46 protein-coding genes and 2 pseudogenes (2 of these 48 only partly in view) are annotated in these 57,671 nt (G+C 71.6%); 35 read left to right on the forward strand and 13 right to left on the reverse strand.

What is annotated here, in order from left to right; all coding sequences use genetic code 11:
- The 3 genes in view from AB0E77_RS12220 to AB0E77_RS12230 are tightly spaced (each overlapping or abutting the next) and all read left to right on the forward strand, a layout consistent with a single transcriptional unit that may run on beyond the window.
- Positions 1-575, forward strand: the end of a protein-coding gene (locus tag AB0E77_RS12220) for a lycopene cyclase family protein (RefSeq protein WP_361569028.1). It extends 640 nt beyond the left edge of the window; 575 of the gene's 1,215 nt are visible here — the last part of the coding sequence; its start codon lies beyond the left edge, outside the window; its stop codon occupies positions 573-575.
- Entirely contained in the window at positions 572-1,312 is a 741-nt protein-coding gene (locus tag AB0E77_RS12225; RefSeq protein WP_361569030.1) for a methyltransferase domain-containing protein, read from the forward strand. Before AB0E77_RS12220 ends, AB0E77_RS12225 begins: the two co-directional genes overlap by 4 nt.
- Positions 1,309-2,874, forward strand: a complete 1,566-nt coding sequence (locus tag AB0E77_RS12230) for an FAD-dependent oxidoreductase (protein ID WP_361569031.1) — start codon at positions 1,309-1,311, stop codon at positions 2,872-2,874. The genes AB0E77_RS12225 and AB0E77_RS12230 overlap by 4 nt, the downstream gene beginning before the upstream one ends.
- Positions 2,875-2,885: 11 nt before the next feature.
- Here AB0E77_RS12230 and AB0E77_RS12235 read toward each other — a convergent pair whose 3' ends face one another.
- From AB0E77_RS12235 to AB0E77_RS12260, 6 genes and pseudogenes are all read right to left on the reverse strand, one after another.
- Entirely contained in the window at positions 2,886-3,893 is a 1,008-nt protein-coding gene (locus AB0E77_RS12235; protein ID WP_361569033.1) for a DUF5914 domain-containing protein, read from the reverse strand.
- On the reverse strand, positions 3,890-4,885 hold the full coding sequence (locus AB0E77_RS12240) for a phytoene/squalene synthase family protein (RefSeq protein WP_361569035.1): 996 nt from the start codon (positions 4,883-4,885) through the stop codon (positions 3,890-3,892). Before AB0E77_RS12240 ends, AB0E77_RS12235 begins: the two co-directional genes overlap by 4 nt.
- Positions 4,872-6,443 carry a phytoene desaturase gene (locus AB0E77_RS12245; RefSeq protein ID WP_361569037.1) on the reverse strand — a complete coding sequence of 524 codons (1,572 nt, stop codon included), beginning with the start codon at positions 6,441-6,443 and terminating at the stop codon, positions 4,872-4,874. Before AB0E77_RS12245 ends, AB0E77_RS12240 begins: the two co-directional genes overlap by 14 nt.
- Positions 6,440-7,582 carry a polyprenyl synthetase family protein gene (locus AB0E77_RS12250; protein WP_361569038.1) on the reverse strand — a complete coding sequence of 381 codons (1,143 nt, stop codon included), beginning with the start codon at positions 7,580-7,582 and terminating at the stop codon, positions 6,440-6,442. Before AB0E77_RS12250 ends, AB0E77_RS12245 begins: the two co-directional genes overlap by 4 nt.
- 179 nt (positions 7,583-7,761) lie before the next feature.
- Positions 7,762-8,174 (reverse strand): annotated as a pseudogene (locus AB0E77_RS12255) (cryptochrome/photolyase family protein); the annotation flags it as partial.
- Positions 8,175-8,509: 335 nt separating this feature from the next.
- Complete coding sequence (locus tag AB0E77_RS12260) at positions 8,510-9,976, reverse strand: non-reducing end alpha-L-arabinofuranosidase family hydrolase (RefSeq protein ID WP_361569040.1); 1,467 nt, start codon at positions 9,974-9,976, stop codon at positions 8,510-8,512.
- A gap of 578 nt (positions 9,977-10,554) precedes the next feature.
- On the opposite strand from AB0E77_RS12260, the gene AB0E77_RS12265 reads away from it, so the two are divergent.
- Positions 10,555-11,985 (forward strand): endo-1,4-beta-xylanase, encoded by a 1,431-nt coding sequence (locus tag AB0E77_RS12265; RefSeq protein WP_361569042.1) that lies wholly within the window; start codon positions 10,555-10,557, stop codon positions 11,983-11,985.
- Between the two features lie 413 nt (positions 11,986-12,398).
- On the opposite strand, the gene AB0E77_RS12270 is transcribed toward AB0E77_RS12265, so the two are convergent.
- Entirely contained in the window at positions 12,399-14,042 is a 1,644-nt protein-coding gene (locus AB0E77_RS12270) for a DUF4157 domain-containing protein (protein WP_361569044.1), read from the reverse strand.
- A gap of 383 nt (positions 14,043-14,425) precedes the next feature.
- On the opposite strand from AB0E77_RS12270, the gene AB0E77_RS12275 reads away from it, so the two are divergent.
- From AB0E77_RS12275 to AB0E77_RS12350, 16 genes are all read left to right on the forward strand, one after another.
- A complete protein-coding gene (locus tag AB0E77_RS12275; protein WP_361569046.1) occupies positions 14,426-16,171 on the forward strand; it encodes a phage tail sheath C-terminal domain-containing protein in 1,746 nt (581 codons plus the stop codon).
- Between the two features lie 11 nt (positions 16,172-16,182).
- A complete protein-coding gene (locus AB0E77_RS12280) occupies positions 16,183-16,707 on the forward strand; it encodes a phage tail protein (RefSeq protein WP_361569047.1) in 525 nt (174 codons plus the stop codon).
- 4 nt (positions 16,708-16,711) lie between these two features.
- A complete protein-coding gene (locus AB0E77_RS12285; protein WP_361569049.1) occupies positions 16,712-17,434 on the forward strand; it encodes a hypothetical protein in 723 nt (240 codons plus the stop codon).
- A 968-nt stretch (positions 17,435-18,402) separates the two neighbouring features.
- A complete protein-coding gene (locus AB0E77_RS12290) occupies positions 18,403-18,600 on the forward strand; it encodes a hypothetical protein (protein WP_361569050.1) in 198 nt (65 codons plus the stop codon).
- A gap of 23 nt (positions 18,601-18,623) precedes the next feature.
- Positions 18,624-19,790 (forward strand): DUF4255 domain-containing protein, encoded by a 1,167-nt coding sequence (locus AB0E77_RS12295; RefSeq protein ID WP_361569052.1) that lies wholly within the window; start codon positions 18,624-18,626, stop codon positions 19,788-19,790.
- A gap of 47 nt (positions 19,791-19,837) precedes the next feature.
- Entirely contained in the window at positions 19,838-21,853 is a 2,016-nt protein-coding gene (locus AB0E77_RS12300; protein ID WP_361569054.1) for an ATP-binding protein, read from the forward strand.
- Positions 21,850-22,107, forward strand: a complete 258-nt coding sequence (locus AB0E77_RS12305; protein WP_361569056.1) for a hypothetical protein — start codon at positions 21,850-21,852, stop codon at positions 22,105-22,107. Before AB0E77_RS12300 ends, AB0E77_RS12305 begins: the two co-directional genes overlap by 4 nt.
- 61 nt (positions 22,108-22,168) lie before the next feature.
- The gene (locus tag AB0E77_RS12310) at positions 22,169-22,810 is read left to right on the forward strand and encodes a hypothetical protein (RefSeq protein ID WP_361569058.1); all 642 of its coding nucleotides are present in this window, start codon (positions 22,169-22,171) and stop codon (positions 22,808-22,810) included.
- 30 nt (positions 22,811-22,840) lie between these two features.
- Complete coding sequence (locus tag AB0E77_RS12315) at positions 22,841-23,173, forward strand: LysM peptidoglycan-binding domain-containing protein (protein ID WP_361569060.1); 333 nt, start codon at positions 22,841-22,843, stop codon at positions 23,171-23,173.
- Between the two features lie 35 nt (positions 23,174-23,208).
- The gene (locus tag AB0E77_RS12320) at positions 23,209-24,291 is read left to right on the forward strand and encodes a hypothetical protein (RefSeq protein WP_361569311.1); all 1,083 of its coding nucleotides are present in this window, start codon (positions 23,209-23,211) and stop codon (positions 24,289-24,291) included.
- Positions 24,288-24,824: a phage baseplate assembly protein V gene (locus AB0E77_RS12325; RefSeq protein ID WP_361569062.1), complete on the forward strand. Its 537-nt coding sequence runs from the start codon at positions 24,288-24,290 to the stop codon at positions 24,822-24,824. Before AB0E77_RS12320 ends, AB0E77_RS12325 begins: the two co-directional genes overlap by 4 nt.
- A 363-nt stretch (positions 24,825-25,187) precedes the next feature.
- Positions 25,188-25,550, forward strand: coding sequence for a GPW/gp25 family protein (locus AB0E77_RS12330; RefSeq protein WP_361569312.1), 363 nt, complete (start codon positions 25,188-25,190; stop codon positions 25,548-25,550).
- Complete coding sequence (locus AB0E77_RS12335; RefSeq protein WP_361569064.1) at positions 25,547-28,372, forward strand: putative baseplate assembly protein; 2,826 nt, start codon at positions 25,547-25,549, stop codon at positions 28,370-28,372. Before AB0E77_RS12330 ends, AB0E77_RS12335 begins: the two co-directional genes overlap by 4 nt.
- Positions 28,373-28,455: 83 nt before the next feature.
- Positions 28,456-31,575 carry a putative baseplate assembly protein gene (locus tag AB0E77_RS12340; RefSeq protein WP_361569066.1) on the forward strand — a complete coding sequence of 1,040 codons (3,120 nt, stop codon included), beginning with the start codon at positions 28,456-28,458 and terminating at the stop codon, positions 31,573-31,575.
- Positions 31,572-33,695, forward strand: coding sequence for a hypothetical protein (locus tag AB0E77_RS12345; protein WP_361569067.1), 2,124 nt, complete (start codon positions 31,572-31,574; stop codon positions 33,693-33,695). The genes AB0E77_RS12340 and AB0E77_RS12345 overlap by 4 nt, the downstream gene beginning before the upstream one ends.
- A gap of 67 nt (positions 33,696-33,762) precedes the next feature.
- Positions 33,763-35,157, forward strand: coding sequence for a DUF6519 domain-containing protein (locus AB0E77_RS12350; RefSeq protein ID WP_361569069.1), 1,395 nt, complete (start codon positions 33,763-33,765; stop codon positions 35,155-35,157).
- 34 nt (positions 35,158-35,191) lie between these two features.
- Here AB0E77_RS12350 and AB0E77_RS12355 read toward each other — a convergent pair whose 3' ends face one another.
- The gene (locus tag AB0E77_RS12355; RefSeq protein ID WP_361569071.1) at positions 35,192-35,560 is read right to left on the reverse strand and encodes a hypothetical protein; all 369 of its coding nucleotides are present in this window, start codon (positions 35,558-35,560) and stop codon (positions 35,192-35,194) included.
- A gap of 1,079 nt (positions 35,561-36,639) precedes the next feature.
- Between AB0E77_RS12355 and panD the strand changes: the two genes are divergently transcribed.
- Genes panD through AB0E77_RS12370 form a run of 3 tightly spaced genes read left to right on the forward strand, consistent with a single transcriptional unit; the run spans position 36,640 to position 38,095 of the window.
- Positions 36,640-37,059, forward strand: coding sequence for an aspartate 1-decarboxylase (gene panD / locus AB0E77_RS12360; protein ID WP_361569073.1), 420 nt, complete (start codon positions 36,640-36,642; stop codon positions 37,057-37,059).
- A gap of 25 nt (positions 37,060-37,084) precedes the next feature.
- Entirely contained in the window at positions 37,085-37,429 is a 345-nt protein-coding gene (locus tag AB0E77_RS12365; protein WP_361569075.1) for a GNAT family N-acetyltransferase, read from the forward strand.
- Positions 37,430-37,432: 3 nt separating this feature from the next.
- Positions 37,433-38,095 (forward strand): aspartate/glutamate racemase family protein, encoded by a 663-nt coding sequence (locus tag AB0E77_RS12370; RefSeq protein WP_361569077.1) that lies wholly within the window; start codon positions 37,433-37,435, stop codon positions 38,093-38,095.
- A 476-nt stretch (positions 38,096-38,571) separates the two neighbouring features.
- Here AB0E77_RS12370 and gndA read toward each other — a convergent pair whose 3' ends face one another.
- Positions 38,572-40,011, reverse strand: a complete 1,440-nt coding sequence (gndA, locus tag AB0E77_RS12375; protein WP_361569079.1) for an NADP-dependent phosphogluconate dehydrogenase — start codon at positions 40,009-40,011, stop codon at positions 38,572-38,574.
- 292 nt (positions 40,012-40,303) lie between these two features.
- Here gndA and AB0E77_RS12380 point away from each other — a divergent pair, with 292 nt between their 5' ends.
- Complete coding sequence (locus tag AB0E77_RS12380) at positions 40,304-41,566, forward strand: transglycosylase family protein (RefSeq protein ID WP_361569081.1); 1,263 nt, start codon at positions 40,304-40,306, stop codon at positions 41,564-41,566.
- On the opposite strand, the gene AB0E77_RS12385 is transcribed toward AB0E77_RS12380, so the two are convergent.
- Positions 41,556-42,794 carry a DMT family transporter gene (locus AB0E77_RS12385; RefSeq protein ID WP_361569083.1) on the reverse strand — a complete coding sequence of 413 codons (1,239 nt, stop codon included), beginning with the start codon at positions 42,792-42,794 and terminating at the stop codon, positions 41,556-41,558. The genes AB0E77_RS12380 and AB0E77_RS12385 overlap by 11 nt on opposite strands.
- Positions 42,795-43,021: 227 nt before the next feature.
- On the opposite strand from AB0E77_RS12385, the gene AB0E77_RS12390 reads away from it, so the two are divergent.
- The 6 genes and pseudogenes from AB0E77_RS12390 (at position 43,022) to AB0E77_RS12415 (ending at position 50,061) form a co-directional block, all read left to right on the forward strand.
- Positions 43,022-43,801 carry a (2Fe-2S)-binding protein gene (locus tag AB0E77_RS12390; RefSeq protein ID WP_361569085.1) on the forward strand — a complete coding sequence of 260 codons (780 nt, stop codon included), beginning with the start codon at positions 43,022-43,024 and terminating at the stop codon, positions 43,799-43,801.
- A gap of 39 nt (positions 43,802-43,840) precedes the next feature.
- Entirely contained in the window at positions 43,841-45,016 is a 1,176-nt protein-coding gene (glgA, locus tag AB0E77_RS12395; RefSeq protein WP_361569087.1) for a glycogen synthase, read from the forward strand.
- A 54-nt stretch (positions 45,017-45,070) separates the two neighbouring features.
- The gene (gene glgC, locus AB0E77_RS12400) at positions 45,071-46,291 is read left to right on the forward strand and encodes a glucose-1-phosphate adenylyltransferase (protein WP_361569088.1); all 1,221 of its coding nucleotides are present in this window, start codon (positions 45,071-45,073) and stop codon (positions 46,289-46,291) included.
- A gap of 171 nt (positions 46,292-46,462) precedes the next feature.
- Positions 46,463-46,822, forward strand: a pseudogene (locus AB0E77_RS12405) (RICIN domain-containing protein); the annotation flags it as partial.
- A gap of 291 nt (positions 46,823-47,113) precedes the next feature.
- Positions 47,114-48,454: a wax ester/triacylglycerol synthase family O-acyltransferase gene (locus AB0E77_RS12410; protein ID WP_361569090.1), complete on the forward strand. Its 1,341-nt coding sequence runs from the start codon at positions 47,114-47,116 to the stop codon at positions 48,452-48,454.
- Positions 48,455-48,558: 104 nt separating this feature from the next.
- Positions 48,559-50,061 carry an SDR family NAD(P)-dependent oxidoreductase gene (locus AB0E77_RS12415; RefSeq protein ID WP_361569092.1) on the forward strand — a complete coding sequence of 501 codons (1,503 nt, stop codon included), beginning with the start codon at positions 48,559-48,561 and terminating at the stop codon, positions 50,059-50,061.
- 214 nt (positions 50,062-50,275) lie between these two features.
- Here AB0E77_RS12415 and AB0E77_RS12420 read toward each other — a convergent pair whose 3' ends face one another.
- Entirely contained in the window at positions 50,276-50,719 is a 444-nt protein-coding gene (locus tag AB0E77_RS12420) for a hypothetical protein (RefSeq protein WP_361569093.1), read from the reverse strand.
- A 476-nt stretch (positions 50,720-51,195) separates the two neighbouring features.
- Between AB0E77_RS12420 and AB0E77_RS12425 the strand changes: the two genes are divergently transcribed.
- On the forward strand, positions 51,196-51,372 hold the full coding sequence (locus AB0E77_RS12425; RefSeq protein WP_361569095.1) for a hypothetical protein: 177 nt from the start codon (positions 51,196-51,198) through the stop codon (positions 51,370-51,372).
- A gap of 46 nt (positions 51,373-51,418) precedes the next feature.
- Complete coding sequence (locus AB0E77_RS12430) at positions 51,419-51,901, forward strand: GNAT family N-acetyltransferase (RefSeq protein ID WP_361569097.1); 483 nt, start codon at positions 51,419-51,421, stop codon at positions 51,899-51,901.
- Positions 51,902-51,907: 6 nt separating this feature from the next.
- Here AB0E77_RS12430 and AB0E77_RS12435 read toward each other — a convergent pair whose 3' ends face one another.
- A complete protein-coding gene (locus tag AB0E77_RS12435; RefSeq protein ID WP_361569099.1) occupies positions 51,908-53,287 on the reverse strand; it encodes an amidase in 1,380 nt (459 codons plus the stop codon).
- A 108-nt stretch (positions 53,288-53,395) separates the two neighbouring features.
- Positions 53,396-54,439, reverse strand: a complete 1,044-nt coding sequence (locus AB0E77_RS12440) for a LacI family DNA-binding transcriptional regulator (protein ID WP_361569101.1) — start codon at positions 54,437-54,439, stop codon at positions 53,396-53,398.
- Between the two features lie 217 nt (positions 54,440-54,656).
- Between AB0E77_RS12440 and AB0E77_RS12445 the strand changes: the two genes are divergently transcribed.
- The 3 genes in view from AB0E77_RS12445 to AB0E77_RS12455 are tightly spaced (at most 6 nt apart) and all read left to right on the forward strand, a layout consistent with a single transcriptional unit that may run on beyond the window.
- Positions 54,657-55,949, forward strand: a complete 1,293-nt coding sequence (locus tag AB0E77_RS12445) for a sugar ABC transporter substrate-binding protein (protein ID WP_361569102.1) — start codon at positions 54,657-54,659, stop codon at positions 55,947-55,949.
- A gap of 6 nt (positions 55,950-55,955) precedes the next feature.
- The gene (locus AB0E77_RS12450) at positions 55,956-56,870 is read left to right on the forward strand and encodes a sugar ABC transporter permease (RefSeq protein WP_361569104.1); all 915 of its coding nucleotides are present in this window, start codon (positions 55,956-55,958) and stop codon (positions 56,868-56,870) included.
- A 5-nt stretch (positions 56,871-56,875) separates the two neighbouring features.
- Positions 56,876-57,671, forward strand: partial view of a carbohydrate ABC transporter permease gene (locus tag AB0E77_RS12455; RefSeq protein ID WP_361569314.1) — the 5' portion only. It continues 104 nt past the right edge of the window; only the first 796 of its 900 coding nucleotides appear in the window; it begins with the start codon at positions 56,876-56,878; the stop codon falls past the right edge of the window.

A 57,671-nucleotide genomic window follows, 5' to 3' on the forward strand; every position in this document is an offset into this window, starting at 1 on the left:
CGCTCGTGGAGTACACCGAGTTCTCCCGAGACGCGCTGACCACCGGGGCCTACGAGGCGGCACTTCGGCAGTACTGCGGCGACGTCCTGGGACTCGGCGAACTCACCGTGGAACGGACGGAGCAGGGGGTCATCCCCATGACCGACGCCCGCTTCCCAAGGCGTGCCGGGGCTGCCGTGCTCCGTATCGGAACCGCGGGCGGCGCCACTCGTCCCTCCACCGGCTACACCTTCGCCGCAGTGCAACGGCACAGCAGAGCCATCGCAGCCGCCGTGCGCGAGGGACACGCCGGTGTCCCGGCGCCCCACGGGCGACGTGCGCTGGCCATGGACGCGATCCTGCTCCGGGCCCTGGACACCGGACGGGTCGACGGTCCCAACTTCTTCACCGGCCTCTTCCGCGACGTCCCGGCCGAGCGACTGCTGCGCTTCCTCGACGGCACGACCTCGCTCCGGGAGGAGTGGGGCATCGGGCTGCGCACTCCTGTCCGGCCGATGCTCCGTACCGCAGTGGAAGTGCCCTTCCTGCCCCGTCGCTCCCGGCCCGTCACCCGAACCGGAGGAAGCAACCGATGACACTCCTGCGCGACCACGACCTGGCCCGCGCCTTCGACCACGCCTCCCGCACCTACGACCACCTCACGGCCCTCAACCCCGGCTACCGCACCGACCTCCAGCGCTCGGCCCGGCGTCTCGCGCTCCCGGACGGCGGGGCCGGACTGCACCTGCTCGACCTCGGATGCGGCACCGGCGCCTCGACCCTGGCCCTGCTCAGGGCCGCTCCGCAGGCCCGGATCACGGCCGTGGACGCCTCCGCGGGCATGCTGCGCCGAGCACTGGCCAAGCCGTGGCCCACACGCGTGCGCTTCCTGCACCTGACCGCCGAGGAACTCGCCACGGCCCACGAGAGCGAAGGCCCCTTCGACGCGGTCTTCGCCGCCTACCTGTTCCGCAACGTCACCGACCCGGACGCGGTCCTCGGGACCGTCCGCGCACTCCTGCGGCCGGGCGGACGCTTCGCCGCCCACGAGTACAGCCTCAGCGGCGCACGGGTGCACCGGGCACTGTGGTCGGCGGTGTGCCGCGGGCTGGTCATCCCCGCGGGCACGCTCACCGGCGACCGCGCCCTCTACCGTCATCTCCGGCACAGCGTCGTCGCCTTCGACACCGCCCCCGAATTCGCCGCCCGCCTGTCGCGGGCGGGCCTGACCTCGGTGCGCGTCGCCCCCGTCGCCGGATGGCAGACGGGCATCGTGCACACCTTCCTCGCCCGCAACGGCGGCCCGACCACGACCGGGGAGCCCGCCCTGTGACCATTCGCCGCACCACCACTGCCCGACGGGGCCGCGACCGCAAGGCCGAGATCCTCTTCCCCGCACCCGGCGCGGAGCGATTCCGCCCCGGGGACGAGCCGTCCGTCGCGGTGATCGGCGGCGGCATCGCAGGTCTTGCCTCGGCCACCCTGCTGGCCGAACGCGGCGCCCGCGTCACTCTCTACGAGAAGGAGGACTCACTCGGCGGCAGGCTCGCCGGGCGGCGTACGACACTGGTGGACGGCAGTCCCGTGACCATGACCCGCGGGTTCCACGCCTTCTTCCGCCAGTACTACAACCTACGGGGTCTCCTCCGCCGCACCGATCCCGGCCTCGGACGTCTCCGTCCGCTGCCCGACTACCCCCTGCGCCACAGCGGAGGCCTGAACGACAGCTTCGCCCGCGTCCCCCGGACCCCGCCCTTCAGCGCGCTCGGGTTCGTCGCCCTCAGCCCCACCTTCGGATGGCGGGACCTCGCCGCAATGGACGCGCGGGCCGCCCTGCCCCTCCTCGACGTGCGCGTGCCCGAGGTCTACGAACGCTTCGACACCGTCACCGCCACCGGGTTCCTGGAAGGCGTGCGTTTTCCCGAAGCCGCGCACCACCTGGCCTTCGAGGTGTTCTCCCGCAGTTTCTTCGCCGATCCGCGCCGGCTGTCCGCCGCCGAACTGCTGCTGATGTTCCACATCTACTTCCTGGGATCGGCCGAGGGCCTGCTCTTCGACGTGCCGGACGAACCCTTCCCCCAGGCACTGTGGGACCCGCTCGGCGACTACCTGCACCGACTCGGAGCGAGCGTGCGCACCGGCACCACCGTGCACGCGGTCGTTCCCCGCGAGAGCGGAGCGGAGGTGAGCACGGACTCCGGTACCGACCGTCACCAGGCCGTGGTGCTCGCCCTCGACACCGAGGGGCTGCGGCACGCCGTCGCCGCGTCACCCGGTCTGGGTACGCCCGCATGGCGCGACGACGTCGCCGCCCTGCGCACCGCGCCGCCGTTCCTCGTCTCCCGGCTCTGGCTCGACCGCCCGGTCCGCGCCGGCCGGCCCGGGTTCCTCGGCACCAGCGGCTACGACGGACTCGACAACATCAGCGTCCTGGAGCGCTACGAGGGCGAAGCCGCCCGCTGGGCCGCCCGGACCGGGGGTTCGGTCGTGGAACTGCACGCCTACGCCGTGGACCCGGCGGCCGAACCGAAGCAGGTGCAGGACCAGCTCGTCGGCCGACTGCATCAGGTGTACCCGGAGACACGCGGGGCGCGCATCGTCGACGCCAGGCACGAGTGGCGCTCGGACTGCCCGCTCTTCGAGGTCGGCTCCCACCGCCGCCGCCCCACCGTGCGCACCCCACACCCGTGGCTGACCCTGGCCGGTGACGGAATCCGCTGCGACCTGCCCGTCGCCCTCATGGAACGCGCCGCCACCACCGGGTTCCTGGCCGCGAACGCCCTGCTGGCCGACCGGGGGGTGCGCGGCCAAGTCCTGTGGACGGTCCCCCGGGCGGGCCGTTCACCGCTGCTCCGGGCGCTCGGAGCCGTGGCAGGGGGCCACTCGCCTGCATGACCCGAGCCCTCTCAGCCGGGAAACCGCCCGGTGCTGCGCAGCGTCCAGCGCCGTTCGGCGTAGGCCAGGTCGTCGCGCCACAGGCGCCCGGCCGTACGGCGCATCAGCGGCCGCAGCACGGGGGCGGCGGCCCGCGCCAGAGCGAAGCCGGGCCGGTCCGACACGGCGACGACCGCCTCGACCACGGCGGTGCGCGGGCGCGGGTGCTCCCGTCCGGTCAGCGGTGTCGCGTGCGTCTCCACCACGGACGTGGCGCCCTCCCCGTCGGTGATGCGCATGACGACCGTACGCGGTTCCGGCGCCGTGAACTCGGCCCGTACCGGGACCACGAGCCGCCCCGCCACTCGAAAGGAGACGTCGACGACGAAGGCGTCGTCATCGCCACCCTGCGGCTCCCGCACCACCGACAGGTCGACGAACGAGTACGGGTGGAACCACGAGCCGTGCCACGGATCGAGCCGGTTGGCCACCACGTCCTGCGGTTCGCACCGCCCCACCGTCGTGAACACCGCGTCCACCCCGCGACCCGTAACGGGCCGAACGGGTACGACGGGCCGCTCGGTGGGCTCCTCGTCACCCGCCCCGTCGAGCCGCACCCAGACGAGTACGCCGTCGTCGTGCACCGGGAACGGCTGCCACCCGGCCCGGGGAGAACCGTCCAGGGCGAGCCCGTGCCAGTGGCAGACCAGGGTGCCGCACACCACCCGGCTGTCGCGCAGGGGAGCGCCGAGGTGCGGGCAGACGCCCGAACCGGCATGGAGTTCGCCGTCCTCCGAGCGCCACAGCACGACCTCCGCACCGGCGACCGTCCGGCCGTAGGGGCGATCGCTCGTACGCACGTACCGGGAGGCACCGACCACGAACCAGTTTCCGGACGGACGGGCGGACGCCCGCCTGAGCGCGTCGGCGATGAGCGCCGGGCGCGCCTGGCGCCAGGTCGGGGTCTGCGCCGCCCAGTCCGGGCCGGGCCGCCGCCGCAACGGCGGCGACCAGTGCCCGCCTTCTCTTCGACCACTCACCGCACCTGCCCCTTCCCCTCGACCGCCGGGCCACCCACCGGGGCCGCTCGCCGCGGGGTGCGAGTACGCCACCGGGCCACGGCCACGCGCAGCACACCGTCCGCGGCCGTGGCCGCCCGACGCCGACGCGACACCACTGCCCGACGATGCAGCACGCTGTAGTCCTGCTCGGCGATCGCGTCGAGAATCCCGCCGTAGAGGGTGAACGCGGTACCGATACAGGGACGCACCCGCGGATCGAGCATGGCGATGCCCGGCTGCGCCGCCCGGTACACGCCACGCGCCATGGCCTCCGCCGCGACGAGAGCGGCGCGGATGCGGGGATCACGCCGCCCGGTGCGCCGGCTCCACTCCAGCAGGGAGCGGTCGACACCGTGCGCGGCCAGCAGATCACCGGGCAGGTAGACCCGCCCGCGGTTGAGATCCTCGCCGACGTCGCGCAGGAAGTTGGTGAGCTGGAAGGCCACACCGAGCGCCGCCGCGTGCGGTGCCGCCTCCTCCCGGGCCGTGACCGTACCGAGGACCGGCAGCATCTGCAGGCCGATGACCGCCGCCGAACCGTGCACGTACTGCTGGAGATCGGCGTAGGTGGGGTAGTGCGTGACGGTCAGGTCGGCACGCATCGAGGCCAGGAAGTCGGTGAAGAGGGCGTGATCGATGCCGTAGCGGCCCGCGGTGTCGGCGACGGCCCGGACCACCGGTTCGTCGCCCGCTCCGGTACGCAGCCCGTCGGCCAGGTCGCCCTCGAGGCGGCGCAGCAGCCGGTCGCGCTCCTCCGGCGTGCGATGGCGGTCATGGTCGTCCACGAGGTCGTCCGCCCAGCGGGCGAAGCCGTACAGGGCGTGCACGGCGGAGCGGCGTTCGAGTGGCAGCAGGCGGGTGGCCAGGAAATAGGTCTTGCCGTGGCGCGCGTTGAGCCGTCGGCACTGGGCATAGGCGGCGCGCAGCGCGGGATCGGTGATCCCGGCGGCGTCCAGCTCACGACGGCTCATCAGTACCTGCCGGGGCCGGGGCGGGCGATGTGCGGGGTGCGGCCGTGGAACGGCGCGTTGGAGCGGGCCGGGGACCGGCCCCGCCGGTGACGCGGGCGGCGGCCAGTTTGCCGCTGACCAGGACGGTCGGTACACCGACGCCGGGAGTGGTCCCGCACCCGGCGAGCACCACGTTGTCCAGCCCCCGTACGAGGTTGCGCGGCCGGAAGGGTCCGGTCTGGGCGAAGGTGTGGGAGACCGAGAAGGGGCTGCCGGCGGCGTGCCCCTGCCTCGCCCAGTCGAGCGGCGTCACCAGCAGCTCTTCCCGGACACTGTCCGCGAACCCGTCCAGGCCCCTGCGCTCGAGTTCGCGGACCAGACGGTCGCGGTAGCGGGGTCCGAGCTCTCGCCATGTCGTGGCGGCGGGACCGACCACGGTGTTCGGACAGGGAGCGAGGACGTAGTGGAGATGCCGGCCCGGGGGCGCCAGGGCGGGATCGTGCGTCGTGGGCCGGGTGATCAGGAGGGACGGATCGCTCATCAGCTCACCCGTGCGGGTCAGCTCGTCGAAGGTGCGCTCCCACGCGGCGCCGAAGGAGATGGTGTGGTGGGCGAGGTGCGGCCAGGTGCGGTCGGTGCCCGCGTGCAGGATCACCGCGGACGGGGAGTGACGCAGCCGAACCGGCCGCCGCGGGGCCCGCCCGAGCAGTCCGTACGCGGCGGGCAGCTCGCACGTCAGCACCACCGCGTCACAGGGGACGCGCTCTCCGGAGGACAGGTGAACGGCCCGCACGCGGCCCGCCGAGCGTTCCAGCGTGCACACCTCGGCCCCCCAGCGCAGATCGGCACCGGCGTCCGCCGCGGCGTCGGCCATGGCGCGGGGGAGTGCGTGGATGCCGCCCTTCGGAAACCAGACGCCGGCCACGGTGTCCATGTACGCGATCACCGCGTAGGCCGCGAGGGCGCGGGCCGGGGCGACCCCGGCGTACAGGGCCTGGAAGGAGAAGACGCGGCGCAGGCGGTCGTCGGACAGGAAGCGGCCGATGCGGCCGTCCAGCCGTCCGAAGCCGCCCATCGCCGCCAGCCGGGCCAGATCCGGGTGCAGCAGTTGGAAGGGCGAGTCGAAGTTCGTGTCGATGAACTGGCGCATCTGCGCCCGGTACAGGCGCTCCAGCCACCGCCGCAGGTCGCGGTAGCCGGCTGCCTGCGCCGGTCCGGCGAAACGGCGCACCTCCGCCTCCATCGCCTCGCCGTCGGTGTGCACGTCGAGCGAGGAACCGTCCGCGAAGCACGCCCGGTAGGCCGGGTGCAGAGCCGTCAGCTCGACGCGGCGGTGGAGGCTGTCCCCCACCGCGGCGAACGCCTCGTCCGCCAGGTGCGGCATGGTCAGCACCGTGGGGCCGGTGTCCAGCTCGTAGCCGCCCAGTCGTACCCGTCCGGCCCGGCCACCGGGACCCGCGTCCCGTTCGACCACCGTGACCCGGCGGCCCGCACCCAGCAGGTGCAGGGCACAGGCCAGTCCGGACAGCCCGGCACCCACGACGACGACGTGGTCGGTCCGCCCCGGCACCCTCTTCACGCGGCCCCCTCCTCACCGTGCGGGGTCATGCCCGCCGCGCGCCCGGCCAGTGCCGCGAACTCGTGCCGCACGGCAGGGGACGCGCCGACGCGATCGAAGTGCGCGAGGCTCATGTCCGTCAGCTCCCCGATCTTCGCCTCCACCAGGTCCCGGGCGCCGGTGCGCTGCAGCGCTGACCGCACCTGCTGTACGGCCTTCTCGGACGTCGGGTCCGCATCCGGAGCCAGCGCCGCGGCGGCCTGGTGATCACCGGCTGCGTCGGCGAGCTGGACGGCGACGGCGAGGAGAAAGGTGAGCTTGCGGGAGCGCAGGTCGTCGTCGACCGGCTTGCCGGTCAGCGCCGGGTCGCCGAAGGCACCCAGGAGGTCGTCACGCAGTTGGAAGGCGAGCCCCGTGCAGCGGCCGGCTGCCCGCAGCGCGTCCAGCACGTGCTCGTCGGCTCCGGCCAGCGCTGCTCCCAGCGCGAGGGGCCGGGCGACGGTGTACAGCGCGCTCTTCAGTGTGGCGATGCTCAGTGCCTCCTCGACGCCGGAGGACCGGGCGGCCTGCGCGTACAGGTCGCGGTACTGCCCGGCCACCATCTCGGTGCGCATCGCCCGCCACTCCTCGTGCAGGCGCCGGCCGTGCCGCGTACCCAGTGCCGTCTCGGTCAGCAGGTCGTCCGCCCAGGCCAGAGCCAGGTCACCGGCGAGGACGGCGGCCGAGGTGCCGAAGGACTCCGCGGAGCCGCGCATGGCCGCGGCCCAGTGGCCGCGAGCGAGTTCGACGTGCAGGGCCGGTGCGCCACGGCGCTGCACGGAGCCGTCCATCACGTCGTCGTGCACGAGGGCGCATGCCTGGAGCAGTTCGAGGGCGGCACCCGTGCGCAGGACGGCTGTGGCGTCTCCCGAGCCACCTGCGGCGCGCCAGCCGCAGTGGGCGAACGCGGTGCGCAGGCGTTTGCCTCCCCGCCCGGCGAGCGTGACGAGGCGGCCGGCCAGCTCCCGCGCGAAGACGGGATCGACGGCACGGGAGTGGCGCAGTCTTTCCTCGAGTACCTGCTCGAGGACGGTGCCGACGGCTTTCGCTGCGTCGGTCGCGGTGAAAGGACCGTCGACGAGTCCGTCCGGTGGGGCCGCCGTCGGTGGCAGTCCAGGCATGCACAACCCCTTCTCGCTCCTCGTTGTCCGCACGGCACTGCTTCCGCCGGGCGCCCTGTCACGGATGCAGTGATTCCTGTCCGGTTCGGCACCACTTACCGGCCACCGTCACTTCAGCGGCTCAGCGACACACGGCACATGGCGGAGCGTCACCCCGCGGGCGTCCCGGCTTCCGGCACGTCCCCGTACCGGGGCATGCCGATGACGTCGGGGACCATCACCCTGTCTGGCCGGACGAAGCAGCGGTGGGACCAGTCAGTGACGGCGGCGGGGTTTCAGCGCGCTGGAGCGCGTGACCGGCGTGGACCATCAGCCGGGGGATGCGGTCGTCCGGACCGTGTCGGGCACCTGGGCGAGCACGTTGCGCAGGCGGTTCGCACGTACCGTTTCCCGTGTCCGGGTGCGCACGAAGCCCTCCACGCCGTCCAGCGGCGGCGACCGGCCCTCGCGCCATGCCCGGGACGGGGAGAGCAGGCTGTCGCTCATGACGGGGCCGGCGGCGAGGATGTCGTCCTCGTACGGACCGAACGTGCTCCCACCTGGCGTCGGGGCCGTGACGGGCTGCGTCGTCGACGTCGTCCTCGCGCGGCCGATTGAGGGCGACCGACCTGCAGGGGCGTGGAACACGGCGAAGTGGTCGGAGCCGGAGTGCGTCACCGCTCCCGGGGCGACGGCCGTGGTCACCGTCTCGTGCACCCGTGGGCGGCCGTCATGGGTGTGTGACCGTGACCGTGGCTGTCACGTGCCGACGGGTCGGCTCGGCGATCAGCCGTACCGCCTTCGCCGTCCGGTGGACGGTCACTGAACGCCCTCGCCGCCTGGGCGGGTGAGGTGACTCGGCCCGCTCCGATCACGGTGTGGCGGGCGCGGCCCTCCGCCGCGCCCACCACACCGGCTCCCCCTCGCAGCGGGCCTTGCGCCGTACCGTCAGCGCTGCATGGTCAGCAGGCCCGGACGGTAGGGCAGGAGGCCGTAATCACCCCCGGAGTCGGGACTGCGTCCCTGGTAGAGCAGCTGCAGGTGGCAGGGATCGACGGTCATGGTCTGGTCGGCAGTGGTGCGGATCAGTTCGCCGTGGCTGATGTCGTTGGTCCAGGTGGCGCCACTGTTGGCCTTGCCGGCGAAGGGATTGCTCTCGGTCGCGGCCTGGGGCGTCCAGGAGCCGTTCAGACTGGTGGCCGTGAACGAACGGAAGTACCGGCCCTGCGAGCCGATCGCCTCGACGATCATGAGGTAGCGGTTCTGGCCCTGCAGTTTGTAGACCTGCGGGGCTTCGAACAGGTTGTTCGTGGTGTCGCTCATGATCACGGTCGAGGACGAGCCGAAACTGCCCGGGAAGTTCCCGATCGGCATGCTCGCCCGGTAGATCCTGCCGTTGTCGCCCGCGAAGAACAGATACATGTTCGTGCCGTCACCGATGAGCGTCTGGTCGATGGGTCCCGTCCCGGAGCCGGAGATGCTTCCGGAGAAGAGCACCTGCTCGGACGACCAGCCGTTCGGGTTGGTGGGGTCGGTCGACGTCCGGTACGAGAAGGCGGTCCCGCCCCACTGGTAGGCGAGCACCCAGATGTTCTTCGGCGCGAAGTAGAAGAGCGTGGGCGCGACGGTGGAGTTCGACATCGCGTTCTGACGGGCCGATGCCATCTCCGACCAGTCGGTGAACAGGCCGAAGTTCATCGAACCCCACCGCGTCCCTGTGTCGTGCGTGGTCGCGTAGACGAGTTGCCGGCCGTCGTAGGGAGCGACCGTGAAGTCCTTGAGCGAGACCCACCCCTGCCTGGGCTGCGCCAGCGCGCTCGTCGACGTCCAGCGGTATCCCGACGGAAGCTCGCACGAGCCGGGGGCGTCGGCACCGACCTTGACGAGCCGCCACTGCTGGTTGGCGCCGCCCCAGTCGTCGTACTGGACGATGTTCGCGTTGTCGGCGGTGGAGGCGCCCTGCACTTCGAGGGCCTTGTTGCTGTGGCGCGAGATCAGCCGCACGTAACCGTCCGAGCTGTCGGCCAGCCGCCACTGCTGGTTGGCGGCGTTCAGGTCGGTCCACTGGACGATCGAGCCGCCGTTCGCGGTGGACCAGTTGTAGACGTCCAGCACCTTGCCCGAGTGGCGGGACCTGAGGCGGTAGTAGCCGTCACCGGAAGAGACGAACTGCCACTGCTGCTGGTTCTGGTCGTTCCTGGTCCACTGGGTGATGCGGGCGCCGTCGCCGGTCGCCATGTTGTAGACGTCCAGGGCCTTGCCGCTGTTGCGGTTGACCAGCACGTACGAGGCATCGGGGTCCACGGCCGCGGCCTCGGCGGGCTGAGCGCCGAGGAAGGCGGCCACCAGCAGCAAGGGCGCAAGGACCCCGAGTAAGCGTCTTGGACGGACCCATGACGCGTGGCGAAGCCACATTGGCAGGCCTCCTTGAGGGGGAGCGAGGTGACGCCGCTGGTCGGTGGGGCGGCAGCCTCGCGGGGGGAAGGAACGGGATCGAATGTTTCGAATGGCTTTCGACTCCGTGGCGTCACAAGTTAGGAAGACGGGGCCCTGCGGTCAAGGTCTGTCACCGGCCTGATGGCAAACGGGTCCGGGCCTCCGGGGGCGACATGCACGTGTTCCGGTGGGAAAACCTGAGGTGGCGTCGGGTGCGGCTGTTCGGCTCAGGGATCGGACCGATTCCGCAAGGGTTCGAAAGTTTCGTGCTCGCGTCGAAAAATCCCTCACTCCGAGGGGTTGACGAGTCCCTGCCAGCCCTCCACCATCCTGTTTGATGGATCGGCTACCGTTCGTAATATCGAACGGTCTTGTCCTGTACAGACCAGTACCGCACCACGAAGCCTCGCACGGCTGCTCGGCGGGTCGACGCACCACGGCGCCCGCGTCGAGCGTCGGCCGGTCCTGCTCGTCCGTGCCGGCCGACACCCTTCCGGGCGCCCGAGGCCGCGGTGTCCGGTGAGTCTGTCCTTCCTTCCTACCTTGGAGGCACATCCATGGGCTCTCGTGCCCTTCCCGGAGCCGCCGTCCGGCGCAAGCTCCGCGCGCTGCTGCCGACACTGCTCGTCGGCGCGCTGGGTGCGGTCGGCGTGCTGGCCGCGCCGCCACCCGCTCAGGCCGCCGAGAGCACGCTCGGCGCCGCGGCGGCGCAGAGCGGCCGCTACTTCGGCACCGCCATCGCCTCGGGCAGGCTGGGCGACTCGACGTACACGTCGATCGCGAACCGTGAGTTCAACATGGTGACGGCCGAGAACGAGATGAAGATCGACGCCACCGAACCGCAGCGTGGCCAGTTCAACTTCACCGCCGCCGACCGCGTGTACAACTGGGCGGTACAGAACGGCAAGCAGGTGCGCGGCCACACCCTGGCCTGGCACTCCCAGCAGCCCGGCTGGATGCAGAGCCTCAGCGGCAGCGCGCTGCGCCAGGCGATGATCGACCACATCAACGGCGTGATGGCCCACTACAAGGGCAAGATCTCCCAGTGGGACGTCGTCAACGAGGCCTTCGCCGACGGAAGTTCGGGGGCCCGACGGGACTCCAACCTGCAACGCACCGGCAACGACTGGATCGAGGTCGCCTTCCGCGCCGCGCGCGCCGCCGACCCGTCCGCCAAGCTCTGCTACAACGACTACAACGTCGAGAACTGGACGTGGGCCAAGACCCAGGCCATGTACTCCATGGTCCGGGACTTCAAGCAGCGCGGCGTACCCATCGACTGCGTCGGCTTCCAGTCGCACTTCAACAGCGGCAGCCCCTACAACAGCAACTTCCGCACCACCCTCCAGAACTTCGCCGCCCTCGGCGTCGACGTGGCCATCACCGAGCTCGACATCCAGGGCGCCCCGTCCACGACCTACGCCAACGTGGTCAACGACTGCCTGGCGGTCTCCCGCTGCCTCGGCGTGACCGTCTGGGGTGTGCGCGACAGCGACTCCTGGCGCTCGGGGGACACGCCGCTGCTGTTCAACAACGACGGCAGCAAGAAGCCGGCCTACACCGCCGTCCTCAACGCGCTCAACGGAGGCTCCACCACCCCGCCCGCGGACGGCAACACGCTCAAGGGCGTCGGTTCGGGCCGCTGCCTGGACGTGCCCGGCAGCAGCACCACCGACGGCACCCAGGTCCAGCTGTGGGACTGCCACGACGGCACCAACCAGCAGTGGACGTACACCGACGCCGGTGAGCTCAGGGTCTACGGCAACAAATGCCTGGACGCCGCCGGCACCGGCAACGGGTCCAAGGTACAGATCTACAGCTGCTGGGGCGGCGACAACCAGAAGTGGCGCCTCAATTCCGACGGATCCGTCGTCGGCGTCCAGTCCGGCCTCTGCCTCGACGCCGTCGCGGGCGGCACCGCCAACGGCACGCTGATCCAGCTCTACTCCTGCTCGAACGGCAGCAACCAGCGCTGGACCCGCGCCTGACAGACCTGCCCCGGTTGCGCGTGAGGGCCGGTCTTCACCCTGCCGAAGGCAGGGGCCCGGGTGCGGGCGGCCGGCCCGTCTCCGGAAGGGCCGTCACCTGGAGGCGGGCCGAAGAGGGTCGCGAGAACGCACCGAGTGGTGGCCGACTCGGCACGCGCGGCGCCACCACAGCGGCGGCCAGAGCGAGTACGAGGAGCGCCTCGCGCATCCCGGTGCCGGCTGACCGCCGGCACCGGACGCTTGTGGACCCGCTCGTCGGCGGACCGGCGAGCGGGTGCTCCCGAGGGCGCGGCAGCCCGGCGTCCTCGGGAGCACCTCGCGGGCGACACGCTGTCACTCGCGCTCGGGCGGAGTCACCGGCAGGTCCGGACGCCTGCTCAGCCCGCCCGCGCCACGACCACCTGCCCGGTGAGCTACAGGCCCGCCAGCACGGCCTCCACCTCGGCCTCCGCCTCGGCCGCGATCTCGGCTTCCGTCACGATGGCGTCCGCCGCCAGCATCTTGGCGTCGGCTTCCGCGATCAACGCGGAAATACGCACGATCAGTTGTTCTGCCGCCGGCGCCTTCTCCGGCGTGAGGAGTTGCGGCGCCACGACGGCCAAGACGGCTGCGACGGCCAGAACGCCGATGGCAACCTGCGCCTTTCGGCCTGCCGGCATGATGCCCTCCTTCCAGGCCACGTAGCGCCGCTGTGCCAGCAAGAACTCACGTCGCCCCCGGACCAGACTGCGCGCGGCGCGGCGGACGTCGCCGGCCCGTACCGAGGAGTCCAGCGCTGCGAGTGAGGCGAAGGCGTCGAGCCAGATGGTCTGTGGGGGGACGGGCCCGTTGAAGAGCTGGTTGGCCCAGTAGCCCGCAAACCCGGTGAAGGACGGCCGGTCGATCAGTTCGGCCTGGATCCGGTGATCGCCGGAGTAGTGGTCAAGCTGCCGCCGCAGCTTCTGTGCGCACTCGGCGAGTGCGGACAGCGCGCTTGCCTTCGCCTCGGTCTCCCGCGCGGGCTGTGGTGCTTCCTGTCGCCGGTTCTCACGGTCACGGCGGAAGACCTGGTAGAGGATCAATCCTTCCTTCCCCACCTGGTGCTCGGTGGCCGCGGTGCACAACACGCGATCGGGGTTGCCCTCCAGCGGCCCCAGGACATGGGGCGGGAACCACGTGGCGTGCACGCGGTTCCAGGGGCGTCCTCCGTGCTTGGCCTGGAGTGCTTCGGCGAGCCGATACTGATCGCCGAGCTGCCTCTGCCCTTCGTCCGCGTAGCCGGTGGTCTTGATCTCGTAGATCGTCCGGGCCTCGAAGTCGATGATGTCGGGCGCCCGTTGGCGCCGCACGCCGCGGAATTCCGCAAGAAAGTCTCCTGCGAATGCCGCGTCCGCCGCTCCGCGGGGGAGGGTGATCCCGGATTCCGGGTTCCCGCCGTAGAGGAAGTCGGAACCGACCAGGACCTGGCCACGCCGCCGCTTGTGCGCGGCCCGGTACGTCTGTTCCAGCAGACGGTTCGCGGGGCCGTAGATCGTCTGTGGCGCTGCGCTCTCGGGCTGCCAGTACGGCGGCGCCGGACACGCCCCGTCGGGGTGGAGCTGGACGGTTCCGGCCTCGGGCGCCTGCCGGATCTCCGGCAAGGGCCCCGCCGTGTCGATCAGGTCGGCGACCCGGTGTGCCTCTCGCTCGGTCGCGGCGTCGGAACGGCCCACCCGCCTCGGCGCTCCGGTGATCCCGCGCTGCTGACGTACGTGCGCGAGCTCGTGAGCGAGGAGCAGGCGTCCCGATGCCGTGCCGGGCGCGAACCGGCCCGGCGCGAAGACGATCGAGGTGCCGGAAGTCAGCGCGGTGGCTCCCAGCGCCCGTGTCGAGACCGGATCGCTGTACACCCGGACATCGCTGAAGTCGTCGCCGAAGCGAGTATTGGCCCAGGCCAGAGTGACGGGGTCGAGCGCCGCGCCGCCCGTCCTGGCAGCCTGCGCGACCGTCCGGGCGAGACCGTCGGCGGACCGCCGCGCGTCGGTTGTTGCGCGCTGCCGTACGGCGCGGAGGGTGGCCGGGACATGGTGCAGACCCACATGCCCATCGTCCTGCCGATCCCGCGCGACGGCAACGTGGGGGATCAGGGCACACCGAAGCATGCCGGCAAGCCGGAACCGCACGGACTCGTCCGTCCCGAGCGGCCGACAGCCCGTCCGGGAAGCCCGGCACCACGGGCCGTCCCGTCGGCGATACCGCCCCTTCCGAGGAATCTGCTGATCAGCCCAAACGCATCACCCCATCGCGGGACACACCTCTTCGACGCGCTGCCACCACCGGGCAACCCGTTTACCTTTCGAGAAGGATCTTCGGACTGCGTCATTCACCGTTCGTGCCTGCGTGGCCGCCTCGGCCCACCGGATCACCCGTCGGCAGACGGTCCGGGGAAGCGGCGTGTCCGGGCTGGAGAGAAGAGGCTTCCATGCCTGTGAATCCCACCTATCCCGGCGTCTACATCGACGAGGTCAAGAGCGCGGTCCGGACCATCACCGGGGTCCCGACCGCTGTCGCCGCGTTCGTCGGATACGCGCCTCGCGGGCCGGTGGACCGACCGGTGCACATCACCAGCTGGGCGGATTACGAGACCGTCTTCGGCGGGCTGCACCAGGACAGCCCGTTGAGCTACGCCGTCTATCAGTTCTACCTGAACGGCGGCAGTGAAGCCGAGATCGTCAGGCTGGTGGGCGAGGCCGTCCATGTGGCGCTCCCGATCGGCCGCACCCCGCGGGCGGTCGGCGGTTCCCCCGCGGTGCCCGCCGACGAGTCCGCCCCCGAGTCCCCGGCCGAGCCGGGAGACAGGGCTCACGAGACCACTCGGCCGACGCGGTCCCGCAGGAGACCCGGCCTCCTGGCCGCCAGTCCCGGTTCCTGGGCGCTGAAGCTGCGCGCTCGGGTCGACTACGAAACCGGTGACGACACGGAGACTCGCGGTGGTGAACGCAAACTGTTCAACCTGACCGTCCGCGACACCGGAACTGGCATCGAAGAGAAATATCTCAACGTCAGCATCGAGAGTGACAGTCCGCGGAGTCTCACACACGTGCTGGCCATGTCACGGCTGGTCAAGGTGGATCCGGACAATCCCATCGTGGAGCTGCCCGAGCAGAACGACGAGCCGGAACGAGCCGGCGTCGACCCGTTCGCCGACGGGAGCCAGGGCGCGGGAGGACCGCTCGAATGCTTCACCGTTCCCCTCCACGACGGCACGCATCTCGACACGATGCCCGAGCTGCGGAATTACAAGGGCGAAGAGAGCGACAAAACGGGCCTCTATCAACTACTCAAAACCGACATCTTCAATGTGCTCTGTCTGCCCGGCTGCCATGACCATCTCGACAACCCGCAAGATGTGAGAGCGCTCCACGACATGGCGGTCGGACTCTGCGCAGCCCGGCGCGCCATCCTCCTGGTCGATCCGCCGGGGGAGTGGACCCGGAGCTCCGTGGGCTCGCCCTTCTCCATCGACGTGGTCGCGAAAGGGCCGGAAGGAACGCCGAGCCTTCCCTCCGGCGCCTCCACGAAGAACGCCGCGCTCTACTTTCCGCGGATCGTCGCGCCGGATCCGCTCCGCCAGGGGACGGCGAGGGCGTTTCCGCCCTGCGGCGTCATGGCCGGCGTTCTCGCGCGGACCGACGCGCAACGCGGTGTGTGGAAGGCGGCCGCCGGCACGGACGCCTCGCTCAACGGCGTCAGCGATCTGGAGGTGCCGCTCACCGACCTGGAGAACGGTCGGCTCAACCCCCTCGGCATCAACTGTCTGCGGCGGCTGCCGGCCGTGGGACCGGTGGCCTGGGGCGCGCGCACGATGCGGGGAGCGGACCGGCTCGCCGACGAATGGAAGTACCTGCCGGTGCGCAGGCTCGCCCTGTTCGTCGAGGAAAGCATCTTCCGCGGGACCCAGTGGGTGGTCTTCGAGCCCAATGACGAGCCGCTCTGGGCATCGATCCGGCTCAACGTGGGGGCGTTCATGAACTCGCTGTTCCGCGCGGGTGCCTTCCAGGGGCGTACGCCCCAGCAGGCGTACCTGGTCAAGTGCGACCGCGAGAACAACCCGCAGAACGACATCGACCGCGGGATCGTCAACGTCCAGGTCGGTTTCGCCCCGCTGAAACCGGCTGAATTCGTGATCATTCACATTCAACAACTCGCGGGGCAGATCGAGGTCTAGGAGGACGAGCGATGCCGGAAATCACGCGCCGGGATCCTTTCAAGAATTTCCGGTTCCGGGTGAAGTTCAGCGGATCCACCGAATATATCGCGGGAATCAGCAAGGTCAGCGGGCTGAAGCGGACCACCGAGGTCATCAAGCACCGTGACGGGGGAGATCCGGGGAGCAGTCACAAACTTCCCGGCCGAACCGAATACGAGGCCATCACACTGGAGCGTGGCTGCACCGTCGACACCGCGTTCGAGGAATGGGCCAACAAGGTGTGGAGCCTGCGGAACTCGGCAGGAGGCCTGGAGACATCGCTCAAGGACTTCCGCCGCGATCTGATCATCGACGTGTTCGACGAGGCCGGTCAACAGGTGCTCTCCTACTCCGTCCACGACTGCTGGGTCTCGGAATACCAGGGCCTGCCAGATCTCGACGCCAACGCCAACGGCGTCGCATTCGAGAGCATCAAGCTGGAGCACCACGGTTGGGTACGGGAGCGCACGAACCCGCCGCAGCAGCCGCAGTTCAGCGACACGGCGTCGGGCTGACTCGATGGGACCGGAGCTGACCGAGACACAGGTGCTGCACCTGTGGGAGACCGGGGCCGGGCACGCGCCGCCCGCCCGCGCTCTCCTGCTCGCCGAGACGGTTGCGCCCCCCGGCGAAGATGTCGGCGACCTCCCACTGTCCGAGCTGAACGCGCTGCTCCTCGACCTGCGCGAGGGATCCTTCGGCGCCGCCCTGCCCTGCGCGGCCGACTGCCCGAACTGCGACGAGCCTCTCGAGGTCACGGTCACCGCGGACGAACTGCGAGCGCCCGGCCGACGGAACATCCCGGGCCCGAGTCGCGCCCCGCTCACACTCCGGGCGGAGGGGTACGAGGTCGTGTACCGCCCGCTCACCGGTCGTGACCTGCTGGCCATCGACCCCGCGTCTCCCGAGGCCCGCCGCGTCCTGCTCAGCCGCTGTGTGCTCGCCTCGGAGCCCGGAGGGGACCCCCTGCCGGAGAAGGTCCTCGAAAGGATCGCGCAGCGCCTCGCCGACGTCGATCCAGGGGCCGACACCGTTCTCTCGCTCGCCTGTCCGTACTGTCGCCACCCATGGGCCGCCGCGCTCGATGTCGCCGCATACCTGTGGGCGGAGGTCGAGGGGTGTGCGCGCCGGCTCCTCCATGAGGTTCACACGCTCGCCCGCGTGTACGGATGGTCCGAGTCGGAGGTCCTGGCCGTGAGCCCGGCCAGGCGCCGTTTCTACCTGGAGGCGACCGCGGGATGAGCGATTTCGTCGGCCGGCTGCTACGGGAGCCCGGCCCGAGGCTGCGGCCGCTGCTGCCCCACGTGTTCGACGCGATGGCGCCGCGCCTGCGGACGGGCGGCGAAGCAGTACCCCGGGCGTTCGTCGAACAGCAACCACCGGCGCGAGACGCCCAAGAACCCTGTGCTTCCGCGGTGTCGGCGCCGGGACGAGACCCGCACTCACTGCACACACCAGGACGGACGGCGGGAGCACAGCCCGGTCAGGAGCCCGGACCGAAGACAGCGCCGGAAGCGGAGCAGGACTCACGGGCGGCGATGCCACCCGGTGCGGGACCCGACCGACGTCTGCCCAGGTCGCCGTCCGGCAGCATGGACGTCAGCGAAGCCTTGCCCGCCCCTGATGTTCCGGCCGGCCGCCCTCGGTCCGACACCGCCCCGCCGCACTCACCGACTCGGCGGGCCGAATCAGGGCGGCCTGACGGCAACCGCTCGTCCGCGCCCGAGATCCGGCTCCGCCGGCATCTCCCGCCGACACCGGGGGAAGCCGGCGAGCCGGGGCCGGACGCCCCACCCACGAAGTCGAGCACCCGGACGCCGGGCATGCACACGAGACCGACGAAGCCGCCCGTGGCGGACACTCCCGTGCGACCGGCCACCACCCCGGGAGCGGCCACCGAGCCGGGTACGGCCGACACAGAGGACCGCAAGGCCGCCGCAGAGCCGCAGAACGGCCTCGCACCGACGCCGGTGAACGGCGCGCAGCGTGCGGACCGCAGCGAGGTCGCCGCACACAACGAGAGGCCTCCTCGTACAGTCACGACATCCCCCCGGAGCGTCGGGCCCTCGCTTTCCGGCGAGCGCGTCCCACCGGCTGGCGCGGAAACGCCCCGAGCCGTCCTCCCCGCAGCCAGCCGTTCGGGGCCGGCCCCGTCAGCCCGACCTGAAGCGCCGAACGGCCTCGTCCACCCTTCCCACCCGGTACGACCCGTGATCACCACCCCGGCCCCTGCCGCACCGCCCTGGGACGGGCGGGCCCTCGCCGGACCGGAGGCCGCCGAAGCGGTCGTACGCATCACCATCGACCGGCTCGAGGTCCGGGCGGCTCCTCAACCGGCAGCCGCCGCACCCTCCTCCCGTCGGCGTCCCCGGCTGGGCCTCGACGAATACCTCCGGGGGCGTTCGTGAGCGATGCCCTCGCGGTAGCCGCCGTGACGGAGACCCTTCGGGCCATCCTGCAAGGCGCGGTGGGACGCATGGTCCCCGGAGCCGTCGTGACCACCCTGCCCCCTGACGAGGCGCTCGCGGAGCGCCCCGCCGCCGGACTCAACCTCTTCCTCTACGCGACGTCGGTCGACGGCGGGTGGCTCAACGGCGATCCGGACGGCATGCGCCCCGGCGAGAGCCGTCGGCCCATGCTCCCGCTCGCCCTGCGCTACCTGGTCACCCCGTACGCGAACGCAGACTCCGGCGCTTCGGCCGCCGACCGCCTTCTCGGCGTCGCGATGGCCGCCCTGCACGACCACCCCGAACTCAGTCCGGCCGACCTAAAGTCCGCCGCTCGCTTCAGCAACCTCCACCAGCAGCGCGAGCGGGTGAGAATCACCCACGTTCCCCTCGGGGTGGAGGACAACTCCAAGCTGTGGGCGGCGTTACAGAGCCAGTACCGTACGTCCGTCGCCTACGAGGCCCGCGTCGTGCTCATCGAGAGCGCGCAACCCGGACGAGCCCCCCTGCCGGTCGTACGCCGCGGCGAGGACGGCCGGGGCCTCCCGGCCGCCGCCGGCGCCGCGGGCTGGTGGCCGGCGCTGACCGCGATCACGGTGCCGGTCGTACTGCCCGGGCACGACCTGATCCTCACCGGGAACGGACTCGATGCCGGGGCTCCGTCGCTCCGGCTCACGCACCCCTTCCTCGGCGATCGCCTCGTCTCCGACGTCCGGAACGCCGGCGGCACCGAGGTCCGTGCCGCCATCCCCGAGGACCTTCCCGCGGGCACCTGGTCCGCGACGCTGCTGCTCACGACGCCCGACGGCAGCGAACGGAGCACCAAGGCACTGCCGGTGAGCATCGCTCCGAGAATCGTCAGCAGCCTGCCGTTGTCCGTCGAGCGCGATGCCGCAGACGCGGTGTCGATCGAGGTGATGTGTGCGCCCCCGGCGCATCCCGACCAGCGCGTCGAACTGCTCCTGGGGGAACTGCCGGTACCGGCGGAGCCGTTCGGCCAGGTCACTCGTACGCTCCGCTTCCGAGTGACCGGCGCACGGCCCGGACGGTACGCGCTGCGGTTGCGGGTCGACGGTGTGGACAGCCCGCTGCTCGACACTGACTCCGCCGAACCGCGATTCGCGGCCGCCACGGCGGTGGTCGTGACATGACATCCGCTTCCGCCTGCGGGCCCGACGATCCGGCAGGTCCCCAGCCGATGCCGGGCTCCCCATCGTCACAAGGCCGCGCGGACGACTGGGAGAAGGACAACAACCGGTATCTGTCGGCCGCGCTCGCATGGCTGCGACAGACGCTGTGTGCGCACATCGAGAAGCGGTCCGAGCCCGACGCCCCGACCGGCACCGAGGAGGGACTGAGGGCGGCCGCACAGGAGATGGAAGACGCGGCGCAGGCCCATCCCCCTCCCGCCCTGATCAGTCTCGGGGCTCTCCTCGGGCTCTCAGAGTTCGAACGACACACGCTGCTGCTCTGTGTCGCCCCGGAGCTGGACCCCTCGATCGCTGCCCTGTGCGGTGAGGCTCAGGGCCACCTCTCGCTGTCCGGCCCCACGTTCGGGCTTGCGCTGTCCCTCTTCCCGGGTCCCGCCTGGGACGTCATGTCCCCCTGTCGAGGGCTGCGGTTCTGGAGGCTCGTGGAGGTCGGAGGCACCGCCGAACAACCCCTCGTCACCCGGCGGTTGCGCGCCGACGAGCGGATCGTGAACCATGTCAAGGGACTCGACTACCTCGACGACCGGCTCGAACCCTTGCTCACCCCCGTCGAGTCGCACGTCACACCGGTGGGTCCCGCGCCGTACCGGCACGTCGCGGAGAAGGAGATCGCGGCGCACTGGAGCAAGGGATCCGCCTGGACCGGGGTCCGGCAGCCTGTCATCCAACTCCTGGGCACCGATCCGGAGAGCAAGCAGTCGGTCGCCGCGCAGTCCGCCGCCGGACTCGGTCTGTTGCTGTACCGGCTGCCGGCCGGACAGTTGCCCGAAGATTCCGCCGATCTCGAGACCATCGCGAAGCTCTGGCAGAGAGAGGCCCTGCTCCTTCCCCTCGCCCTCTACCTTGACGCGGACGACGTCGAACCCGACGTCACGCCACACGAGCACGGTGCCTGGTCCGTGGGGCGCTTCCTGCGGCGGAGCGGAGGCCCGTGCTTCGTCGCGACCCGGGAGCCGCGGTCCGACGTCCCGGCTCCGACGCACGCTGTGGACGTCGCACCACCGCCGGTCGACGAACGGGCTGCCGCGTGGCGAACGGTGCTCCCGCCGACGGACGCGGATCGTCTGGCCGGGCAGTTCGCGCTGGATCTGTCCGCGATCCAGGAGATCGCGACGGCATCGGCCGCCGACCCCGACGCCGCGTGGCGTTCGTGCCTGTCGCGCACCCGGCCGCGCCTGGGCGCCCTGGCGCAGCGTCTGGAGCCGAAGGCCACCTGGGACGACATCGTGCTGCCCGCCCGGGAGACGGCCCTACTGCGGCAGATCGGCGACCAGGTGGCGCTGCGCTGCACGGTCTACCACCATTGGGGCTTCGCCGAGCAGCACCATCGGGGACTGGGGATCAGTGCGCTGTTCACCGGTCCGAGCGGCACAGGCAAGACGATGGCGGCCGAGGTCCTCGCACGGCATCTGAACCTCGACCTGTACCGAGTCGATCTCTCGGCAGCCGTCAGCAAGTACGTCGGGGAGACGGAGAAGAACCTGCGCCGGCTGTTCGACGCGGCCGAACCGGGCGGCGCCATTCTCTTCTTCGACGAGGCCGACGCGTTGTTCGGCAAGCGCAGCCAGGTCAGGGACTCTCACGACCGGTACGCCAACATCGAGGTCAGCTATCTGCTGCAGCGCATGGAGGCGTATCAGGGACTGGCGATCCTGGCCACGAATCTGAGGCGGTCACTGGACACCGCGTTCCTTCGGCGGCTGCGGTTCGTCGTTCCCTTCCCGTTTCCCGACACCGCGCAACGCCGTGAGATGTGGGCACAGGTCTTCCCGCGGTCGGCCCCGGTCGACTCACTCGACCTGGACCACCTCGCCGGGCTGCCGCTGAGCGGCGGAATGATCCGCAACATTGCGCTCAATGCGGCGTTCGCGGCGGCTGCTGAGAGCACCGCCATCGGGATGGAGACGGTGCTGGCAGCCGCGCGCACGGAGCTGAAGAAGGTGGAGATGCCACTGTCCGAGGGCGACTTCGTCTGGCACGGCTCCGCGGGAGTGACGCCGTGAGAATCGAGCTGCACATCGGACGACTGGTCTTCGACGGAATCACCCCCGGCTCCCCCGCGGCACTGCGTACCGCCCTGGAATCCGAACTCGTCGACCTGCTGTCCGGCGACCCGGTCACCCCTCACCAGGACCACCACCTGCACCGCGCCACCCCGCCGCCGATCTCCACCACGGAGGATTCCGCCCTTCTCGGACGCCGGATCGCCCGTGCGGTCCACGGCACGCTGCGCCTGCCACGAGGAGGTACCGGATGAGGAAGGGAGTCGGAACGCCGTACCCGATGCCGGTGGTGCCACGGAGAGAGGGCGGGCCCTGATGAGCACGCCCACCCCGCTCCGCGGAGGATTCGTCTTCCTCGACCCTGCCCAGGGGCGCGTCCTGCGTGTGGCACCGTTCCAGTACAACCCCGACACGCTCACCCGCACCCTCCAGCCACGGACCGCCGGGGGCGATGCGGGGGACCGGCTGGAGGCATTGCGGCTGAAGGGACCGCCGCAGGAGACGCTCAAGATCGACGCGGAGTTCGATGCGGCAGATCAGCTGCAGCTGGTGACCGGTACGGCGCCCACGGCGGGCGCTGGGCTGTTCGGGGCATTGTCCGCGTTGGAGACGGCGGTCTGTCCGAGCAGTGCCCAGTTGACGCACGAGAATGACATGGCGTCCCAGGGAATGCTGCAGATCGCTCCGGCGGAGGCCCCCCTGACGGTGCTGGTGCTCGGGCGGCGCAGGGTCCTCCCCGTGCGCATCACGGATCTCACCGTCACGGAGGAGGCGTGCGACGGGGAACTCAACCCCATCAGGGCCAAGGTCGGTCTGTCCGTCCGCGTCCTCACCGTCGACGATGTCGGCTTCTCCCACAAGGCGGGGGCGCTCTACATCCGATACCAGCAGAGCAAGGAGCGGTTCGCGGCACTGATCGGGCAAGGCCCGGGAGCGGTCGGCTACACCGGGATCTGAATCGCGACGGGACGTCTCCGAGAGGCATTGATGTTCGACCCCACCAGCCGGTACCACGGCATCGCCACAGCGACCCTGACCACACCTGACGGACGGACCGTCATGTACGTGCGGCGTCGATTCCTGCCTCAGCCCGGGGACCTGCTGTCCGTCGGCGTACAGGTGGTCGAACCCGGCGACCGGCTGGACCGGATCGCGGCCAGGCAGTACGGCGATCCGGAGCAGGCGTGGAGGATCGCCGATGCCAATGGGGCGATGCGACTCGACGATCTCACGGCGGAGCCCGGCCGCCGGCTGCGGATCGCTCTTCCCGCCGGCCCGCCCGGGAGCCCCGGCACGGTCCCGACCCGGACGCCCTCATGACGCGCAGCCTTCAACTCATGCTTCTCATGGGTCATATGGTTCCGGTGCCGGCTCCGCCCCTTCTCGTCGACGCCCTGCAGTCCGTGCAGGTCACCTCGTCCAGCGATGCGGCGAGCGGCTTCCAGCTGGTGTTCGCCGTGAGCAAGCGGTCGGTTCTCACCGAGGTGATGCTGCCCTCGGGGCTGCTGGATCCCCGGACCCGTGTGGTCGTGGCGGCCGTGGTCGCGGGAGTGCCACATGTCCTCATGGACGGAGTGACCACGCGTCAGGAGATGAACCCGGGCAAGTCGCCGGGCAGTTCGACCCTCACACTGACCGGTGAGGATCTGTCCCTGCTCATGGACCTCGAGCATGTCGAACGCTCCTACCCCGGACTGCCGCATGATCTGCGCGCAAGCCTGGTGTGCGCCGGATACGCACAGTACGGGATCGTTCCGCTGGCCGTCCCGCCCGTGATCAGCAGCGTTCCGAACCCGACCGTGGAAGTCCCCGTACAGTCCGCCACCGACCTCGCCTATCTGCGCGCGCTGGCCACGGACGTCGGCCACGTCTTCTTCATCGAACCCGGCCCCGTTCCGGGAGCGAGCATCGCCTACTGGGGGCCGGAGGTGCGGGTCGGTCTGCCGCAGCCGGCGCTCACGGTCGACTCCGGCACGGCGGACAACGTGGAATCGCTGAGCTTCAGCCTCGACGGGTTGTCGCACACCCGGTACACGGCTCGGTTCGTCGAACCCGTCGCCAAGACCGAGCAGACCGTTCCGGCCCCCGACGTCGGTCTGCTCCACCCGCCTCTCGCCCTGCGCCCGGTACCGGCTCTGCGCGAGGAACCACTGACCGGACAGACCGGCAGGTCACTCGCGGAGACTCTGTTGGGCGGACTGGGCCGTGCCGCCCGGTCCGCCGACGCCGTGACCGGTCAGGGCGAGCTCGACGTCCTGCGCTACGGGCACGTGCTGCGCTCCCGCCGACTCGTGGGGGTGCGCGGCGCGGGCCTGACGTACGACGGCCTCTACTACGTGCGCAGTGTCACCCATGACATCTCCCGCGGCGCGTACAAGCAGAGTTTCACTCTCACCCGCGACGCCCTCGTCTCCAGCCTGCCGGTGGTGGTTCCGTGAGGGCATCGTCCGTGAAGAAGTGGCACGGCCTGTACCAGGGCGTGGTGGTGTCCAACGTGGACCCCGGCGAGCTGGGCCGGCTGCTGGTCCGGGTACCGGAGGTCCTCGGGGACGACACGAGCGTCTGGGCCACCCCTCTGTCGCCGCTGGCGGGGACCGCCAGCGGCATGTACGTCGTCCCGCTGCCGAACTCCGGGGTGTGGCTGCAGTTCCTCGACGGCGATCCCAACCGGGCCGTGTGGACCGGCTTCTGGCGCGGCGGCACAGACGACGTGCCACTCGCCGCGAAGTCGACTCCACCCGGAGTCCCGCAAATCGTACTCGCCACGCCGTCACACAACGCCCTCGTCATCAGTGACCAGAGCGGTCCGGCCGGCGGGGGCGCCATCACCTTGCAACTCCACGGCACGGCTGGGCCGTTCATCAGAATCGACGAGACGTCCATCGAGATCTCGTGCGGCCCCGGCCGCGCCAGCATCGTGCTCGACGGAACGCGGGTGCACATCAACGGCGACGCGCTGACGGTGCTGTGAGGAGGAAGGAATGCCGGGACTGATCCTCCACAGCGGCGCCACGATGACGTGCGCCCACCAAGGGCCCGCGAACCCTCCAGCACCGGCCCAACAGCGGGTCCTCGTCGGCTCACAACCCGTCGCCACGACAGCGGACACCTTCGTCGTGCTCGGCTGCGCCTTCCCAGCGGCCTCCTTGGGAGCGCCGCCCTGTACGAGCATCCGGTGGACCCAGACCTCCACCCGGGTCCTGGTCAACGGGCTGCCGGTGCTGCTCCAGCCGACTCCGCCCCCGAGCACGGGCGCCGGCGTGGGTGTCGGCACACCGCCCAGCCCACCCGTCGTCCAGGCCATGCAGCTACGGGTGCGAGGGACGTGACCACGATGCACATCGACTTCCCGTACGACGTCGACGCGAGTGGCCGGACTTCGGCGACCAGGTACGCCGACCATGTTCGCGGCATGGTCGAGCAGGTGCTCTTCACCACCCCCGGTGAACGGGTGAACCGGCCGGACTTCGGCTGCGGTCTGCTCGACCTCGTGTTCGCCCAGAACGGCCCGGAACTGGCCGCGGCCGTCGAGATGACCGCACAGGCCGCCCTCCAGCGCTGGCTCGGCGACCTGCTCACCGTCGAATCCCTGACGGTCAGGGCCGAGGAGTCGACGCTGGCGGTTTCGGTGAGCTACGTACTGACGGCGACCGGAGAGAGCATGAACGTGCTCCTGCGCGGGGGGACATCAGCATGAGTGTCCGTCCGCTCAGTGACGGCGAGCGGCGACGCGCCGCAGTGCGGGCAGCCGAGCTGGCCGGCATCGACAGTGTGTCGGTCTCCTCCGACCGGCGCAGTCTCACCGTCCTCTTCTTCGGCACGCTCCCCGAGGGGCTGGACGAACACAGCTTCCGCGTCGAGGGCGGACGGCGGGGCCACGGCGTCCGCGTCGTCTCGGTCACCGGCACGGCCGACCTGGCGAACTGCCTCACCCTCGAACTCGACCGGCCGGGCGAAGGGTTCGACTACCGGCTCCGCGCCCTCGGGCAGGGCTTCGACCGCTGCTACGACAGTCGCGCCTTCTCGTTCCGGCAGGCCGCCCCCGAGACGGCACCCCCGAGGCCGACCGACGGGACCGGTCCGCCGCCCCCGCACCCGGCACCCGCCATCGACTACCTCGCCAAGGACTACGCCAGTTTCCGCCGGCTGCTGTTCGAACGACTGGCCCTCACCATGCCGGAGTGGACCGAGCGGCACGCACCCGACCTCGGCGTCACCCTCGTGGAACTCCTCGCGCACGTCGGCGACCAGCTCAGTTACCAGCAGGACGCCGTCGCGACCGAGGCGTACCTCGACACGGCCCGGCTACGGACCTCCGTACGACGCCATGCCCGCCTGGTCGACTATCCGATGCACGACGGGTGTGCGGCCCGGACCTTCGTCTGCGTCGAGACCAGCGAGCAGCTGACCCTGTGCCTGGACGATCTCGCCTTCACCGCCTTCCCGCCGGACCGTATCCCACAGTCGGGCGCCGTGCTCCCGGCGGAGCTCCTGACAGCCGGCCACCCTCTCGTGTACCGGCCGCTGGAACGGCGGACCGTCGTGCTGCGCCCCGAGCACAACAGCATCGGCCTGTGGACGTGGGGCGATCAGGACTACTGTCTGCCCGCCGGCACCACCCGGGCCACGCTGCTGGATGCCCGGCCCCGGGACGCGGGAACGGACCGCCCGCTGCTGCTCGCCCCCGGCGATGTGATCGTGTTCGAGGAGATCGCGGACCCCTGGACCGGCAGCGAGTCGGACCGCGACCCGAACCACCGGCAGGCCGTGCGCCTCACCAAGGTCACCCGGAACAGCGACGCGCTCTACGACACCAAGGTGCTCGAGGTCGAATGGGCCGACGAGGACGCGCTCACCTTCCCCTTGCGCGTCACCGCCCGCGGCGGCCCCGACCGCGATCACACGAACGTGGCCGTCGCCCGTGGCAACGTGATTCTCGTCGAGCACGGCATCGAAAACACCTGGGGCCCCGGAAGCCTCCCGGAAACGATCGAAGGACCCGCCGTACGCGGCTCCGAGCAGAGCTGTCCCGGTACGGTCCCCGGGCACACCGGCCGTCGTTCCGTGTCGATGCCGGCAGGTACCCAGGTCACCTGGGCCGAGCCCTATCCTCGCCCGGCAGCAGTCTCCGCCGGGCAGAGCCGGCAGCTGTCCCTGCTGGCGGCTCGCGCACGGGCGCGGCTGGAGAACCTGCGGCAGTCGGACGGGCCGCTGTCCTCGGCCGATCTCCGCTTCCTCGAAACGCTGTTCGAGGCGGACGTTCTCGGCGGCCTGCGCGGTGACCGGAGTTCACGACCAGGCCTCGCCGGCTTTCTCCGGCGCTTCGACGCCTACCTGGACCGCAAGCTGCGCCGACTCGAAGCACTCGCCGCACGGGCCCGGTCCGGCTACGTGCTCGACCGGGCCGACATCGGCTGGGAGCTCGCGCGGACCTGGGGGGAGGACGCTCCGTGGCTGATCGACCCGGACAATCCCGTGCTGCACGGTCCGGCGTCCGCGGCCATGCGTCCGGACCCCCGCGAGGCCGTTCCCGCCGTTCGGCTCCGGGCGGCCGGCAGCCGCGGCGAGGCCTGGACACCACGTCGCGACCTGCTGGCCAGCGGCCCCCGCGACCGCCACGTGGTCGGCGAGACCGATGAGGCGGGTCGGTTGCATCTCCGTTTCGGGGACGGCCGTTGCGGAGTCGCCCCCCTTCCAGGACAGCAACTCCTCGCCTCCTACCGCACCGGCAACGGCCGGGCCGGTAACGTCGGCAGCGAAGCCATCAACCGGATCTCCTCCCGGTCCACATCGCTGGACGGCGTCATCCGGGTGCGCAACCCCCTGCCGGCGAGGTGCGGTGTCGATCCCGAACCCGTTCAGCAGGTACGACTGGCCGCACCGCGTGAGCCGTACCGCAAGCTACTCAGGGCCGTCACGGCCGAGGACTACGAGACTCTCGCCGGCCGGCACCCGGGAGTCCAGCGGGCCGCCGCCGTCCTGCGGTGGACAGGCGGCTGGTACGAAGCGGACGTCGCGCTCGACGCCGAAGGCACCTCCGACCCGCCGGACAGGCTGTCGGAGGACGTGCGTCTGGCCCTGCACAGGTTTCGCCGCATCGGCCATGACGTAGTCACCGGACCCGCACGCCGGGTCCCTCTCGACGTGGCCCTGACCGTCTTCGTCGACCCCGATCACCTGGCCGGCCATGTCCGTCAAGCCCTTCTGCGGGTACTGCTGCCCGGCCCGCAGCCCGAGGGAGGCCGGGGCTTCTTCGATCCCGACGCCCTCACCTTCGGCACACCGGTACGGGCGAGCGCGCTGGTCGCCGCGGTGGCCGGGATCCCCGGCGTCCGGCACGCCGAGGTGACGCGGCTGCGCCGGCTCCACCGTTTCCCCGGGAGCGGTGCGGGTCCTGGCCCGGACGTCCCTCCCTCCGGTGTGCTGAGGCTACGTCCCCTGGAGATCGCGCGACTCGACGGCGACTCCTCCCGGCCGGAGAACGGCTGGCTGACCCTCGACCTGCGAGGAGGACGATGAGCCCCTCCCCTTGCCGGTGTGGCAGCTGCCCCGGCAATCGCCCGGCCACCCCCGCACGTATCTGGAACCGGCCCGCTCTGCCGATGCTGCGGTACCGCGCGGGCACCTACGACCAGTTCCTGAGGTCGATGCTCGCCGGATCGGCCCTCGCAGGCAAGGCGTCGCCCGGAGCGCTCACCACACGGGAACCCGACGACCCGTCCATCGCCCTCATGGAGGGCTGGGCCCTGATCGCCGACATCCTGACCTTCTATCAGGAACGGATCGCCAACGAGGGCTACCTGCGCACCGCCACCGAGCAGGAGTCACTGGTCAGGCTCGGACGGCTGGTCGGCCACCGGCCCCGCCCACCGCTCGCGGCCGGTACCTTCCTCGCCTACACCCTCGACGCCGGCACTCGCTGCACCATCCCGGCCGGATCGCAGGTGAGAAGCACTCCGGCGCCCGGAGGGCTGCCCCAGGTGTTCGAGACCGCGGAGGACCTCGACGCCCGCGCCGAATGGAACCGAATCCCGGTCCGCGCGACCGACCCCGCCTCGATCGGTCCCGATGAGGCCGAGGCCATGGGCAAGCTCGAACTCGACGGTGTCCAGCCCAACCTCGGCGCCGGTGACCGTCTGCTGTTCACGTTCGGCGACCCCAGCCGGAACCTCGTCCGCATGGTGGAGAGCACCCGACCGGATCCGTACCGCGGCCGGACCACCGTACTGCTGGACACGGCGGGTTCTGGTTCTGCACGTCAATTGCAGCGCGCGGTACAGGCCCTTCGCGAGGACGTGGACAAGACCGTGCGCAGACCCCAGCCGTCCACACCGTTCACGGACTTCCTGCGGGTGCTGCGCGACATTCTGCACGCCGGTGACATCCTCCGGGATCCGGACGCCTTGGCCGAAACACTCGACGACAAGCTGCAGTCGTTCCGCGAGCGCATCTCCGGCGCGGAGGCCGACGCGGCGCAAGCCACCGAACTGCTCGACAAGGTGGCAGCCCGGGTCACGGCAGTCCGAACCGCCGCCGAAGCCGTGACGTGCCCATCCGCGGACACGGTCGGTGAGCCCTCCCCGGTCGGTTCCGGTGGAGAACCCTCCGTCACGCCCCTCGGACTCGGCCGTCAGGTTCTGCACGGGCTCCAGCGTCCGCCCTCCCGGCCTCCTCGCAATCCCACCGAGATGGCCACCCCCGTCAGCGAACTCTTCGGCCCGGACTCCGACGCCATGTCACGCCTGCTCACCGCGAGAAATCCCCAGCTGGCCGAGACGCTCTATCGCGCCCTGGACACCGTCTCGGTCACAGCGGCCGAGCCGGCCGGTGTGCAGTGCTTCCGTGTGAAAGCAGCTCCCCTCGGTGCGACGATCGCCGACCCGGCTCGCGTCAGAAGGCTGCTGAGGTCGGCGTCCGCAGCCGCTCGGTCGGAACAGGACGACTTCACGAACGACGGGAACGTCCTCCTCCTGGACTCGGTCTACGACACGATCCTGCCGGGCAGCTGGATCGCCGTGCACCGGGCATACGGTCCCGCGACGACCCGGGTCATTCGAGTCACCGACGTCACCCAACTGTCCGTGGCCGACGAGCACTACGGCGCGCGGGTGACCCGTCTGCGGCTCGCGGAGTCGTGGGCGGAGGATCCCGACGACCTCTCCGTCCGACGCGCCACCACCGTCTGGGCCGCCGGCGAGACCCTCCCCCTCGCGGACCCCCCGGACACCTCCGTGGTCGCAGGTGACGCCATCGTGCTCGCCGGTGCCTACGAGGGACTCACGCCCGGCCGCTGGCTCATCGTCTCCGGGGAACGCGCCGACATCCCGAACGTCTCCGGGGTGCAGGGCACCGAACTGGCCATGCTCGCCGGAGTGCGGCAAGGACTCGACGCTGCGCTTCGCGGCCACGGCGTACGCACCACGCTCACCCTGACCACGGAACTCGCCTACCGGTACCGCAGGGACACCGTCGTCGTACACGGCAACGTCGTCTTCGCGACCGCGGGGGAGACGAGGAACGAGATCCTCGGCAGCGGAGACGCCACTCAGGCGGGGCAGGTGTTCCCCTTGCGTCAGGGCCCCCTCACCTGGCTGCCCGCGCGCAGGTCCGACGGTGCGAGAGAAGCCCTGACCGTCCGGGTCTCCGGTGTGGAATGGCAGCGAACCGCCGATCTGACCGCGGCCGACCCCCTCGCCCCCGTCTACCGTCTGCGCGTCGGCATCGACGGCGGAGCAGCCGTCGAGTTCGGCGACGGCCGTCACGGCTCTCGGCTGCCGACCGGCGTGGAGAACGTCACGGCCCACTACCGCATCGGCGGGGGAGCCGCGAGCAATGTCGCAGCCGGACAGGTCGACCAGGTGGTCAGCCGGCCCCTCGGGGTCAGCGGTGTCACCAATCCGCTGCCCGCCACCGGAGGCACGGACGCCGACGGCCGGGAAGAAGCCCGCCACGGTGTGCCGTTGCCGCTCAGCACCCTTGACCGACTGGTGTCGGTCCGCGACTACGAAGACTTCGCCCTGGGCTTCGCCGGCATCGGCAAAGCCGTCGCACGCCGCTGTGCCGAGGGCACTCGTCAATTCGTGCACGTGACCGTCGACGCCGCCGGCAACGCCCCCCTCGACGCCCACTCACTGCTCCTGGACGCGCTCCAGTCGGCTCTCGTCCGGTACGGGGACCCGGCGCTGCCGGTGCGCGTGGAGGCTGCTGAACGGGTACGGATCGTCCTGTCGCTCGGCGTCCGCACGTTGCCGGACCATTCGCGGGACATGGTCGAACAGGCGGTCCGGTCCGCTCTGCTGAAGCGGTTGGGCTTCGCCTCGGCGGAGCTCGCCCGGCCCGTCTTCCTGAGTACCGCCATCGCCACCGCCCAGGCGGTTCCCGGGGTGGACTTCGTGGACGTCGATGCCTTCGCCGGTATGGGGGACGATGTCGACGAGGCCGAAATCATCCGGAGCGCGAGGGAACTCACGGCCGCCCCCTGCGTTCCCGGACACCCCGCGGGGTACCGCGACACCCTCCACGCACCGGCCCCCGGGGAAACGATGGCGTCGGTGGCAGCCGCCAACGGACTCACCGAAGCACAGCTTGCGCTGCTGAATCCCGACGGCTTCCCCCGGACTCCCGGCGCGACGATGGTCGTACGGCGGGCTTTGCGCCCTGCGCAACTCGTGCTCCTCGATCCGGCGCTGCCCGAGACTCTCGTCCTGCGGAGGATCCCATGACCCCCGACCAGGTGTACGCGCTCTTGCCTGCGGTGCACCGACGGCTGGACGCGGAACGCGGCGGCAAGCTGTACGAGCTGCTCGCGGCCGTCGCCGCGCAGGCGTGCGTCGTCCAGGACGACATCGAGCGGCTCTACGACAACTGGTTCATCGAGACCTGCGACGACTGGGTGGTGCCCTACATCGGCGACCTCGTCGGCTACCGCATGCTGCCCGGGACAGCCGCCGCGCTCTCCGACTCCTCCTCGCCGGGGCACGGGCTGCTCACCGCCGCCGTGCCTCGCAGGGACGTCGCGAACACGGTCGCCAACCGCCGGCGCAAGGGCACCCTCGCCCTGCTCGAAGACCTGGCCGCCGATGTCGCGGACTGGCCCAGCCGGGCAGTGGAGAGCCGTCATCTGCTCGCCGTCACCCAGCCGGTCCGGCGATATGCCGCCGACGAACACGACGCACCGGGCCGACCGATCCGTGGCGCCCTGGTCGACGTGCGCCGAATCGACGCCCTGGACCGGATCGACGGGCCCTTCGACGAGTTGGCGCACACCGTCGAAGTGCCCCGCGCGGACGCTGCCCGCCGCATCGGCCGGTACAACATCCCAGGCGTCGGCCTCCACGTGTGGCGACTGCGGTCCCACTCGGTGACCCGGGCTCCCGCCCGCTGCGTGGACCAGGCGCGGTCGTGTTACGCGTTCAGCGTTCTCGGCCACGACACCGAGCTGTTCACCAGGCCGGTTCCCGAGCCCGGGGCCTGCCACGTCGCAGACGAGATGAATGTCCCGGCACCTGTTCGGCGCAGGGCTCTCACCGAGCGGCTGTACGACTACTACGGCCCGCTCAAGAGTGTGTGCGTATGGACAGGACCGCACCCCGAGGACGACGCCGTGGCCCCGGATCGCATCGTGTCCGCGGACCTGTCCGACTGGAGCTACGCCCCACACGCCGGCCAGGTGGCTCTCGACCCGGTTCTCGGACGCATCAGGTTCTCCCAGCAGACAGACCTGCAGCGAGGGGTACGAGTGACCTACCACCATGCGTTCTCGCACGACTTCGGCGGAGGCGAGTACCCGCGTCCGCAGGACACCGTGGCCCCGACTGTCGCGTACTACCGGGTCGGGCCGGGTGAGGAACACACCGACCTCACCGCTGCGTTGGAGCGATGGCGCTCCGAAAGACCGCACCACACCGAAGCGGTCGTCGAGATCACTGGCAACGACGTCCATCATGACCTGCAGGACATCACTCTCGGGCCCGAGGACCGCCTCACCCTGCGAGCCGAGGACGGCTCACGACCGGTGCTCGCACTGTCCGACAGGACCGAGGACGCCTCCGCCCTGCGGATCACGGGCACCGGGCCGCGCCGTGCGCTCCTGCCGAGCATCGTCCTTGACGGCCTCCTGGTCACCGGAGGCAGCGTCCAGGTCCGGGGCGAGGTGGGACAACTCGTGGTACGCCACTGCACGTTCGTGCCCGGCTGGTCCCTCGACGCGCAAGGTCTGCCGCGGTCACCCGAGGAGGCAGGCCTGGAACTGATCGACACGCCGGTTTCCGTAGAGGTGGAGCACAGCATTCTCGGCACCGTCGTCGTCAGCGGGGACGAGACCGCGACGGAACCCAACAGGATCTGCTTCTCCGACAGCGTCCTCGACGCCACCCACCGGGACTTCGCTGCGCTGGCCGCTCCGGAGGGGCGGTACGCTCACGCGCTTCTCACGGCACGGCGAACCACCGTCATCGGGTCCGTACGGACCCGCGCCGTCGACGTGGTGGAGAACTGTGTGCTGGACGGCGACGTCCAGATCGCCGAGCGGACCAGGGGACGTATCCGTTTCAGCTGGCTGCCGCCCGCCTCCCGTACCCCGCGCCGCCTGTTCTGTCAGCCCGAGCACTCGGGTGACCCGGACCGTGTCGCGCTGAAGTTCGCCGGCACGCGGTACGGCACACCCGACTACGTCCGACTCGCCGACACATGTGCCGAGGAGATCCTTCGCGGAGCGGACGACGGGTCGGAGCCCGGGGCGCTGCACGACCTCTACCGTCCGCAGCGTCAGGACAACTTGCATGCCCGCCTCGCCGAACACACCCCGGTCGGGTGCGACGCGGGAGTCTTCTTCGTCACGTGACGCACTGCCCCGCCGACCACTGCCCAGCCGTCACCAGTCCACCCCGTCCTTCAGGGAGCGCAACCGCATGCAGGGAGACTTCTCTCGGCTCACCTTCGACCCGGCCCAGCGTTTTTCATCCGTGCTTTCTCAGCAGGGACGGGTACAGCTCGACTCCGAGATCAACGAACAGACAGCGATCCTGCTGCACTACATGCGCACCTTGGCCGCCGACCTGCTCGGTCCGGTGGCGTTCCCTGCCGGCCCCGGCCGGGGCCCCGGCGGGTTCTGCGTCGACACGTTCGACGGAAGCAACTTCACCGTGACGCCTGGCCGGATCTACGTGGACGGAATTCTCTGCGAATGCGACGGCACCGACTACTGGAGCCAGCCGGACGGACAATTCGATCCAGGGCGGCGGGAGCGTGACCAGCTCCCCAGCAGCCCGTTCATGATCTATCTGCGGGTCTGGGAGCGGCTGGTCACGGCTGTGGAAGCGCCCCGCATTCGCGAGGTCGCTCTGGGGCTGCACGGCCCTGACACGACCGTGCGCACCCGTGTGGTCTGGCAGCTGTGCTGGATGGGCCTGGACAGCGAGACCTTCACTCCCGACATGAAGACAGCACCGCAGGTCCTGCGTGATGAGATCGGCCGGAGGTTCCGGCCCCGGCCCCTGCTTTCCGCCCGCGTCCGCAACCCGGAGAGCGACGGAGTACCCAGTGACGTGACGCCGCAGTCCGGATACCGCGGGCCGGAGAATCAGCTCTACCGAGTGGAGGTGCACCGGGGTGGAACCGCAGAGACCGCGACGTTCAAGTGGTCCCGGGAGAACGGCTCGGTGACCCTGCCCGTCAAAGCGGTCAACAGCGCATCGATCGAGCTCGCGACGCTGGGCCGGGACGTCAGACTCGGGCTCGACATCGACGACGTGGTGGAGATCGTCGATGACGCTTCCGTCTGCCGGGCCGCCACCGACGCGTGGGAGGAGGAATGCCCTCGCCTCTACACCGTCAAGGAGATCGACCACGCCGGACGAACGGTCGTCCTCGACCACGATCCGGCCACCGATCCGTACCAGCCGGACGTCGGAACGGTCTCCGCACGTCACCCGGTGCTTCGCCGCTGGGACCACGGAACGGCGGGGAGGGGCGAGAGCCACGACCCCGCTACCGGCGTCAACAGCGAGGGCACCCAGCACGTCAGGGAGGGAGTCTGGCTTGCGCTCGAGGACGGCCTCGAAGTGCGCTTCGAGGGAGATGTCGAGCGTGCTCCGCAATATCGCCGCGGTGACTACTGGACGATTCCGGTCCGGGCCGCGACCGGTGACGTCGAGTGGCCCAGAGGGCTCAACGGCCGGCCCCAGCCAAGACGACCTCAGGGCATCGACTACCACTACGCACCCCTGGCGGTCGTCATGCCACAAGCCTCCGGCGATCACACGGTGGTCGATCTGCGAGTGCCGTTCCCCCTTCGACACCAGTAGTCACGATGACCTCGCGGACGGCCTCTCACCGACCTTACGGCTGCCCCGAGGGCTGCATTCCTGACATCACGACGAAGAACACGACCATGGCCACGACGAAGAGCAGGAAAATCGCACATCCTATCTTCGAGTACGACCTGGCAGAGACGTCAGCGCCGGTCGTCAGATTGTGCAGTTTCTTGACCCGCAGCGTTCCGGACCGCATGCGACCACTCGCGCGAATCCGGTCGCCGTTGGCCACGGAACCTTCGAAGATCACCCCCTTCATCTCGATCGGTACGATTCTCACCCGGTCGAGGGCGTCGTCATATTCCTCGACCCGCAGATTGAGGACGAACTGGCTCGCCGCATCCTTTCCCCCATGCTCTGTCCGGGTCTGGACATCACGGACCGTGCCCTCCACGATTCCGCTCTCCGTCCTCGGGGGAGGCGGCGGGGGAGGCGGTGGGGGCGGGGGAGGCGGTGACGGAGGCGGAGGGGAAGGCGGGGCTGGGGGTTCCACGACACCGTCATACGGATCCGTGGCGTCGAATCGGTAGCCGCAGCGAGCGCACGTCTTGGCTGTCGGCGATCTCCGCTGACGGCTACCGCAGTTCTCGCACGACACCCATCCGCTCTCCATGCGCCCACTCCTGATACACCCACCAGACCTCGGCCTGGCTCCGAGGGCGACGCAGCGACTGAAATCCGTCAGCACTGAGCCCTGCACCTCCCATGCTGACGTGATGTGTTACGGGTTGCAACCTGAGTACCCATGCCGTCTGACCTGGCCAGATGCGCGTATGGCAGGAATGCGCCCGCGATGGGGCCGGGGTGATTCCGCGCGGTGGTCAGGCCGCCTGCTGTCGCACCGACGTCGCATCCCCCGGCCCTGACAGAGACGGGATGCGGGTGGTCCTCGATGCGGGGCATCTCGTGAGGGCCGGCCGGCCTGAACTTCCGAAATTGGTGTGACGCCCAGGTGAGCGGGTGACGATTCTTCCCGGTGCTGGAATTTCTTCCAGAGCATCGGCATTCAAGGGTACGAACGTCTGTGGCACCGCTCCGTGCCGGCGCTGGCTGCAGTCGGCTGCGGACGGTCGGGCGGTGGACAGGACGACGGGCATCCGGCCCTTGGAGTATCGACAGGCGATACGGGTCCGGCACATCGCGTCTCCCGCAGTAGGCCGGCGGCCGTGTCAGAGGACGGACGGAGCTGTGGGCGCCGCTCCTGACTGCCGTCCAGCCCGCCTTCGTGACGGTGATCACGGACGCCCATCGGGGGTGCTGCGTAGGCTTGGGCCGTCGCCCCGGTGGGTCCGCGAGAGTGGGCGAAGCCTTCCCCGGCTACCTGGGGGAGCATCAGAAGAGCCGGCAAGTGGTCAGCATGAGTCCTGAAGAAACTGAGGAACACTGCCCGGACGTGCGACCGGTTGTAAAGTGTGGAAACAGCCCTTGACCTGCAAAAAGGCAGGCAGGGAGCCTATCTGTGGGAGTGCCCCGATGTTGCGTACCATGTTCAAGTCCAAGATCCACCGCGCCACCGTCACCCAGGCCGACCTGCACTACGTGGGATCCGTGACGATCGACGCCGACCTGCTGGACGCCGCCGATCTGCTGCCCGGTGAGCTGGTGCACATCGTGGACATCACCAACGGCGCCCGGCTCGAGACCTACGTCATCGAGGGCGAGCGCGGCTCCGGTGTGGTGGGGATCAACGGGGCCGCCGCCCATCTCGTCCACCCCGGCGACCTGGTGATCATCATCAGCTACGCTCAGGTCACCGACGCCGAGGCGCGGTCGCTGAAGCCGCGGGTCGTGCACGTGGACGGCGACAATCGCATCGTGAAGCTCGGTGCGGACGCGTCCGAACCGGTGCCGGGAACGGACCAGGAGCGCAGCCCCCAGGCCGTGTCGGCCTGACCCCCTTCACGCGAGGAGCGTGCCCGTGAGCGACATCGAGATCCGTGACGACCGGGCGGCGGGCCGCCTGGAGGCCAGGGCCGACGGCGAGGTCGTCGGCCGCATCGAGTACTTCGTCCTCGAGGCCCCCGAGCGCGCCCTCGTTCCCGTGCACACCGTCGTCGAGCCGGCCCACGAGGGCAAGGGCATCGCGGGCTCGCTCGCGCGTGAGCTGTACACCATGGCGCGGGGCGAGGGCGTCACCGTCGCCCCGCTGTGCCCGTACGTCGTCAAGTGGGCCGCCCGCCACCCGGAGGAGGCCCCCGCCGCCGACCCCGAGCTGCTGCGCGCGGCGAAGGAGTGGCTCGTCGCCCACCCCGGCCGGTTCTGACACGTGCTGGCCCTGCTGCACACCTCACCCGTCCACATACCGGTCTTCGACGCCCTGCGCGACGTGGCGCATCCCGGCCTCGCCCTGCGCCACCACGTGGACGCCGGGCTGCTGGACCGGGCCCGGCGCGAGGGGCCGCAGGCCGTGCGGGCGGACGTGCTGACCGTGCTGCGGCGGGCCGTCGCCGACGGCGCGCGAGCCGTGCTGTGCACCTGCTCGACCCTCGGCGGCATCGCCGAGGACGCCGCGGACGCCGCCGGAGTGCCCGTGCTGCGGGTCGACCGGCCGATGGCCGCCGCCGCGGTGGCCGCCGGCCCGCGCGTCGTCGTCCTCGCCGCCCTGGAGAGCACGCTCGCGCCGACCCGGGCGCTCCTCGCGGAGGAGGCCCGGCGTGCCGGCCGCCCGGTCGAGGTGCGGACACGCCTGGTCGACGGTGCCTGGCCGTGCTTCGAGGCCGGCGACACCGACCGCTACGCACAGCTGGTGGCCGACGCGGCCGACGCGGTCACCGGCGCCGACGCGATCGTCCTCGCCCAGGCGTCCATGGCGCCCGCCGGGCGGCTCACGGCCACCCGGGTCCCGGTCCTGGCGAGTCCCGCACCGGGACTGGCCGCCGGGGCGCGGGCCGTGCGGAACGGCCGGCCCGCGGTCCGACGGGCTCCGTGACGCTCCGGCAGGCGCGGGCGCATCGGCCACTCGGGTCCCGTCCGTTCTGCGGGGGAGTGAGTGGGGACACCGCGGTCGGGTAGGCGGGGGACAAGTCCAGAGCCGCTGTCGACCGACTGGCCGGAGGACCCAGCCATGACGAACCCGTATCCGGATCCCGTCCCGCCCGGTCCCACCCCGGGCCCGGACCCGACACCCGCGCCTCCGACACCCGGACCGGGCCCGGAGCCGACGCCCCCGCCGGACCCCGGCCCGGTGCCGGCCCCGCAGCCCCCCGGGCCGGGACCCGAGCCGACGCCGCAGCCCCCGGGCCCCGGGCCCTCGCCGGGCCCGGTGCCGGCCCCGCCGCCCCCGCACCCCGGTCCGCCGGAGCCCTCACCGTCACCGATCCCGCCGGGGCCGGAGCCGGTCCCCGACCCGGAACCGGGGCCGCCGCTCACCTGACCTGCGCGCCGAGGGCCTCGACCGGCGTCGCCTTACGCCGTGACCTCCGACCGGTCCCCGCCCCACAGCGTGTGGAACGAGCCCTCCCGGTCCGTCCGACGGTACGTGTGCGCGCCGAAGTAGTCCCGCTGTCCCTGAGTCAGCGCCGCCGGCAGCCGGTCGGCGCGCAGGGCGTCGTAGTAGGCGAGGGCCGCGGCGAAGCCGGGCGTGGGGACACCCTGGCGGATGGCGGCGGTCAGGACCTCGCGCCAGTCGTCCTGGGCGTCGGCGATCTCCCGGGCGAACGTCTCGTCCGACAGCAGGCTGGGCAGGTCCGGCCGGGCGTCGTACGCGGCGCGGATGCGGTCCAGGAAGGCCGCGCGGATGATGCAGCCGCCGCGCCAGATCGAGGCGACCGCGCCCAGGTCGATGTCCCAGCCGTACTCCTCACTGCCCGCCGCGATCTCGTGGAAGCCCTGCGTGTACGACACGATCTTCGACGCGTACAGCGCCTGCTCCACCCGGTCGGCGAAGGCCGCCGCCTCCGCCTCGCCGAGCGGCTTCGCCTCCGGGCCCGCCAGCCCGCGCGAGGCCTCGCGCAGCGCCGCGTGCCCGGACAGCGACCGGGCGAAGACCGCCTCCGCGATGCCCGACACGGGCACCCCCAGGTCCAGCGCGATCTGCACGGTCCAGCGGCCCGTGCCCTTCTGCTCCGCCTGGTCGACGACGACGTCCACGAACGGCTTGCCCGTCGCCGCGTCCACGTGCGACAGCACCTCCGCCGTGATCTCGATCAGGTACGAGTCGAGGCGGCCGGTGTTCCAGGTGCGGAAGATGTCCGCGATCTGGGCGGGGGAGTACCCGGCGACGTCGCGCAGCAACTGGTACGCCTCGCCGATCAGCTGCATGTCGGCGTATTCGATGCCGTTGTGCACCATCTTCACGAAGTGCCCGGCGCCGTCGGGACCGACGTGCGTCACACAGGGCGCCCCGTCCGCCGCCTTCGCCGAGATCTTCTCCAGCATCGGGCCCAGCGAGGCGTACGACTCCCGCGAGCCGCCCGGCATGATGCTCGGACCGTTGAGGGCACCCTCCTCGCCGCCGGAGATGCCGGTGCCGACGAAGTGGATGCCCTGTTCACGCAGGGTGCGCTCGCGGCGGCGGGTGTCTGCGAAGTGGGCGTTGCCGCCGTCGATGATCATGTCGCCGGGCTCCAGCAGCGGCGCGAACTCCTCGATCACCGCGTCGGTCGGGTCGCCGGCCTTCACCATGATCACCAGGCGGCGGGGGCGCTCCAGCGCCGCCACGAACTCCTTGGCGGTCTCGGCGGCCACGAAGTCGCCCTCGTCCCCGAACTCCTCCACCAGCGCGTGCGTGCGCGACGCGGTCCGGTTGTGCACCGCGACCGTATAGCCGTTGCGGGCGAAGTTACGGGCGAGGTTGCGGCCCATGACCGCGAGTCCCGTCACGCCGATCTGCGCTGCAGTGCTCATTGGCTTGGCTCCTCATGGCCTCGGTGATCTCGGTGTCGATGGTGCCGGTCGTGCGCGTCAGTATGCCGCCGGACCATCCTGACGTGCCGGTACACCGGTCGCACGTCCTGGCCCGGCGCCCTCCAGTACGTACGGCAGGGGCCCGCGGCCTCACCGCCCGGGCGTGCTGCCCGGCCAACGGGCGCTGTTTCTTCGCCACTTGACGTGACCAACCGGCTGATTGCCGTCTTGTCATGGCCTGTTAGCGGCCTTTACTTTTGCCCCTCCTGACGCAATGTCGAGGGGGACACCCATGGCCGTACGCGGCCGGCACCGCCGGTACCAGCCGAACAGGATCAACCGGGCCTCACTGACCGTCACCGCGGGAGGCGCCGGGATCGCGCTGCCGCTCATCGGCACCGGCACCGCCCAGGCGGCCGATGTGGAGACCTGGGACAAGGTCGCCGCCTGCGAGTCCAGCGGCGACTGGGACATCGACACCGGCAACGGCTACCACGGCGGCCTGCAGTTCACCCAGTCCACGTGGGAGGCGTTCGGCGGGACCGCCTACGCGCCGCGTGCGGATCTGGCCACCAAGGACCAGCAGATAGCCGTCGCCGAGAAGGTGCTGGACGGACAGGGACCCGGGGCCTGGCCGGTGTGCTCGGTGCGGGCCGGACTGACCCGGGGCGGCGAGACGCCCGACGTGCACCCGGCCGGGGGTGCGGGGGCGGAGGAGGGCGCGGCCGGGAAGTCCGCGGGGGCATCCGGCAAGGCACCCGACGTACGCCCGCAGACCACACCGCAGTCCCGGGCCGGGAAGGCCCGGATGTACACGGTGGTCACCGGCGACACCCTGTCCGGCATCGCCGACAGCCACCGCGTCCCGGGCGGCTGGGAGGGCCTGTACGAGGCGAACCGCGCCTCGATCGGGGCGGACCCCGACCTGATCCTGCCCGGTCAGCGGCTGGCGCTGCGCGGTGAGCGCGCGGCCACGGCGCCCCGCGCCGAGCACAAGGCGTCTCCGGCGGCCGAGCCGAAGCAGCAGCCGAAGAAGAAGCCGGCCGAGCAGCGGCGGACCGCGGAGAAGCCCGCCAAGGAGAAGCCGGCCCAGCAGAAGCGGACCGGGAAGCCGTCCTCGTTCGCCGGCAAGAGCAAGGCCACCAGCGGTCACGCCCTCGTCGCCCCCGTCGACGCCTCCACCGGCACGCCGTACCACCAGGCGGGCTCGTCCTGGTCGAAGGGCTACCACACCGGCGTCGACTTCCCCGTCCCCACCGGCACCTCCGTCAAGTCCGTCGCCGCGGGCCGGGTCGTCAGCGCCGGGTGGGGCGGTTCCTACGGGTACCAGGTCGTGGTCCGCCACTCCGACGGCCGCTACTCCCAGTACGCGCACCTGTCGGCGATCTCCGTGAAGGACGGCCAGTCCGTGGGCGCCGGCCAGCGCATCGGACGGTCGGGCTCCACCGGCAACGTCACGGGCCCGCATCTGCACTTCGAGGTGCGGACGGGGCCCGGCTTCGGCTCGGACGTCGACCCGGTGGCGTATCTGCGGGCCGGCGGCGTCAGGATCTGATCCGCACCCGGCGCTGGTCGAGGACGGGCAGCGGGACGTACGGGTTGGCGTAGAAGGACCCGAACGAGACGAACCGGTCCTCGGCCGCGGGCTCCGTCGCTTCGGGAGCGGGGTACGCCTCCGCGGCGGCCACGGTGGCGGGGACCGGCGCCGGGACCGGCCCGGGGAGGAACACCTTCGTGGGGTGCGGGGCGAGCGGCGGCGCGACCGCGGCGGGGATCACCGGCTCGACCGTCACCGGCACCTCCGGTCCCCGCTCGCCACGGCCGGATCCGGCCGCCGTCGGCACGGCCGCCGCGCAGGCCGCCTCCACCCCGGAGAGCACACCGGTCCCGGACACCGGACCGTCGTCGGCCAGGGCCTCCGCGCGGGTCCCTGCCACGGCCTCCGCCGCGGCCTCCCGCGCGAGCCGTTCCGTCGTCAGCAGGATCAGTCCGCCCGCGGCCACCACGCCGCAGCCGAGGGCGAGCACGGTGCCGGTCGTGCCGTAGCGGAAGGACTCGCCGAACATCGTGATGCCGACGACCGCGGCCACCACCGGGTTCACGACCGTCAGCACCGCCAGCGGGGCCGCGAGGCCGGCGCCCCGGTAGGAGGCCTGCGACAGCAGCATGCCGGCCGTGGCGAGCACGCCGATCACCGCCAGGGACGGCAGGTCGGCGGCCGACACGCCGCCGGTCCAGTCGACCGCCACCGTCTTGGTGAACACCGAGGACATGCCGAACGCGATGCCGGACGCGGTCGCCAGCAGCACGCTGCGCACCGCCGGATGCCGCTGGGCGGCGCGGCCCGCGATCATCAGCGTCACGATCGCGCCGGCCGTCACCACGGCCACCGCCACGCGCTGCGTCGTGTCCAGGGACTGGGCGTCGGCCGCGCCGACCAGGGACAGCAGGCCGGCGAGACCGACCGTCGCCATGATCGCGCCCCGCCAGGCCGTCGCACCGGCCCTGCGCCCGACGAACAGCGCCGCCATCGGCAGCGCGAACACGATGGTGAGCGCCCCCAGCGGCTGCACCAGGCTCAGCGGACCGCAGGCGAGTGCCACCACGTGCAGCAGACCGCCGAGGCCGTTGAGGCCGACCGCCGCCCACCAGCCGGGCCGGCGCAGCGGCGCGTACTGGACCTCGCCCGAGGACGCCGCGACGCGCTCCTGCACGATCGCCCCGCCCGCGTACGCGACGGCGGAGACGAGCGACAGCAGCACGGACAACGCGAGGGCGCTCATCGGCTGCTCCTCTGCGAGAGGCGGGGGCCCGGGGCCCGCTGCGGCGAACGGTCGTCTTCCATGAAGAACACGATGCCGTCTCAGGATCTTCCCGTCGTCGTCCCTGAGCACTCATTGAGTCCTACTACCGATGGAGTACGAGGACGGCGCCGTCCTCCCCAGGGTGGGCGCCGCGCGTCGAGGACCCCTGACCGTGCCCCGTAGGGGCCTTGATACTACTGCTCTCCGTGGACCTCGACCCCGGCCTCGCCGCCCTCCGCCCGCTCGGCGGCTTCTTCGTGCTGCGCGCCTCCGGCCCGCCCCCGCACCGTCCGCTCGCCACCCTCGCCCACGCCTACCGGGAGAACCCCGTCGACGGGCCCTCCCACGGGCCCGCGTTCGACGACCCCCTCGCCTTCCGCGTCCGGAAGGTCGCCGCCGCACTCGGCGCCCCAGAGACCCGGATCGCCGCCTCCGTGGCGCACCAGGGGCTCGCCGCCCGTCTCTGGTCGGTGACGCTCGGCTGTGCCGTCCTGTACGGCCGGGTCCCCCTCCTGGAACCCGGTCTGCTTCACTGGGACCCCGACGCCACCGCCCCCGACGACCTCTGGCTCGCCGGGACGCGTCCGGCTGCGGCGCCCACGCGGCCGGGGGACGCCGCCACCGTGGCGGAGGCCGTGCTCGACGGCCACCTGGCACCACTGACGGCGGCCCTGCGCGCCCGGTACCGCCTCGCGGCCGGCCTGCTGTGGGGCAACGCCGCCTCCGCCCTGGCCGGCGCCGGCCGCGAACTGGACCGCTGGGCCCGCCGCCACGGCCGTACCGACGCCGCCGCCCGCGCCCGCTCGCTCACCGCCGGACTGCTCGGGCACCCGCTCCTCGCCGGCACCGGCACCCTGACCGGCGCCGGCACCGCCTTCCGGCGCCGCAGCTGCTGCCTCTACTACCGCGTGCCCGGCGGCGGTGTCTGCGGCGACTGCTGCTTCTCCCGGCCCCCGCGCTCTTCCCCGGACGCCCCGTCTGAGTGACCATGAGGGGACCAGCCGCCGAGCAGGGGGAGGTTCCGGGTGCGTGTGGGACTGCTGACCCGGGAGTACCCGCCCGACGTGTACGGCGGCGCGGGTGTCCACGTCGAGTTCCTCGCCCGGGAGCTCGGCCGCCTCGTCGACCTGGACGTGCACTGCTGGGGCGAGGGGCGCGCCGACGGCGTGCTGCGCCACCGCCCGTGGACCGCCCTCGACGGCGCCAACGACGCGCTGCGCACCTTCTCCGTGGACCTGGCCATGGCCGCCGCCCTGGAGGGCCGCGAGCTCGTCCACTCCCACACCTGGTACGCGAACCTCGGCGGCAGCCTCGCCCAGCGGCTCCACGGCATCCCGCACGTCGTGACCGCGCACTCGCTGGAGCCGCTGCGCCCCTGGAAGGCCGAGCAGCTCGGTGGCGGTTACGCCCTGTCCGGCTGGGCCGAACGCACCGCCGTCGAGTCCGCCGACGCCGTCGTCGCGGTCTCCGGCGCCATGCGCGAGGACATCCTGGCCTGCTATCCGGCCCTGGACGCGTCCCGGGTCCACGTGATCCACAACGGCATCGACACCGGCCTCTACCGGCCCGACCCGGACACCGGCGTCCTGGAGCGGATCGGCCTGGACCGTTCCCGGCCGTACGTCCTGTTCGTCGGCCGCATCACCCGCCAGAAGGGCGTGCCCCACCTGCTGCGGGCGGTGCGCGGCATCGATCCGGCCGTTCAGGTCGTGCTGTGCGCGGGCGCCCCGGACACCCCGGAGATCGACCGCGAGTTCCGCGACCTGTTCGCCGGACTGAGCCGGACCCGCGAGGGTGTGCACTGGATACCGCGGATGCTGCCGCGCCCGGAGGTGATCCAGCTGCTGACCCACGCCGCCGTCTTCGTGTGCCCCTCGGTGTACGAACCCCTGGGCATCGTCAACCTGGAGGCGATGGCCTGCGGCACGCCTGTGGTGGCGTCCCGCGTCGGCGGCATCCCCGAGGTCGTGGCGGACGGCGAGACGGGAGTGCTCGTCCCCAGGGACGAGGACGGGGGCGACCACGGGGACGAGGAGTTCGAGGCGGGCCTGACCCGGGCGCTGGACTCCGTCCTCGGCGACCCGGCGGCGGCCCGGCGCATGGGCGAGGCGGGACGGCGGCGCGCGGTGGACGAGTTCGGCTGGGACGCGGTCGCCCGCCGCACGGTCCGGCTCTACGAGGAGACGCTCGAACAGGCTTAGGCGGCCGGGCCCACGGGCAGGCATGGGCCACCAACGAGGGTGAGGGGAGCGGCCATGCGTCGTGGTGGTCCTTCGGTGCTCGGAATCGTGCTCGCGGGCGGGGAGGGCAAGCGTCTGATGCCCCTGACCGCCGACCGCGCCAAACCCGCGGTCACCTTCGGCGGCACGTACCGCCTGGTCGACTTCGTGCTGTCCAACCTGGTGAACGGCGACATCCTGCGGATCTGCGTGCTCACGCAGTACAAGTCGCACTCGCTGGACCGGCACATCACCACCACCTGGCGGATGTCCAGCCTGCTCGGCAACTACGTCACCCCGGTCCCCGCCCAGCAGCGCCTCGGGCCGCGCTGGTACCTGGGGAGCGCCGACGCGATCCTCCAGTCGCTGAACCTGGTGCACGACGAACAGCCCGAGTACGTCGCGGTGTTCGGCGCCGACCACGTCTACCGGATGGACCCGCGCCAGATGCTCGCCCAGCACATCGAGTCCGGCGCGGGCGTCACCGTCGCCGGGATACGGGTGCCGCGCACCGAGTCCTCGTCGTTCGGCGTGATCACCCCGGGGCCCGACGGCCGCACCGTCACCGGCTTCCTGGAGAAGCCCGCCGACCCGCCGGGGCTCGCCGACGACCCGGACCGCGTCTTCGCCTCGATGGGCAACTACGTCTTCACGACCAAGGCCCTCGTCGACGCCCTGCAGCGGGACGCCGAGGACCCGCGGTCCGTGCACGACATGGGCGGCTCGATCCTGCCTCAGCTCACCGACCGGGGCCAGGCCGCGCTCTACGACTTCAGCGGCAACCACGTGCCGGGGGAGACCTCCCGCGACCAGGGCTACTGGCGGGACGTCGGCACCCTCGACGCGTACTACGACGCCCACATGGACCTGATCGCCGAGCGGCCCGCCTTCAACCTCTACAACCGGGACTGGCCCGTCTACACCCACTCCGCCCAGCTGTCCCCGGCCCGCTTCAACGCGGGCGGCATGGCCGGCGAGTCGATCATCAGCGCGGGGTGCCTGATCCGCGGCCAGGTCACCCGGTCCGTGCTGTCGCCGGGCGTGGTCATCGACCCCGGGGCGGTCGTGCAGGGCTCGGTGCTCCACGACAACGTGCACATCGGCCGGGGCGCCGTGGTACGCGGGGCGGTGCTGGACAAGAACGTGGAGGTGCCGCCGGGCGCGACGATCGGCGTCAACCCGGAGCGGGACGCCGACCTGTACACCGTGTCCAAGGGCGGGGTCATCGCCCTCGGGAAGGGGCAGCGCGTGCCCTGACCGCACCACGAGCGCTCCGCGACGGCCCAGCGGAGGTCCACGGCCTGGAGGGCGAGCAATACAACCAGTCCACCCCCGGCGCCGCGGCTTGAGGTCCACGCCACCACGCCCTGGATCAACGGACCGGTGCCCGGCGCCGCGCCCGTCTTCCGCCGGACCCGGGCCCGCGTCGCGGCCAATCCGTTCACCCACGACACCGTGCCCGTCCAGCCCCCGCCGAGGCCTGCCGCATCCCCGAGCGGGTCGCGGACGACGAGCACGTGGTCGCGCCGCTCCAGCCGGGCCCGCCCGCTCCACCGCGCCGGTCGAGAAGGTCACCCTGATTCCGGTGGCCGCCGCCCGGCTGCGCACCGTCTCCTTCCCGACCGCCGCTCCGGACGGCACCCCGGGGTCCCCGGACCGCCCTTCCGACGCGTCCGGAACAAGCACATCGGCAAGGTGCTCGCCGTCGACGGCATGTCCACGGCCAACAACGCGCGCGTCGTGCAGTACGGGGACAACGGCACCGACGACCACCTGTGGCGCTTCGTCTGAGCTGACGCGCCCGGCCCGGCACCGCACGGCCCGGCACCGCACGGCACGACGGCGTGACGGCCCTACGCCGGTCGGCCCGCAGCCGTACGGGTGGGGAACGGCGGCGGGCCCGGTCACCGGGTCCGCCGCCGTGAGCACAGACCCCCCATGGTCCCGGCAGCCCTGCCCCTGTCGACGAGGGCGTGACTTTAATCTCCCGTTAACGGTGCGTAACCCGATCGTACTTGACCGTAGTCGCGGGGGAGGGTTTGACTGTTCGTCCCTCCGTCGTCCTTGCGAGGCGCCCCCGTGACTGCCGATCCGCTCGCTCCCCTCGACCTGGCGTTCTGGAACATCGAGTCCGCCGAGCACCCCATGCACCTCGCGGCGCTCGGCGTCTTCCCGGCCCACTCGCCCACCGCGGGCGCCCATGCGGCGGACCTGCTCGCGGCCCGCGCGCCGGCGGTCCCCGGGCTGCGGATGCGGATCCGGGACACGTGGCAGGCGCCGCTCGCCCTGCGCCGGCCCCTCTCCTTCGGCGGCGCCACCCGCGAGCCCGACCCGCACTTCGACCCGCTCGACCACGTCCGGCTGCACGCCCCGACGACGGACTTCCACGCCCGCGCCGGCCGCCTGATGGAGCGCCCGCTGGAGCGCGGCCGGCCGCCCTGGGAAGCACACGTGCTGCCCGGCGCGGACGGCGAGTCCTTCGCCGTGCTGTTCAAGTTCCACCACGCCCTGGCCGACGGACTGCGCGCCCTGGCCCTCGCCGCGGGCGTCCTCGACCCCATGGACCTGCCCGCGCCCCGGCCCCGGCCCGAGACGCCCCGGCGCGGCCTCCTGCCGGACGTGCGCACCCTGCCGGGCCTGGTCCGCGGCGCCCTGTCCGACGCGGGACGCGCCCTGGACATCGGCGCCTCCGCCGCCCTGGCCGGCCTCGACGTGCGCTCCTCGCCCGCCCTCACCGCCGAGCCCTCCGGCACCCGCCGCATCGCGGGCACGGTCGTCGACCTCGACGACGTGCACACGATCCGCAAGACCGTCGGCGGCACCGTCAACGACGTCGTGATCGCGGTCGTCGCCGGTGCCCTGCGCCGCTGGCTGGACGAGCGCGGCGACGGCAGCGAGGGCGTCGCACCCCGCGCCCTGATCCCCGTCTCCCAGCGCCGCCCCCGCACCGCCCACCCGCAGGGCAACCGGCTCTCCGGCTACTTGACGCGGCTTCCGGTCGGCGACCCCGACCCGCTGTCCCGGCTGGGCACCGTGCGCGCCGCGATGGACCGCAACAAGGACGCCGGACCCGGGCGGGGCGCCGGCGCGGTCGCCCTGCTCGCCGACCACGTCCCGGCGCTCGGCCACCGGCTCGGCGGCCCCCTCGTCGGCCAGGCCGCCCGGCTCTGGTTCGACATCCTCGTCACCAGCGTGCCCCTGCCCAGCCTCGGCCTGCGGCTCGGCGGACACCCGCTCACCGAGGTCTATCCGCTCGCCCCGCTGGCCCGCGGCCACTCCCTGGCGGTCGCCGTCTCGACATACCGGGGGAGGGTCCACTACGGGCTGGTCGCCGACGCGAAGGCCGTGCCGGACCTCGACCGGTTCGCGGTGGCCCTGTCCGAGGAGGTGGAGACCTTGCTCACTGCCTGCGGTCCCTGACGTGGACGGGTTTGGATCCGGGCCCCGCGCTGAATAAAATCCGCTGTTCGACAGCGGCCGCGTCTCGGAGCGCCGCCACGGTGACCCAGGGAACGGCAGCGGCGATGACGGTGACACAGGACGGCCCGGCGACCACGGACGAGGTGAACGCCTCCACGTACGGCCCCGGCATCGACCCGGAGCGGCTCGCCGTCTGTCTGAGCGTGCTGAAGGAGCTCGACGAGCTGGACGTCGACCACCCCGACGCGATCGCGGTCCGCCGGGCCACCTCGCACATCTACCGGATGGTCAAGCAGCGCCGCCGCCAGGAGCGCCGGGCCGCCAAGACGGCGCACGACAAGGCGGTCACCGAGGCCACCGCCACCGGGTCCGCCGAGCGCATCGACGACGAGACCGAGGGCATCCTGCCCTCCTCCCGCACCGAGGAGGGCTCGATCGCGGGGATACTCCAGCGTCCGCGCTCCTGCTACGTCTGCAAGGGGCGGTACGTCGAGGTCGACTACTTCTACCACCAGCTCTGCCCGGACTGCGCCGCCGAGAACCGGGCCCGGCGCGACGCCCGCGCCGACCTCACCGGCAAGCGCGCGCTGCTCACCGGCGGCCGGGCCAAGATCGGCATGTACATCGCGCTCCGGCTGCTGCGGGACGGCGCGCACACCACGATCACGACCCGGTTCCCCAAGGACGCCATCCGCCGCTTCAAGGCCATGGACGACTCCGCCGACTGGATCCACCGCCTGGAGGTCGTCGGCATCGACCTGCGCGACCCCGCCCAGGCCGTGGCGCTGGCCGACCAGGTCACCGAGCAGGGCCCGCTCGACATCCTGATCAACAACGCCACCCAGACGGTGCGCCGCCTGCCCTCCGCCTACGCCGCCCTCGTCGACGGCGAGAGCGCCCCGCTGCCGGCCGGCGAGCTGCCCGCCCACCACGTCATCGGCGCCTTCAACTCCGGTGCGGTGGACGGACTGGCCGCGCTGCCCGTCGGCGCCTCCGGGCTCGACGCGCAGAAGGTCGCCGACCTCGCCCTGGTCGCCGGCAACGCCAGCGTGGTCCGGCACCGCGAGGGCACCGCCATCGACGCCGGCGGCCTGCTCCCCGACGTCGTCGACACCAACACCTGGGTGCAGACCATCGAACAGATCTCCCCGGTGGAGCTGCTCGAGACCCAGCTGTGCAACTACACGTCGCCGTTCATCCTCATCAGCAAGCTCCGGCCGGCCATGGCCGAGGCCGCGCGCCGGGCCTCCTCGGGACGCGCCTACGTCGTCAACGTCTCCGCGATGGAGGGCGTGTTCGCCCGCGGCTACAAGGGCGCGGGCCACCCGAACACCAACGCCGCCAAGGCCGCCATGAACATGGTGACGCGGACCAGCGCCCAGGAGATGTTCGACACCGACCGCATCCTGATGACCTCGGTCGACACCGGCTGGATCACCGACGAACGCCCCCACTACGACAAGCTGCGCCTGGCCGAGGCAGGCTTCCACGCCCCGCTCGACCTGGTCGACGGCGCCGCCCGCGTCTACGACCCGGTGGTGCGCGGCGAGGCGGGCGAGGACCTGTACGGCGTCTTCCTCAAGGACTACGCGCCCGGCAAGTGGTGATGGGGCGACGGGCCGACGGACGTAATCCGCTGGCCCGTTCACCGGCGGCCGTCCTACCGTGGAGGTGCGCCGGCGTGCCCGGTGCGCCGGGGTCACGCGTACTTCGTGGTTCGACTCCATACGGGCCCCCTCGGGCCCGTCGCCCACTCCCGGCGGGCACCGCGCGGCCACCCTGATCTCGGGCACGCCTCGCGCGCACCCGCGGCGGAACCGGTCAGTCGACCGCTCCCAGCCGCGAGTTGCGTGCCGCCAGCAGCTCCAGCACCGTGCGCCAGTCCTCCAGGACCCCGGCGTCGAAGACGGCGGTACGCGCCTCCTCGTCGGCCTGGCGCAGGCCGAGCACGTCGTCGTCGCGGGACCGGGCGTCCGCGAGGGCGTGCCCGTACAGCAGATGCGCCACGCGCGGGCCGAGCAGCGGCCGGACCGCGTCGCCCGTGCGGCCGGCCGGGCCGCCCGGCCACAGCAGCCTCCCCGCCACCGACACCAGCCCCGCCACCTGGAGCTCCTTGTCGGCGGGGCGCCGCCGGCGCAGCAGCGCCGCGGTCCGCAGCGCGTGCCCGTACGGATCCGCGGGGCCGTCGCCGTGACCGGAGGGCGGCCGTGCGCCCCGGCAGGCGTACAACAGGTCCATCAGCTCCTCGACACTGCGCAGTTCCATGCCCCGGTCCCTCCCACGAGACAGCCGTTGCGGACCGCCAGCCCACCATGGCGAGCTTGCGACGCAGCCAACGGCACCTGAACGGCACGGCCACCCGGCGCCGGCATCCGAAGACGCGGCCGGGATGTGAGCCGAACGGGTGAGCCGCGCACCGGGCGAAAAGTGAGGAATCGCGGCAGACTGTCCCCAACTGAGCGCGGGGCGGCGGGCAATGGTTGCCCCATGTTTTTGAGCCCCATAGAGCGCACCCCCGCTCATCTGGTTAATCTGGAGCGGACGGACAGACACTACCGGGGGCGTACCCGCACCCACGGTCCGTCATGGGACGAGCCCGTCCACAACGGCCCGCTCCCGCACGAGTTACCGGCGCCACCGCGTCCGAACTGCATGCGACTCAGACCCGAGCGGGCGCCGAGTGCCGGACGGCAGACTGGCCGACAGGCCCCGAGGGTGACCCGACACATAAGGAGTGCGCGGTGACACCGGAGACGACGACGAACCCCGAACAACGCCCCGAGGAACGCGCCGGGCGCGCGGGACGCCGGCCAGGAGAGATCGGCAGCCTCGACGTGTGGGCGCGGTCCGCCCCCATCCGCCTCGCGGGCTACGAGGACGACCTCGCCGAGCCGCACATCCTGCCCAGCGTGGACTGAGCCCCGCGGCGCTCGCCGGCAGCATGGGCGTGCCAGACTCACGCCCATGCTGATCAGGGAAGCGACGGCCGGCGACTGGCCGCAGATCTGGCCCTTCTGGCACCGCATCGTCGCGGCCGGCGAGACCTACGCCTGGGACCCGGACACCCCCGAGGACGCGGCCCGGGAGCTGTGGATGAACCCCGCCAAGCGGGTCCACGTCGTCGAGGACGACACCGGCACCGTCGTCGCCTCCGCCTATGTCACCCCCAACTACGGCGGCCCCGCCGCCCGCATCGCCAACGCCGGCTTCATGGTCGACCCCGACCGGGCCGGCCGCGGCACCGGCCGGGCCCTCGCCGAGTACGTCCTGGAGAGTGCCAGGGCCGACGGCTACCGGGGCATGGTCTTCAACGCCGTCGTCGAGACCAACCCGGCCGTCCGGCTCTGGACCGCCCTCGGTTTCACGATCCTCGGCACGGTCCCGGACGCCTTCGACCATCCGCGGCACGGGCCGGTCGGCCTGCACATCATGTACCGCGCTCTCTAGGACCGGTCAGTCCAGCGGCGCCGTACGCCGCCACGGGCGCAGCGCCTCGATCCGCTCCGCCAGTTCCAGCAGCGTCGCCTCCGACCCCGGGCGCCCCACCAGTTGCACGGCGCAGGGGGCGCCCGACGGCAGTGCCCCGAAGGGCACGGACATCGCGGGCCAGCCGGTCAGGTTCCACGGCGGGGTGAACGGGGAGTACGCCGAGTTGGCCGCCACATTGCGCAGCCAGCCCCGCTCGTGCCACGGGCCCGCCTGGGGCGAGCGGCGGGCCAGCGCCGGGGTGAGCAGCACGTCGTACTCGGCGAAGAACGGCTCCAGGCGCTCGCGCAGCCGCTGCCGGCTCTCACCGCCGGTCACGGTGCGCACGAAGCGTCGCCCGATGCCCGCGTGCACCCGGGTGCGCCGCGTCAGCCGGCGCGGGTCGAGTCCCCGTGCGTCCACCGAGGTGCCCGCCGTCCAGTGGGCCACGGCGGTCAGGCCCAGCGACGCCGGGTAGGGCGGGTCGGCCCGCCGTACCTGGTGCCCGGCCCGCATCAGCACCCCGGCCGCCTCCCGGACGGCGTCCGCGTACGGGCGGGAGACGGTGACGCCGGCGAGTGGGCTGCGGAGGGAGACGGCGACCCGGAGGGTGTCCGGGACCGTGCGGCGGAACCGTCCGCCTTCCGTCGTGTCGTCCGCGGCGTCGGTCTCGGGGGCGTCCGCGAGCACCGAGAGCATCAGGCGGGCGTCCTCGACGGTGGTGGCCAGCGGCCCGTTCTCGGACATGCCGAACCAGTCGCCGTCACCGATGCCGGCCGGGACCACGCCGTGGCCCGGCTTGATGGTGACCAGTCCGCAGTTCGCCGCCGGGATGCGCAGGGAGCCCATGCCGTCGTTGCCCAGTGCGAGGGGCACCAGCCCGGCGGCGACCGCGGCGGCGCTGCCGCCCGACGAACCGCCCGCCGTGCGCGTCGGGTCCCACGGGTTGAGGGAGGTGCCGTGCACGCCCTCGGTGGTGCCGAACACGCACAGCTCGGGCACGTTCGTCAGCCCCACGACCACCGCGCCCGCCGCCCGCAGCCGCGCCACGGTGACGTGGTCGGCCGTCGCCGGCGTGTCCGGCGTCGCGGCGGAACCGACCCGGGTGGACTCGCCGCGCACCGCGAGGTTGTCCTTGACGGCCACCGGGACGCCGGCCAGCGGCAGTTCGGCCAGATCGTCCCGGGCGCCCACCTCCTCGGCCTCGACCAGGGCCGCCTCGGCGCGGACCGTCCGGAAGGCACCGACGCCGCCGTCGAGCCGCTCGATGCGGGCGAGGTGCTCCGCCACGACCTCGCGCGGCGTGACCCGCTTCTCCTGTACGGCGGCGGCGATCTCGGTGGCGGTCCGGCCGGCCCAGTCGGTCACGGGAGCTCCTCGGTGATGCGGGAACGGGATTACTGGTGAGTACGCAGACAGCACTCTGCCCGCCCGGACGCCTCCCGTCGAGGGTCCGGGACCTGTCGGCCACGCCGCTCAGGCGGACCGGGCCGGTCCGGTGCTCTCCCGCTCGATCAGCCGCGGCACCGGAACCCGGACCGTGCGGGCCGGGCCGCCGTCCAGCAGGGCGGTCAGCTCCGTGGCCGCCGTGCGGCCGAACTCCACGCTGTCCCGGGACAGCGCGGACAGCCACGGCCTGACCATGCGGCACAGCGCCGAGTCCTCCCAGGCCACCACGGACACGTCCGCCGGCACCGAGAAGCCGAGCCCGGTCGCGGCGGCGATCCCGGCGACGGCCATCACGTCGTTGTCGTAGATCAGGGCCGTCGGGGGAGCGGCGGCCTCCAGGACCCGGCGGGTGACGGCGGCCCCCTCCGCGTCGGAGTAGTCGGTCGGCACGGACTGCACCTCGAGGCCGCGCCGCGCCGCCTCGGCGCGCAGGGCACGGATCCGGCGCTCGGTGTGGGCGAGGCCCGGCAGCCCCGCGATGTGCGCGATCCTCCGGTGGCCGAGCGCGTGCAGCCCGTCCACCAGCGCGGCCATCGCGCCGGCGTCGTCCGCCCACACCGTCGACAGTCCCGGATGCCGCTCGTCCGGCGCCCCGCCGATCACCACGGCGGGCAGCCCGAGTCCGTCGAGCAGGTCGGGGCGCGGATCGTCGGTGCGCGGGTCCACCACCAGCACACCGTCCACGCGGTGCTCGGCCCACCAGCGCCGGTAGACCGCGCACTCGTCCTCGACGTCCGCGGCCACCTGGAACAGCAGGCCGAGATGGCGCCGGGCCAGCACCTCCTGGATGCCGGAGACCAGTTGCAGGAAGAACGAGTCCACGCCCAGCGTGTGCGCGGGCCGGGCCAGCACGAAGCCGATCGTCGCGGCGCCCTCGCCGGACAGGGCGCGGGCCGCCGTACTGGGCCGCCAGCCCAGCTGCTCGGCGACCCGGCGCACCCGGTCCCGGGTGATCTCGGAGACCCCCGGCCGGTCGTTCAGCGCGAACGACACCGCGCTCTCGGAGACCCCGGCCCGCCGCGCGATGTCCTTCATCGTCGGCCGGCGCGCGGCGGGCCGCTTGGCGGGCATGCGCGCTCCTTTCTTCACCGTGCGAGCTAAAGCGCTTGAGTGAAAAGATCCTAAAGCGCATTAGTCCTTCCCGGCAAGCACCCGTCCATGCCGCTCTGACCTGCACTAATGTTGCCCTGGTTTCATTAGTCGGCGTGAATCCATTGACTTTCCGCGAGCCCGCCGTGCATGGTCTCTGGCATCCCACCGCCGACGCCCTCCAGGGAGACGTGTCACCGTGCCCACCTCGCGCAGAACCTTCGCCGTAGCCGCCGTAGCCGCTCTCGTCCTGCCGCTGAGTGCCTGCGGCTCGGGGGGTGACGGCGGCGGCTCGACCGACGCCTCGGGCAAGGTCGAGGGGGAGATCACCTTCCAGACCTGGAACCTGCGGGCCAACTTCAAGCCGTACTTCGAGGATCTGATCGCCTCCTTCGAGGAGAAGTACCCCGACACCCACGTCAAGTGGGTCGACCAGCCCGGCGAGGGCTACGCCGACAAGATCAGCGCCGACGCCGCCGGCGGCACCCTGCCCGACGTCGTCAACGTCTCCCCGGACCTCGTCGCCCCGCTCGCCAAGGCCGGCCTCGCCCTCGACCTGGACAAGGCGGCCGGCCAGTACGAGAAGGAGTACCTGGAGGGCGCCTGGGCCAGCCACCGGATACCGGGCATGGAGGGCACGTACGCCTTCCCCTGGTACCTCAACACCGGTCCGCTCTTCTACAACAAGTCGCTCTTCGAGAAGGCCGGGCTCGACCCCGAGCAGCCGCCGAAGACCTACGACGAGGTCTTCGACGCCGCCCTGAAGATCGCCGACAGGACGGACGGCGAGGTCGCCACGCTCGCCAACGTGCCCACCATCGAGGACTTCGGCCGCTACGGCGTACCACTGATGGACGAGGAGGGCACCGCCTTCGCTTTCAACGACACCAAGGGAGTCGAACTCCTCACCAAGTACAAGGAGTTGTACGACGCCAAAGCCCTCGATCCGCAGGCACTGACCGCCACCCCCGAGTCCTCCGGCAAGAAGTTCCTCACCGGCGCCGTCGCCATGAACCCGGGCAGCGCCCTCGACCTCGCCAACTTCAAGAAGCAGGCGCCGAACCTGTACGAGAACATCGGCATCACCGACCAGATCACCAGCACCGGCCACGTCAACATGTACGTGATGGGCCTGATGGTGAACGCGCAGAGCGAGCGCAAGCCCGCAGCGGTCGCCTTCGCGCACTACGTCACCAACTCCGCGCACCAGATGTCCTTCGCCCAGCAGGTCGCCATCTTCCCGAGCACCGCCGGCTCGCTCGACGCCCCGTACTTCACCCGGGAGGACGGCACCGACGGGACCCGGGTGCGGGTCGCCGCCGCCAAGTCCCTGAAGGACGCCGTCAACTACACGCCGGTGCTCTTCAGCGAGCAGATGAAGACCGAGCTGCGCAACGAGGTCGCCAAGGCGCTCCAGGGCAAGCAGAGCCCGAAGGAAGCCCTCGACAACGCTGTCAAGGCGTGCGACCGGCTCCTGAAGCAGCAGGGCTGAGGCGTCATGGCGAGTCCCACCCTCACCGGCCCCCGGCGCACCGCCCGGCGCGTGCGGCGCCAACTTCCCACCAGCCCCTGGCTGTTCGCCGCTCCGGGCCTGCTGATCACGGGCGCGTTCATCCTGTACCCGTTCGTCTCCACGCTGGTCAACTCCTTCACCGACCGCCGCACCCTGGTCCCGGGCGAGTTCGTGGGCCTCGCCAACTTCCGCGAGCTGCTCCACGACGACATGTTCTGGACCGGCCTGCGCAACAGCACCCTGTACGTCCTCGGGGTCGTCCCCGCGCTCGTCCTGCTGCCGCTGCTGCTCGCCCTGCTGGTGCAGAAGAACATCCCCGGCATCACCTTCTTCCGCTCCGCCTTCTACACCCCGGTCGTCGCCTCGATCGTCGTCGTCGGGCTGATCTGGGTGTGGCTGCTCGACGAGCGCGGCCTGGTCAACTCCCTGCTGGAGACGCTCGGCGCGAGTCCGGTCGGCTTCCTCAGCGACCAGTGGCTGATCCTGCTCAGCGCGATGGGCGTCACGGTCTGGAAGGGCCTCGGCTACTACATGATCGTCTACCTCGCGGCGCTCGCCGACGTGCCCCGCGAACTGCACGAGGCCGCCGCCGTGGACGGCGCGGGCGCGGTCCGCCGCTTCCTCACCGTCACCGTCCCCGCCGTACGCTCCACCATGGTGCTGGTCGCGGCGCTCTCCTCGGTCGCCGCCTTCAAGGTGTTCTCCGAGGTCTACCTGATGGCGGGCCCCAGCGGCGGCCCGGCCGGAGAGGACACCACCCTCGTCATGCTCGTCCAGCGCACCGGCACCGGCCTGATCGGCCGCGTCGGCTACGCCTCCGCCATCTCCGTCGTCGTCTTCGCCGTCACCGTCGCCCTGATGCTGCTCGTCCTGCGCGCCGACCGGAAGGAGGAGTCGTGAGCATCATGGAGAAGGAACGGCCCGCCGACCGGCCCGAGGCCCCGGCCCGGGAACCCCGGATCACCGACGAGCACGGCCGCCGCGTACGGGCCTGGGAACTCGCCCTGCGCTACCTGCTCCTGCTCGGCGTCCTCGCCCTGACCATCGGCCCGTTCCTGTGGCAGCTGTCGACCTCGCTGAAGGGACCGGCCGAGGACATCTTCAGCTCCCCGCCGACGTTCCTGCCCGCCGACCCGACCCTGCACAACTACGAGCGGGTCGCCGAGACCATCCCCGTCTGGGACTACGCCCTGAACTCGCTGAAGGTCGCCGCCGCCAACGTGGTCACCAACTGCGTCGGCGCCGCCCTCGCCGGCTACGCCCTGGCCCGCCTGCGCTACCGCGGCCGGCGCGTCACCACCCTGGTGTTCATCCTGGCCATGCTCGTGCCCGTGGAGGGCATCATCATCGCCCAGTTCACCACCATGCGGGAGCTCGGCCTCAACAACACCCTGGTCGGCGTCCTGCTGCCCGGCTGCGTCAGCGCCCTGAACGTCCTGCTGATGCGCAACGCCTTCCTCAACCTCCCCTACGAGATCGAGGAAGCGGCCTACGTCGACGGCGCCAACGTCTGGCAGCGCTTCGTCCGCATCGCGCTGCCGTCGGTGAAGGGCACCCTCGCCGTCGTCGCGATCTTCGCCTTCATGGGCGCCTGGGACGACTTCCTGTGGCCGCTGATCGTGCTGAGCGACCCGTCCAAGTTCACCCTGACCATCGGCCTCAACTACCTGCACGGCACCTTCGCCAACGACGAGCGGCTCG

The organism is Streptomyces sp. NPDC032940 (assembly GCF_040636935.1).
GTDB lineage: Bacteria > Actinomycetota > Actinomycetes > Streptomycetales > Streptomycetaceae > Streptomyces.

What these genes read in the sequence shown, in the direction of transcription:
- AB0E77_RS12260 (WP_361569040.1), bottom strand. Translation starts at nt 9,976, where the DNA reads ATGTGGCTTCGCCACGCGTCATGGGTCCGTCCAAGACGCTTACTCGGG.
- AB0E77_RS12315 (WP_361569060.1), top strand. Translation starts at nt 22,841, where the DNA reads ATGTTCGACCCCACCAGCCGGTACCACGGCATCGCCACAGCGACCCTG.
- AB0E77_RS12300 (WP_361569054.1), top strand. Translation starts at nt 19,838, where the DNA reads ATGCCGGGCTCCCCATCGTCACAAGGCCGCGCGGACGACTGGGAGAAG.
- AB0E77_RS12240 (WP_361569035.1), bottom strand. Translation starts at nt 4,885, where the DNA reads ATGAGCCGTCGTGAGCTGGACGCCGCCGGGATCACCGATCCCGCGCTG.
- AB0E77_RS12280 (WP_361569047.1), top strand. Translation starts at nt 16,183, where the DNA reads ATGCCGGAAATCACGCGCCGGGATCCTTTCAAGAATTTCCGGTTCCGG.
- AB0E77_RS12350 (WP_361569069.1), top strand. Translation starts at nt 33,763, where the DNA reads ATGCAGGGAGACTTCTCTCGGCTCACCTTCGACCCGGCCCAGCGTTTT.
- AB0E77_RS12275 (WP_361569046.1), top strand. Translation starts at nt 14,426, where the DNA reads ATGCCTGTGAATCCCACCTATCCCGGCGTCTACATCGACGAGGTCAAG.
- AB0E77_RS12415 (WP_361569092.1), top strand. Translation starts at nt 48,559, where the DNA reads ATGACGGTGACACAGGACGGCCCGGCGACCACGGACGAGGTGAACGCC.
- AB0E77_RS12330 (WP_361569312.1), top strand. Translation starts at nt 25,188, where the DNA reads ATGCACATCGACTTCCCGTACGACGTCGACGCGAGTGGCCGGACTTCG.
- AB0E77_RS12310 (WP_361569058.1), top strand. Translation starts at nt 22,169, where the DNA reads ATGAGCACGCCCACCCCGCTCCGCGGAGGATTCGTCTTCCTCGACCCT.
- AB0E77_RS12440 (WP_361569101.1), bottom strand. Translation starts at nt 54,439, where the DNA reads ATGCCCGCCAAGCGGCCCGCCGCGCGCCGGCCGACGATGAAGGACATC.
- glgC (WP_361569088.1), top strand. Translation starts at nt 45,071, where the DNA reads ATGCGTCGTGGTGGTCCTTCGGTGCTCGGAATCGTGCTCGCGGGCGGG.
- AB0E77_RS12385 (WP_361569083.1), bottom strand. Translation starts at nt 42,794, where the DNA reads ATGAGCGCCCTCGCGTTGTCCGTGCTGCTGTCGCTCGTCTCCGCCGTC.
- AB0E77_RS12450 (WP_361569104.1), top strand. Translation starts at nt 55,956, where the DNA reads ATGGCGAGTCCCACCCTCACCGGCCCCCGGCGCACCGCCCGGCGCGTG.
- AB0E77_RS12250 (WP_361569038.1), bottom strand. Translation starts at nt 7,582, where the DNA reads ATGCCTGGACTGCCACCGACGGCGGCCCCACCGGACGGACTCGTCGAC.
- AB0E77_RS12380 (WP_361569081.1), top strand. Translation starts at nt 40,304, where the DNA reads ATGGCCGTACGCGGCCGGCACCGCCGGTACCAGCCGAACAGGATCAAC.
- AB0E77_RS12320 (WP_361569311.1), top strand. Translation starts at nt 23,209, where the DNA reads ATGGTTCCGGTGCCGGCTCCGCCCCTTCTCGTCGACGCCCTGCAGTCC.
- AB0E77_RS12265 (WP_361569042.1), top strand. Translation starts at nt 10,555, where the DNA reads ATGGGCTCTCGTGCCCTTCCCGGAGCCGCCGTCCGGCGCAAGCTCCGC.
- AB0E77_RS12340 (WP_361569066.1), top strand. Translation starts at nt 28,456, where the DNA reads ATGCTGCGGTACCGCGCGGGCACCTACGACCAGTTCCTGAGGTCGATG.
- gndA (WP_361569079.1), bottom strand. Translation starts at nt 40,011, where the DNA reads ATGAGCACTGCAGCGCAGATCGGCGTGACGGGACTCGCGGTCATGGGC.
- AB0E77_RS12225 (WP_361569030.1), top strand. Translation starts at nt 572, where the DNA reads ATGACACTCCTGCGCGACCACGACCTGGCCCGCGCCTTCGACCACGCC.
- AB0E77_RS12345 (WP_361569067.1), top strand. Translation starts at nt 31,572, where the DNA reads ATGACCCCCGACCAGGTGTACGCGCTCTTGCCTGCGGTGCACCGACGG.
- AB0E77_RS12420 (WP_361569093.1), bottom strand. Translation starts at nt 50,719, where the DNA reads ATGGAACTGCGCAGTGTCGAGGAGCTGATGGACCTGTTGTACGCCTGC.
- AB0E77_RS12285 (WP_361569049.1), top strand. Translation starts at nt 16,712, where the DNA reads ATGGGACCGGAGCTGACCGAGACACAGGTGCTGCACCTGTGGGAGACC.
- AB0E77_RS12335 (WP_361569064.1), top strand. Translation starts at nt 25,547, where the DNA reads ATGAGTGTCCGTCCGCTCAGTGACGGCGAGCGGCGACGCGCCGCAGTG.
- AB0E77_RS12430 (WP_361569097.1), top strand. Translation starts at nt 51,419, where the DNA reads ATGCTGATCAGGGAAGCGACGGCCGGCGACTGGCCGCAGATCTGGCCC.
- panD (WP_361569073.1), top strand. Translation starts at nt 36,640, where the DNA reads ATGTTGCGTACCATGTTCAAGTCCAAGATCCACCGCGCCACCGTCACC.